This window comes from Edaphosphingomonas laterariae (genome assembly GCF_900188165.1).
In the GTDB taxonomy this organism is placed as follows: domain Bacteria; phylum Pseudomonadota; class Alphaproteobacteria; order Sphingomonadales; family Sphingomonadaceae; genus Sphingomonas_E; species Sphingomonas_E laterariae.
In genome coordinates, this window is sequence record NZ_FZOS01000028.1 from 1 (window position 1) to 44,767 (window position 44,767).

General features: G+C 58.2%; 38 protein-coding genes, 2 tRNA genes and 1 pseudogene. 19 read left to right on the forward strand and 22 right to left on the reverse strand.

Annotation, left to right across the window (positions count from 1 at the left end; translation table 11 throughout):
* Positions 1-1,337, forward strand: a 1,337-nt coding sequence (locus CHB74_RS17425) for a relaxase/mobilization nuclease domain-containing protein (protein ID WP_342746613.1), incomplete at its 5' end; no start/stop codon positions are given.
* Between the two features lie 2 nt (positions 1,338-1,339).
* Here the strand turns inward: CHB74_RS17425 and CHB74_RS17430 are convergent.
* The 4 genes from CHB74_RS17430 to CHB74_RS17445 form a co-directional block, all read right to left on the reverse strand.
* Entirely contained in the window at positions 1,340-1,930 is a 591-nt protein-coding gene (locus CHB74_RS17430; protein ID WP_089220818.1) for a mobile mystery protein B, read from the reverse strand.
* On the reverse strand, positions 1,927-2,388 hold the full coding sequence (locus CHB74_RS17435; protein WP_089220819.1) for a mobile mystery protein A: 462 nt from the start codon (positions 2,386-2,388) through the stop codon (positions 1,927-1,929). Before CHB74_RS17435 ends, CHB74_RS17430 begins: the two co-directional genes overlap by 4 nt.
* A 134-nt stretch (positions 2,389-2,522) precedes the next feature.
* Positions 2,523-2,726 carry a hypothetical protein gene (locus tag CHB74_RS17440; protein WP_089220820.1) on the reverse strand — a complete coding sequence of 68 codons (204 nt, stop codon included), beginning with the start codon at positions 2,724-2,726 and terminating at the stop codon, positions 2,523-2,525.
* A 275-nt stretch (positions 2,727-3,001) separates the two neighbouring features.
* Entirely contained in the window at positions 3,002-3,325 is a 324-nt protein-coding gene (locus CHB74_RS17445; RefSeq protein ID WP_144033837.1) for a hypothetical protein, read from the reverse strand.
* 170 nt (positions 3,326-3,495) lie between these two features.
* On the opposite strand from CHB74_RS17445, the gene CHB74_RS17450 reads away from it, so the two are divergent.
* Positions 3,496-3,954 (forward strand): GNAT family N-acetyltransferase, encoded by a 459-nt coding sequence (locus CHB74_RS17450; RefSeq protein WP_218821455.1) that lies wholly within the window; start codon positions 3,496-3,498, stop codon positions 3,952-3,954.
* Positions 3,955-4,013: 59 nt separating this feature from the next.
* Here CHB74_RS17450 and CHB74_RS17455 read toward each other — a convergent pair whose 3' ends face one another.
* Genes CHB74_RS17455 through CHB74_RS17465 form a run of 3 tightly spaced genes read right to left on the reverse strand, consistent with a single transcriptional unit; the run spans position 4,014 to position 5,216 of the window.
* Positions 4,014-4,358 carry a hypothetical protein gene (locus tag CHB74_RS17455; RefSeq protein ID WP_089220823.1) on the reverse strand — a complete coding sequence of 115 codons (345 nt, stop codon included), beginning with the start codon at positions 4,356-4,358 and terminating at the stop codon, positions 4,014-4,016.
* Positions 4,355-4,675, reverse strand: a complete 321-nt coding sequence (locus tag CHB74_RS17460; RefSeq protein ID WP_089220824.1) for a hypothetical protein — start codon at positions 4,673-4,675, stop codon at positions 4,355-4,357. Before CHB74_RS17460 ends, CHB74_RS17455 begins: the two co-directional genes overlap by 4 nt.
* A gap of 1 nt (position 4,676) precedes the next feature.
* Positions 4,677-5,216: an antirestriction protein ArdA gene (locus CHB74_RS17465; RefSeq protein ID WP_089220849.1), complete on the reverse strand. Its 540-nt coding sequence runs from the start codon at positions 5,214-5,216 to the stop codon at positions 4,677-4,679.
* A gap of 545 nt (positions 5,217-5,761) precedes the next feature.
* On the opposite strand from CHB74_RS17465, the gene CHB74_RS22090 reads away from it, so the two are divergent.
* Positions 5,762-5,953, forward strand: a complete 192-nt coding sequence (locus tag CHB74_RS22090) for a hypothetical protein (protein ID WP_089220825.1) — start codon at positions 5,762-5,764, stop codon at positions 5,951-5,953.
* 18 nt (positions 5,954-5,971) lie between these two features.
* On the opposite strand, the gene CHB74_RS17475 is transcribed toward CHB74_RS22090, so the two are convergent.
* From CHB74_RS17475 to CHB74_RS17485, 3 genes are all read right to left on the reverse strand, one after another.
* A complete protein-coding gene (locus CHB74_RS17475; RefSeq protein ID WP_089220826.1) occupies positions 5,972-6,643 on the reverse strand; it encodes a DNA methyltransferase in 672 nt (223 codons plus the stop codon).
* Positions 6,644-6,968: 325 nt separating this feature from the next.
* The gene (locus CHB74_RS17480) at positions 6,969-7,445 is read right to left on the reverse strand and encodes a hypothetical protein (RefSeq protein WP_218821456.1); all 477 of its coding nucleotides are present in this window, start codon (positions 7,443-7,445) and stop codon (positions 6,969-6,971) included.
* Positions 7,446-7,477: 32 nt separating this feature from the next.
* Entirely contained in the window at positions 7,478-8,131 is a 654-nt protein-coding gene (locus CHB74_RS17485) for a recombinase family protein (RefSeq protein ID WP_245842997.1), read from the reverse strand.
* 220 nt (positions 8,132-8,351) lie between these two features.
* Between CHB74_RS17485 and CHB74_RS21720 the strand changes: the two genes are divergently transcribed.
* Complete coding sequence (locus CHB74_RS21720; protein WP_144033839.1) at positions 8,352-8,891, forward strand: hypothetical protein; 540 nt, start codon at positions 8,352-8,354, stop codon at positions 8,889-8,891.
* Position 8,892: 1 nt separating this feature from the next.
* On the opposite strand, the gene CHB74_RS17490 is transcribed toward CHB74_RS21720, so the two are convergent.
* Positions 8,893-9,789: a hypothetical protein gene (locus CHB74_RS17490; RefSeq protein WP_144033840.1), complete on the reverse strand. Its 897-nt coding sequence runs from the start codon at positions 9,787-9,789 to the stop codon at positions 8,893-8,895.
* Between the two features lie 88 nt (positions 9,790-9,877).
* Positions 9,878-10,339: a hypothetical protein gene (locus tag CHB74_RS21725; protein ID WP_144033841.1), complete on the reverse strand. Its 462-nt coding sequence runs from the start codon at positions 10,337-10,339 to the stop codon at positions 9,878-9,880.
* A gap of 251 nt (positions 10,340-10,590) precedes the next feature.
* Between CHB74_RS21725 and CHB74_RS17495 the strand changes: the two genes are divergently transcribed.
* Both CHB74_RS17495 and CHB74_RS17500 read left to right on the forward strand, forming a co-directional pair.
* Positions 10,591-11,346, forward strand: coding sequence for a hypothetical protein (locus CHB74_RS17495; RefSeq protein ID WP_144033842.1), 756 nt, complete (start codon positions 10,591-10,593; stop codon positions 11,344-11,346).
* Entirely contained in the window at positions 11,343-15,683 is a 4,341-nt protein-coding gene (locus tag CHB74_RS17500) for a type I secretion C-terminal target domain-containing protein (protein ID WP_089220831.1), read from the forward strand. Before CHB74_RS17495 ends, CHB74_RS17500 begins: the two co-directional genes overlap by 4 nt.
* Before the next feature lies 1 nt (position 15,684).
* Here the strand turns inward: CHB74_RS17500 and CHB74_RS17505 are convergent, their stop codons facing one another.
* From CHB74_RS17505 to CHB74_RS21730, 3 genes are all read right to left on the reverse strand, one after another.
* Positions 15,685-17,208: a hypothetical protein gene (locus CHB74_RS17505; protein ID WP_089220832.1), complete on the reverse strand. Its 1,524-nt coding sequence runs from the start codon at positions 17,206-17,208 to the stop codon at positions 15,685-15,687.
* A gap of 2 nt (positions 17,209-17,210) precedes the next feature.
* Entirely contained in the window at positions 17,211-19,565 is a 2,355-nt protein-coding gene (locus CHB74_RS17510) for a phospholipase D-like domain-containing protein (RefSeq protein ID WP_144033843.1), read from the reverse strand.
* A gap of 181 nt (positions 19,566-19,746) precedes the next feature.
* Positions 19,747-20,505, reverse strand: a complete 759-nt coding sequence (locus tag CHB74_RS21730; RefSeq protein ID WP_218821457.1) for a DUF7662 domain-containing protein — start codon at positions 20,503-20,505, stop codon at positions 19,747-19,749.
* 275 nt (positions 20,506-20,780) lie between these two features.
* Between CHB74_RS21730 and CHB74_RS17520 the strand changes: the two genes are divergently transcribed.
* From CHB74_RS17520 to CHB74_RS17540, 5 genes are all read left to right on the forward strand, one after another.
* On the forward strand, positions 20,781-22,094 hold the full coding sequence (locus CHB74_RS17520; RefSeq protein ID WP_089220835.1) for a DNA cytosine methyltransferase: 1,314 nt from the start codon (positions 20,781-20,783) through the stop codon (positions 22,092-22,094).
* Positions 22,091-23,668, forward strand: a complete 1,578-nt coding sequence (locus CHB74_RS17525; RefSeq protein ID WP_089220836.1) for an ATP-binding protein — start codon at positions 22,091-22,093, stop codon at positions 23,666-23,668. Before CHB74_RS17520 ends, CHB74_RS17525 begins: the two co-directional genes overlap by 4 nt.
* Complete coding sequence (locus CHB74_RS17530) at positions 23,661-25,853, forward strand: Z1 domain-containing protein (protein ID WP_089220837.1); 2,193 nt, start codon at positions 23,661-23,663, stop codon at positions 25,851-25,853. Before CHB74_RS17525 ends, CHB74_RS17530 begins: the two co-directional genes overlap by 8 nt.
* 3 nt (positions 25,854-25,856) lie before the next feature.
* Positions 25,857-26,801: a PD-(D/E)XK motif protein gene (locus CHB74_RS17535; RefSeq protein ID WP_089220838.1), complete on the forward strand. Its 945-nt coding sequence runs from the start codon at positions 25,857-25,859 to the stop codon at positions 26,799-26,801.
* A 661-nt stretch (positions 26,802-27,462) separates the two neighbouring features.
* Positions 27,463-28,602: a hypothetical protein gene (locus CHB74_RS17540; RefSeq protein WP_089220839.1), complete on the forward strand. Its 1,140-nt coding sequence runs from the start codon at positions 27,463-27,465 to the stop codon at positions 28,600-28,602.
* Between the two features lie 54 nt (positions 28,603-28,656).
* Here the strand turns inward: CHB74_RS17540 and CHB74_RS17545 are convergent, their stop codons facing one another.
* Positions 28,657-29,034 (reverse strand): phosphoglycerate kinase, encoded by a 378-nt coding sequence (locus tag CHB74_RS17545; RefSeq protein ID WP_089220850.1) that lies wholly within the window; start codon positions 29,032-29,034, stop codon positions 28,657-28,659.
* Between the two features lie 320 nt (positions 29,035-29,354).
* Here CHB74_RS17545 and CHB74_RS21735 point away from each other — a divergent pair, with 320 nt between their 5' ends.
* From CHB74_RS21735 to CHB74_RS22830, 6 genes and pseudogenes are all read left to right on the forward strand, one after another.
* Positions 29,355-30,080: a hypothetical protein gene (locus tag CHB74_RS21735; RefSeq protein ID WP_144033845.1), complete on the forward strand. Its 726-nt coding sequence runs from the start codon at positions 29,355-29,357 to the stop codon at positions 30,078-30,080.
* Between the two features lie 325 nt (positions 30,081-30,405).
* Positions 30,406-30,840, forward strand: coding sequence for a hypothetical protein (locus CHB74_RS17550; protein WP_144033846.1), 435 nt, complete (start codon positions 30,406-30,408; stop codon positions 30,838-30,840).
* Between the two features lie 86 nt (positions 30,841-30,926).
* The gene (locus tag CHB74_RS22095; RefSeq protein WP_179220895.1) at positions 30,927-31,700 is read left to right on the forward strand and encodes a hypothetical protein; all 774 of its coding nucleotides are present in this window, start codon (positions 30,927-30,929) and stop codon (positions 31,698-31,700) included.
* Positions 31,701-31,704: 4 nt separating this feature from the next.
* Positions 31,705-33,228 (forward strand): type IV secretory system conjugative DNA transfer family protein, encoded by a 1,524-nt coding sequence (locus CHB74_RS17555; protein WP_179220896.1) that lies wholly within the window; start codon positions 31,705-31,707, stop codon positions 33,226-33,228.
* Between the two features lie 247 nt (positions 33,229-33,475).
* On the forward strand, positions 33,476-33,787 hold the full coding sequence (locus CHB74_RS22275; protein ID WP_218821458.1) for a hypothetical protein: 312 nt from the start codon (positions 33,476-33,478) through the stop codon (positions 33,785-33,787).
* A 15-nt stretch (positions 33,788-33,802) separates the two neighbouring features.
* Positions 33,803-34,759 (forward strand): annotated as a pseudogene (locus CHB74_RS22830) (recombinase family protein); the annotation flags it as partial.
* A 553-nt stretch (positions 34,760-35,312) separates the two neighbouring features.
* Here the strand turns inward: CHB74_RS22830 and CHB74_RS17575 are convergent.
* The 6 genes from CHB74_RS17575 to CHB74_RS17600 all read right to left on the reverse strand — a co-directional run bounded on the left by CHB74_RS17575 (position 35,313) and on the right by CHB74_RS17600 (position 44,157).
* Positions 35,313-35,389 (reverse strand) — tRNA-Arg (locus CHB74_RS17575).
* Positions 35,390-35,458: 69 nt separating this feature from the next.
* Positions 35,459-39,997 (reverse strand): glutamate synthase large subunit, encoded by a 4,539-nt coding sequence (gene gltB / locus CHB74_RS17580; protein ID WP_179220897.1) that lies wholly within the window; start codon positions 39,995-39,997, stop codon positions 35,459-35,461.
* A gap of 2 nt (positions 39,998-39,999) precedes the next feature.
* Entirely contained in the window at positions 40,000-40,719 is a 720-nt protein-coding gene (locus CHB74_RS17585) for a DUF2059 domain-containing protein (RefSeq protein ID WP_089220844.1), read from the reverse strand.
* A complete protein-coding gene (locus tag CHB74_RS17590; protein WP_089220845.1) occupies positions 40,716-42,173 on the reverse strand; it encodes an NAD(P)-dependent oxidoreductase in 1,458 nt (485 codons plus the stop codon). Before CHB74_RS17590 ends, CHB74_RS17585 begins: the two co-directional genes overlap by 4 nt.
* A gap of 160 nt (positions 42,174-42,333) precedes the next feature.
* On the reverse strand, positions 42,334-43,134 hold the full coding sequence (locus CHB74_RS17595) for an undecaprenyl-diphosphate phosphatase (RefSeq protein ID WP_089220846.1): 801 nt from the start codon (positions 43,132-43,134) through the stop codon (positions 42,334-42,336).
* A gap of 93 nt (positions 43,135-43,227) precedes the next feature.
* Positions 43,228-44,157, reverse strand: a complete 930-nt coding sequence (locus tag CHB74_RS17600) for a complex I NDUFA9 subunit family protein (RefSeq protein ID WP_089220847.1) — start codon at positions 44,155-44,157, stop codon at positions 43,228-43,230.
* Positions 44,158-44,265: 108 nt separating this feature from the next.
* Here CHB74_RS17600 and CHB74_RS17605 point away from each other — a divergent pair.
* Positions 44,266-44,352, forward strand: a tRNA-Leu gene (locus CHB74_RS17605).
* Between the two features lie 177 nt (positions 44,353-44,529).
* Entirely contained in the window at positions 44,530-44,676 is a 147-nt protein-coding gene (locus CHB74_RS17610) for an Arm DNA-binding domain-containing protein (RefSeq protein WP_218821459.1), read from the forward strand.
* The last annotated feature ends 91 nt before the right edge of the window (positions 44,677-44,767 follow it).

Consider the following 44,767-nt stretch of genomic DNA (forward strand, 5'->3'; position numbering starts at 1 on the left):
CTTGGCAGAAAGGCTTCAAGGTGGACGACTTTTACGCCGCCCGCAGCAGGGCTATCCCGCCGCTACCGTGGTCGAATATTGCTCCGCCGTTCTCAGAGGTGCATGAGGTTCGCGGTTTCATGTCGGAATCCGTCATGGGGGCGATGAAGGAAGCGCAAGCAATGGCGAAGGGAACGCGCTGTAAGCAATATCTCTTCTCCGTCTCGCTCAACCCTCCCGAAACCGAAAACGTCCCCGTCGATGTTTTCGAGGGCGCATTATCCGCGATTGAGGAAAAGCTTGGCCTCGCAGGCCAGCCCCGCATGGTGATCTTCCATGAAAAGGAAGGTCGTCGTCATGCCCACGCGGTATGGTCGCGCATTGATGCCGAGACCATGACCGCAAAACAGCTTTCCTTCTTCAAATCCAAACTCCGCGACGTGTCAAAGGCGCTCTATCTCGAAAACGGCTGGAAGATGCCGACGGGCCTGATGGATTCAAAGGCCCGCGATCCGCGCAATTTCACACTTGCCGAGTGGCAGCAGGCAAAGCGCACAGAACTTGATGCGAAAGCCGTCAAGGGCATCGCGCAAGAATGTTGGGCGGTTTCCGACAATGCACAAACCTTCGCCCACGCGCTCGAAGAGCGCGGCCTTTATCTGGCGAAGGGTGATCGCCGCTCCCACGTCGCCGTTACCTATGAAGGCGAGGTGTTCGCACTGTCGCGCCTGATCGGCATGAAGACGAAGGACGTAACCGCCAAGCTCGGGCGACCGGATAATCTTCGCTCGGTTGCGGAAACGAAAGCCCATATCGCGGAATCCATCGCCCCGCGCCTCGACACCTATCTCAAGCAGGCAAAGACTCAGGCGAAAGCCGCCATGAAGCCGCTGCATGATAAAAGGCTGGCGATGCGGGACGTCCATCAGGCGGAGCGCCGTCGGATGGAGCAAGGCCAGCGGGAACGCTGGCAACGCGAGACGATGGAGCGGGCCGCACGACTTCGCACGGGTGTCAGGGGCATGTGGGATCGCCTGACAGGCGACCGCGCCAAGGTCATAAAGCAGAATGAGATCGAGGCCTATTGGGGCTTACGCCGCGACCGAGACCAGCGCCGATCCATGCTTGATGCGCAACATAAAGAGCGGCGGGAATTGCAGGTGCGTATCAGGCAGACGCGGGAACGCCATGCACGGCAAATTCTGGAATTGCACAAGCAGGCCGCGAATTACCGCCTCATGCGGGACGGCAACACGCAATCCCGCTCGATCCGTAGCGAGTTTTCACGCAAAGCGGGCGAAGCCCGCGAGCCACGCGGACGCAACAATTCATCGCGCGGGCTGGAATTGGGACGGTAGGCTTACGATCTGGCGAAGGCGAGAAGCGGCTCGATATCGTGACCGTCTGCCGCTTGCAGCGCTGCGATATAGGCTTTGCGGGTCGCGCTCGGATCAACGAGGCTCATTCGCCCCCATGTGAAGGGCTTTTGCCCGAGCTGAACGGCAAGCAGGTCGGCAACCATGCGCGAATGACGCCCGTTCCCGTTGGGGAACGGGTGGATCGAGACCAGCCGATGCGAAAACCGCACGGCGATCTCATCGGGTGGATAGGTCTCATGCCCGACCTGATACCGTACATCGTCAACGAGTTGCCGCACCTCCATCGGAATACGGTAGGCATCGATCCCGATATTTCGCGGGGTCGTGCGATATTCACCCGCCCATTGCCAGACCTTGCCGAACATGCGTTTGTGCAGTTCGCGCAAGAAAGCATCGTCCAGCACCTCGCGCTTGCGCGACGAGAGCCACTTGGTGGCCTCGCTGATGTTGGCGAGTTCGGCTTCGTTCAGTTCGCGGCGCTGTGTGATGTAGGTCGGGATGAGTTGTGCGCGTTCCTCCTCTGTCAGAGGGGTGTTGGCTTCATCATCCTCGTCAAACAGCGGATCGCTCATTGCTCATCCCACAGGCGGCGCATTGAGCCTGCCAGCAACTCGTCGATCAGGCGCTGGCGTTCATCCGCAAGATCGCGGTCGTCCAGCGACTGGTTTTCCAGACTCATCGTGTGGTGGATGCGACGCAATTCCTGTTCGGCGCGTGTTGCAGCCTGCTCGCGGACGAGATCATCGAGCGAGGTCTCTGGCACAATGGCATAGACAAATTTGCAACCCAGAGCCTCGGCGGCTTCCCTGATTGTTTGCAGCGAGGCCACACCGCTCACCTCGGCCTTTTCGAGCGCCGCGATGCGCGGTTGTTTCACTCCAAGGCGAGCCGCAAATTGCGTGGCATTGATGCCCAGCGCATCGCGAATGGCGCGAATCCACCCCTTGGGCGGGCGCGTCATTTCAACGCTTTGCATGGCGGCAAAGCGTCTATCGAGGCTCTTTCGGGCGAGTGCGGCGTGATCCATCATAATCTCTGGGTTTCAATATCTATCTCACATTATAATTTATGAGTTCTAAATACAAGGATAAAAACAAACTCACAGATTATATATACATGCGCGGCCTATAACCTGTGGATTTTGCAAGCCTCGTGAGGGCCGCCTCAAGCGGCGGCCTCGTTTTCCTTGTCTGCCGTCTCGCGCATGACGATGCGACCGTTGAGCGGCAGGGCGTTGAGGGTGAGCGTAAAGCCCTTTCCGTCGCGGGTTGCCCATGCCACGCCGATATCGGTCCAGCGGGCGGATTTGCCTTCGCCAGTCACGGAATAGAGACGGAAGGCGGGGCGGTTTTTGGTGGTGTCAGACATATGATTGCTCCTTTGTGATTTGCCGTCAGATGATCCCGTCGGCTTCATGGGAGCGAAGAAAGACACGGGGGCTTGAGGCGCGGGGTCAAATGCCGGAACGCCCCGTTTCGAGGGGGGCGGAGCTGCACGAAGGAATGAAATGACGCGGAAGCGAGCAGCATTGATCCCCGTGCCGCACGGGTCTTGGAATCCCCATGAAGGAAGCCGATGGGTTCATCTGGCCTCCGCGCAAATGGCCTGACAGGAGCAAATCCACTCGAACACCGCCAAAGCCGTCAAAACGGAATATCGTCATCTTCTGACGGATCGAAAAATTTGCCCTCGGCTTCGTCAAAGGCGAAGACATCCTGCAACTGACGGAAATACGCGGCGTTCACGCGGTCCTGTAGCCGCAGCATAATGATGGCGAGGCGTGGAATCGAGGAGATAGGCAGACACGGCTCGCCGCTTTTGATTGCGGCAATCTCCCGTGCGCTTGCCATCCCGATGTTCGCTGCGAAATCGGCAAGATCGACCTGCAACGTCCCTGCCAGCCCCGCGCAAAGGTCGTAGAGATCGACCCTGCACTCATTGAGCATTTGCGCAGACATGCGTGCCATATCGGTGATCCTTTCCCTGATGCTGAAACAGGGAAAGGGGCTATGCTCGCGGTGCATGAGCCTTGGGGGAAAGCTTGCGCCATAGTCGCGGGCATGGTGAAATCATGATCGGGGGCGATGGAATGGCATCAAGCACAGATATCAGGACAATAACGGCATCGCCGTCGGATATGTCCGATGTGGCCAAGGACGCATTCAAGGCGTTCGTGATCGCGGCTGGCGAGGTCAATGCCCAGACATTGCCCGCCTTGGTCGAAGCGGCGGCTGCCCTCGTCATGCTCTATGACGGGGACAAGCTGATCGGCACAGCGGCGGTCAAACGCCCGCATGACAGCCATCGGCGCGGCGATTTTCGCAAGGCGAAAGTCGGCGCATCCGCCGATTCCTACCCTCTCGAATTGGGCTGGATCGTCGTTCATGCCGATTATCGCGGTCGGGGTCATGCTCGGACGCTGATCGGCGCGGCCCTTGCGGCTGCGGGCAGTTCCGAAGGCATTTATGCCACCACGAAAACCGCGAGAATGAGGGCATTGCTCCCTGAATTCGGGTTCGAGATTCAGGGAGAACTTTATCCCTCAACCCTCGACAACACCGTCAATTTGACCTTGTTCGCAAGGTCGCTTCCATGAAACGTCCGCGCCCATGCCGATGATAGGCATGGGCGCGCCGATTTTCCGGCGCACTCATCTTACAATAGGCTCATCTGTTCGTCGGACGGGTCAGGAATCCCGTAATACTCCCGTGCAAACGCTACCGTCCGTGCGCCCTCAAGGACTGGCGGGGCCAGCGAACATACATCCCATGCGGCCCAAATTTTCAGGCCCGCGCCCTGATAGGCAACGCACAGAACGCCGCGCCCGCCTGTTCCGCCCGCAATCCCGAGTTCATAGCGCAGGGCTTCCGCTAGTGCTTCATCGGTAAGGCCCGATTCCACGCGGGCCGCCCATCGTTTCGCCGATTCCACGACGCTATTGGTAGCGCGGCGGAACGCCTCTTCCACGTCTTCGCGTGTCAGTGTTTCGGTTGCGGTCATAGCAGCCCCCCGAACAGGTCGCCCTGCTTGCTGGCTTCCACATAGGCCAGCCATTCGCGGGAACGTGCTTGCGCATCCAACTGTGCAACGATCTGCGCAATGATCTCGCTGCCGTCTTCCGCAATCGTCTCGGGTTGCTCATCAGGCACAAGGTAGCAGCAGAGATAACCCGTATCCGTGATCGGCAGAGGCGCACGGGCGGGATTGACGCTTCTGATTTCCAGACAATCGACAACACTCCACTTGCGGGGCGTATAGGTCGCCTCGATCTCGATGCCCTGCCATGTGAAAGAATAGATGTGATGGGGCTTGTCCATATCAGCACCCCACGAAGACATGGACACAATTCCATGCCGTTTGCACGGTGAACACGTCGCCGCTCAATTCGGCATCGCGGGCCATTGCCTCATAGTCGATATAGTAGGCCAGACTTTGGGGAATGGTGGTCGTGTCCTCCGTCACCTCCTGCACATAGTCGGCAAGTTCCTCGTATGTGCCAAGGTAACGGTCTTCCAGCGTCTCGCGGGCTTCCTCAATGTCGCCGCTGGTGTAATCCAACACCGCCAGCCCTAATTTGCCATGCTCTTCGATAAAGGCAGCAAGGCCGCTTACATGGTCAAAGCTCGCATATTCCGAGATACGGATAGTACCGAACCCCTCGTAATCGTGGATAGCCCATTCCTCGGCGTCTTCGATGGGTGAAGTCGCCAGCATGGCCTTCACCTCATCATAAATGCCCCATGCGTCTTGGGCAGCATCAATCCAGCGCCCGTGCAGATAACCGCAATTATAGGCGGCAAGGCACGCGACATAGATGCGGGGTGTTTCGTTTGTTGTGATCGCTTTTACTTCTCCCATTTTGTCCTCCATTTGGTTCGGGTTTCAGGTGCGTCGTCTGAAACCCTGCCCATGCGGCGAGCATCGGGGGGCAAGCGGAGCGGGCACGTTCGCGGGGAACCTGCTGCACGAAACGAAGGAACGAAGTGGAGGAAGCTGGGCGGAACGTGATCCGAAGCGCGCTGGGGGCAGCGCCCCAGCCTTTACCCGTTAGTGATCGTCACCGAACGGCGGAGACCTCGGCTCCGTGAGCGTCAAGCGAATAGAGCGCGGGCCGCTAGGCAACGGCAAACCCCAAGGGCAAATATATCCCCTCGCGGGATCGATTTTCATGGAAGATTTCCAGCGGGGACAGCTTCGTTTATCTCCCCCTCCATATTTCCGAAGCGCCCGTCAGGGCGCGCTGTTCTCCATCAACCTACCGCATATGCCAGACGGACATGATGCAAGGCGTAAAGCCTGCATACGGATTCCCTTTGCTTCCTCGAAATTCGCGGAATGCATCACCTCTGACACCACGGATTCGGCTTCTCGTCACACGCGGCCCATGCCGGGCTGCCGAAAACATGAAGGAGGAGACGATGAAACTTACCCGTGAAAACCTGACCAAGAAAACCGACGCCCAACTCCGTGATCTGTTCGCCCGTGCCTTGCGTCACCAAGCCGCCACGCCCTGCCGCACGGCGTTCAACGATGGGTCATACGCCATCCGCATGATCGGTAACGAGTTGGCGCGGCGCAATATCGCGCCGCGCTGACCGCTGGGGCGGCGGCACTCAGGCCGCCGCTTTCCGATCACGATAACGGCTGACCCCTGCAAGGCGGGTGCGGGCATAGGTGCAATAGCGATCCTCCAATTCAATCCCGATGGAATTCCTGCCAGTCAGAGCGGCGGCAACGCTGGTGCTGCCCGATCCTGAAAACGGGTCGAGAACGGTATCGCCCTGCTTCGAGTAAGCACGGATCAGGGGTGTCAGGATGTCCACGGCCTTTTCGGTCGGGTGGAAACGGTTGCCGCTATAGACCCATTCGCGCACGTCGCTGACGGGTGCTTCGGGCTTGGCGGGACGGCCCTTTGCCAGCAGCCATGCGGATTCATGGCGGCATTCGGTATGCCATGTGCGCGAGGCATAGGATTTCTGCCAGAATATCTGGCCTACGGTGCGAAGACCTGCATCGGTCCACGCCTTCGAGAATTGGTCGATAGCAACCCAGCCGCAGAAGAGGACCATATAGCTTCCATCGCGCAATATGCGGCCCATATGCTCGATTGCAGGCAAAACGGCATCGGGATTGCGGTCGTTGGCAATACTGCGCCCGTCCCGATCACGATACCCGACCAGATAGGGCGGATCGGTGATGATGAGGTCGATGCTGTTATCCGGCAATTTAGCCAGTTCGGCGGTGGCATCGCCGTGAATGATGCGGTTAGTGGTAAAGTTCTTCATGTCCAAATCTCCTTTCGCTGATCCTTGAGGACGCGAAGGAAAGGGACGGCAGGCCCCAAGATAGGCGGTCAGCGCGACAAGCGTGGAACAGGCCACACGGGGAAACGACAAGTGACATGGAGCGGGCAGACTGTTGACCGCCTGTCGCCGCCGTCCAGTCTCGCGTTTCGAATATCAGGGAACAGCGACAAGTAGAGGGCAGTCAGAGGACTTCACCAATCGGGAAATTAATCGGGTGCGAAATCGCGGTTGTCATAAAATGCGGCAACAACATCCAAACTTCATATCGTGAATTGCCGATTACCAGCGACGCTGGTGACGACATTTACGCTTCGACCTCCTTCGAGAAGGCGGCGAGCAAGAAGATGACGGCGTATGAGGCGATGAGCAACATCCGAGCCTGTAAACCGGGGCTTTGTACCTCCTTCTCAATCATACGGTTTCCGGCTTCGACATAGGCGCTTTCGGCACCGCCACTTATACTCTGAGCCAGCGCGAGAAATGCCACCAACAGAATTGGGAACCACGGAAGGTTCGAATTGAGGCCTACCGTTTTGAAACGCTGCGAACTTGCCCAGCAGAAGGATATATACCCCGAAGCGGAACTGAGAAGCCAAATCCACCACGATTGACGCACTGCGAACCGCCACAATTCGATGAACAATCCCGTTGGCTGGACAATTTCCCCTCCTGCCGAGGCAGGGGCCGGAAGGTGTTGGAGACGGAGCGCGTCGAAGAAGAATGGAATTGCGATGAGAGCCAGCGCCACGAAAACGCTTTTCACATACTCGGATCGATTCACTTTTCTTCCTCCTCCCTTAAAATGCGCGGCCCTCACAGATTTGCGGCACTTTCCCTGAAATGCTTGGCGGCTGGTGATGCAGCACGTGAAGCAAGCATTGCGCGATACATGGTGCGTTCCGACACGCCCGAACGCGCTGCGATCTGTGCCATTGTCTCGCCCCGAGAATGGCGCTGCCGTGCGTCCGCAATCTGGCGACGGCTCAATGCGCGGGGACGACCTAACCGCGTCCCCCGTCTGCGGGCTTCCTGCAAACCAGCCTTGGTGCGCTCGGAAATGAGATTGCGCTCCAGCTCGGCAAAGGCATTCCTGATCTGGTAAAAGCATCTCCCCATCGGGGTCGTCGTGTCGATGCCTTCGGTCAGGACATGGAATTCGATGCCCTCCGCCTCGAAGTGATCGAACACCTCGAGCGCATGGCGCAGCGACCGAAACGCCCTGTCCATTTTCCAGATGACGAAGGTATCGCCGGATCGGAGCGCTTTTAGCGCCTGATCGAAACCGCGCCGCCGTTTCGCCAAGGCGGAGACGCCGTGATCGGAGAAAACGCGGTCGCATCCCGCATTTGTCAGCGCGAATAATTGCAAATCGAGGTTCTGTTCTTCCGTGCTGACACGGGCATAGCCGATACGCGCCATGAAAAGCGGTGTTCTTTCAAAGGGTAAATTCACGCCTTCGACTGCCAAAAACGTCCGTTTTTGCTTCGGTCAATCGCGGCGAGTTTAGGTTGCAATATGTGGGCGCACTTCATGCGCCTCAACCAATAAGCAACTTATTCTTTTTTCGCGATAAATTCAAGAAAAACCGAATGCATCGGAGGTCGCCCCCATCCTGCCTCCCGCGAGGCTTGACAGAATCGGACCTTATTGTCGGCGCGAATTGACAGCAAAGGAGGGCGTGGGGGACATGTCCGCACTTACAAACAGAATTTTCAAAAATGTTGTTGCTGCACCAGCTTTGGCGCTGGCGACTGCTTCGGCAGCATCTTCTCCGGCAGCGGTTATCGCGCAAGAGCGCCCCGTTGCGGTTCAGCCCTTGGCAGCGAATGGCAATTTTCAGGCAACGCCCATAGCGTTCCAAACAGTTGATGCCCGCACTAACTCGGTACGTGGAGTACAAGCCGCAGGTGCAGAGGCATCTCGCGACAAAATTGCGATTATCGTCTGGGGCGGCAATCGCGATCTACAAAGGCAAGCCTATGCTGCTGCCCTTGATCTTCGCGACCAAGGTGTTCCGCTGGCCTTCATCGTCGGCCCCGATCTCAACGGCTATACCGAGGACGCGAATTTTCAGGTCTATGCGCGTGGTCTTCCTCAATTTGAAGGTGACGGCGCCAATATCGGCGGCGCCAATGTGGCTATGGTTCGCCCCGAGGTCGTTCGTATGGGCCGAGCAGCATATGCACGAGGCTTCCCCCGTGAACTGGCTGCGCTTGACGTTCGCTAACCTACCCCATCCCGAATTCGACGTTTGATTGCCGCACAGGTTCCGCAGGGGCTGGTGCCTGTGCCAGTTGCTGTGCGCCTGAAGCATTGAAATTGAAGGTCGGTGTGACCATAGGCCCTTGGCGCGGATCATCGCCCAAGAATGCCAAGTTGCCCACGTCGTCATTGCTACGAACTTGGGCAGCCAAATCGATATCGTCGGCGTTTAATCCCTGAGCTTCACGCGATTCCTGCCAGACAATATCGTCTTCAACTTTTGCGATAGTGGCGTCGGATGCCTCAGTTAAGCTTGGCGCTGATGTGCGAGCCCGACCAATTCTGTCGGCCTCAGACACAATATGCTTGGTCATGCCTTCATTGATCGCGCCCATCTGCTCCAGCGCCTCGGCCTTTTGCGGCGAGCCATCGGGCGCATCTTGATAAATCAGCATCCAATAGTGGTAGTCGGCCTTGTCCTTGCCTTCGAGGCCGAACTTCGCGGCATCAGCATCAAAATTGTTCAATGACTGGCTGACGGCCTCATCCATGTCTTCTTCGGCAACCGTCATGCCGTACATCGTGATGCGACCGTTTTCGATAATGGCGCGCTCCCGCGCTTCACGTTGCTCCCTTTGCAGGTCCGTGACATCATCCCAGCTTATGCCGTTGTCGTCCTTCTTGTCATCGCGGTCGCGACTGGAGACGGTCTTTTCAATCGTATCGATTGAGCCCGTGACGCCAGAGACGGAGAGGCTTTCCGTCTGCCCCTTCAGGGAGTCAAAGGTGTTCTGGAATGAAAAGTCTTCCGCCGACACACTTGGAGCGGGTGTGAAACGCGCATAGGGAGGGTTGGAAAAATCTGCACCGCCAAGGGCGTTGATACGCTCAGGATCAATAATGTATTGTGCTTCGTTCGACAAACCCCACCCCCATATGTTTTGTTCTCGCGGGTGTGTTCATCTTAGAGATTGGGGTTTTACGAATTATGAAAAATAGATAAAATTTTATCTAATTCTTTGTGCATGTGCGTATAACAAACTCAATATAGTCTCTTGCCGCCGTTTTGATACGCCGATCCTTCCATGTTCGGATAATGGCGGCGTTCAGCCCTTCTGGTACATTTTCAGTTTCAAGAATCTTGTCTGGCAGCAATCCTTGCTCCCAGAATGCATCTATCTGGCAGAGGATATCGTTGTTCAGTTGCACCCGCTCGGCAGGTTTTCTCGCCTTGCGGCTTGTCGCGTCGGGCAGGGCTTTCCAACGATCCAGCACGTAAGCGATATGGCTCGGGCGGGCACTGGTGATCGCGCCAGTAAGCCATCTGGAGATTGCGTGCCCTTTAAGTGTTGCGGGACGTTTCGGATCATGGGTCGTGCCACGCATAAGCTCAGTCGGCCCGATGCCTGTTCGCACGCGCTCGGCATTCAACTCTTCTCGAAGTTCTTCCGTGATTGGTACGAATGCAGCCATCAGTCTCCCGCATCTGGCGGCGCGCCACATCGGGCGACAACCGAGTTCTTCTCGCAAAATGCTCTGACGTTCATTGTGGGATATTCTATCGAAGAATACAAAGAAGTGAAAAGACGCGCGCCATTTATTCACAGATTGTGGGGTGAATGCATACGATTATACGACTAATATCTTTTAATTGACTCATGAAATCCCATCGGTTTTTATCTAACCTAATTGTAGATTATCTAATAACCACGCGGGGGCGCTTGATGCTTAAAGGCATTTTGATTTCAATTGGAGTATGTATTGTCGTTGCGGGTGCATTTGTTGGCTATGCTCTCATATTTGAATCGGCTTCCGGCGCATGGAATTACAAGGTTACTGTGACCATCGAAACCCCCGAAGGGGATGTTTCGGGTTATGCCGTCCGTGAAATATCGAACTCCGTTTCCAATATAGGCCCGAAGTTGCCCGGAAGCGGCAATCCTGCCGAATATAAGGGCGAGGCCGTTGTGGTCGATCTGGGCGAGCGCGGCCTGGTCTTCGTTCTGCGCGATGACAGGGAGGGAAGCCGCTTCCTACGCCTCTTCCCCGAAGGCAGCCTCTTCAACGTGGAGGGCATGAAGACCTACAAGAAAACGCTCATTCCCGGCAGAAAAGCGACGCTCAATCCCGAGCAGTTTCCCGGCTATCAGCCAATCGTCACATTCAAGAATCTCAATGACCCAACCAGCGTGGTGGTTCTGATGAAATGGAAACGGCTCGACCGCATGAAAGACGGACGCCAGATCGAACTCACGGAAGATCGCTTCCAAGAGATTTTTGGTGAAGGTGTCCACCTAAAATCCATCGAATATGAAATTACGGATAGGGCTTTAGGCTACAAGGTTCGTCAGTATCTCCCGTGGATTGAATCATATTTTGGTCGTCAATTTGATGGGAAAAAATATCAGACAGCCGGATCAGAGAACCCGGAAGCTAACAGGTTTAGCTCGTACTCATTTACCCCGAAAGAAACACAATGACTTCTGACATTCTAATGAATGCCATCCTATCTTTGGATGCCTACAACCGTGGATATGATGCTGGCGTACAAATTACCGAGCCGGATGATATAACACCATATAAAGTTGGAAACGCCACATTTTTAAAGCAGTCTTCGGTAGCGGAAAGTTCCGAAGGGGTAACTGCGGGCTTCTACGCTATCGCCTACTCCTACAACGGCGAAACCGTGATCTCCTATCGGGGTACGGATGACTACGACGGCATTACATCAATTCCGTCATCGCTCGACGCCGCCAATGGCTGGCCTATGGGCGGCGGCTCTATAACGACCGCACAAGGCAGGATGGCATTGGAGTTTTACAAAGATGTCGCCGACCTGCCCTATGGCTCGGACCTGAGGAATGTCGCCATCACGCTGACGGGGCATTCCCTCGGCGGTGGGTTGGCTGGATACGTGGCGAGCCTATATGGTCAGAACGCTGATATATTCGACAGCATGGCTTTTAAGCTGGCTGCCACTGCTACCATAAATGTGGCTTATCATCCGGAATACTATACCGATCCCGAATACTATCCCGAGCCGATATTTTCCGACGCGCAGGAACTGGTCTATAACGGCTACAGCACGCCGTGGGAAAACTCACACCCCGAGTACGTCAACGGCTATGAACTATCGGGTCAGGTAATATCTGAAGAAAATTGGTACCCGACGCCGGGCGTGGACTCAGTCGGATATAATACATACGATGATGGTGATTTAGATTCTAACGACAAGCACAGCATGTCGAGTTTCGTCATACGCTATTATGCGGAGGTGGGAGGTGCCAATGATTCCGCCCTCTCAACGGACTGGCAGAATGCCGCGCCTTATTTCTGGGCGGTTTTATACGATGACCAGCTTGCGCAGGCTATCGGCGCTGATGCGAAGGACGGCACACTGAAAGACGAAGGAAAATACGCGGAAATTGTCCGAACCGCCATTGCGTATTCCTCTCTCGAAAAAAATGTCGATGGCACGGGTCTGATATTCGGAGATACCGGAATACGGGCGCTCTATGACGACGCGAACGACCTCGGTGCACGTATCGCGGACCCTCTCTCGGGCGATCTCTTCGACACCTATGGCACGGTCATTTCCAGAGCATTTGTCGAGTTTGCGGGTTCGCTCGCCCTCCATGAAATCGAAAAGACCGAATTTGCGGGCGCTATCAACGGCGTCCTCTCACACGATGCGACGAACCACACCCTGACTGTCAATTATGCCGATGCGCTGTGGATTGCGGCGGGCAAAGGCGCGAACGACATTATCGTCTCCCGCGAAAACATCGTCGAACAGGCATTTGGCGTTGACGAGACGCAGCTTCGCACTGCCATGTGGGATTTGTGGCAGAATGACGGGAACGCGGTTTTTGACAAGGTGATCTTCTCGACCGTCGCGCACAGTCTGACGGTTATCCCTTCGAGCGCGGACACGGAATACGGCCTTGTGATCGCCAACGGCAATAACCAAGACTACCAGAGCCGCGTCGAGATCGACGACGACGCCAATTACCTCGTGATCGGGAGCGATGCGAAGGACATTATCGTCACGGGAGCTGGCGACACCATTGTTTCGGGTGGCGCTGGCGACGACGACATTACAGGCGGCGTTGGTCAGGACATCATCTTTGGCGGCGTTGGTCAAGATCATGTGGAGAGTGGCGCTGGCGCGGACGTCGTTTACGGCGGTGATGACAATGACACCTTCATCGCGCAAATCGGGCCGATGGGGCTTGGCGGCGACACCTATTATGGAGGCGATGCGACCTCCAGAGGATCAGTGGATGGGTGGGATGTAGTCGATTATCGCCAACTCGACACTGAACTCTATGGCCTCGCATTTGAGCAGGTCGATGCGGGCCATCGCCGCCTCTTCATGTATGTCAAAAATCCGGGAGAAGCTCAGCCACTGGTTTTTGAAAATTATGACGATCTCTATTCAATAGAGAGCATTTTGCACAATGATTACTTGTTTGACGTGCAGTTTGGGGACGAGGTTGCCAATAACATAAGAGCAGGAGATTCCGGCGGCTCGGGTGGCGGCATCGTATATGGACGTGGTGGAAACGATGTACTCCGTGGTGCTTCCTATGATACAAACTATCTTTTCGGAGAAGATGGGAACGACACGCTTTACAGCGGAGACGCCGTTAACGGATCGAAGAACTTTCTTTGGGGTGGCTCCGGCGATGATACGTTGGTTGGAGATAGGGGCGAAAATCATCTCTACGGGGAAACCGGAAACGATACCCTGACCATCGCTAATGGCGGTTCTGGCGTCTATGATGGCGGTGCAGATTTCGACCTAGTGAGCGGCAATCTGACGAACAAAATGTATTTGTTCGCGGACACTCTCTCCGAAGGCGGAACCTACACATTCGTTGATGCGGATGGTAATAACAGCCTTACTGTTAAAAATATGGAACGGGTCGGATTGACCCTGTCGCAAACCCATATTGCTGTAACTGATACGCAATCATTCAGCAATTATTACTATGCAAACGATGGAGAATTTAATTATCTATCGTTGTATAAGGCCATATTCGACTTTTCGGGTTCCGAGACTGCTTTAACACATGACACCGCAGGATACGGCTACGTCAATGGCGTCTACACATTAATGGATTATGAGGTTAACGGCGGTTCCTACACGCATTACGTGCAAAATGTTGCAGGCGTTGTCGGAAGCAATATGGGCGACACCTATAATCTAAACAGCCAGCAAACAACGCTCTACATGGGTACGGGCGACGACACGGTTAATATGGGTTCGCGAACAGCGAACGACGTTATATATTCAGGCGGAAATGACGTCTTCTATTCAGAATACTATCTTCCCGGAATCACAGTAGATGCCAAGTTCCTGAATACCGATGCCACTGTCACAATCAATTCATCGCTCTATGATAACGGGCTTTCCAAGCTTGATATCCTGTTCACGTTTGATGCGGATAATTCCATTCATATCATATGGGAAGGGTCATCATATTCCGCCTCATCGTCGCTAAAATTCTATAATGCCACGCGGATAGATTTTAACGGCCCGCAGTTGATGAACCCGGGTTCCCCTGACGCATATGTGAAGGCCGCTGAATACTCTCTTGTTGGCAGCACTCCTGTTGCATCGACACTTGAAGGCACGTTGGGGCACGACACGATTGTGAGTCGCTCGGGATACGGACAAGCCCTTATCGGCCTATGGGGTGATGACAAACTCTATGGGTATGACGGGGCCGATACCCTTCAAGGGGGCGCAGGCGACGACACGCTCTATGGCGGCACGGGTGACGACGTTCTGACGGGAGGCGCGGATAATGACGAGTTCATTTTTGAAAGCGGCTTCGGACATGACACAATTACGGATTTTGTGAGAGGCAGCGACAAGATTACATTCGACAGCCTTTCGGGCATCGACGATATGTCAGACCTGACATTCTCGGCAGAAACTCCGACCAGCACGCGCATCGCGGTTGACAGCAATAACTGGGTGATCGTCGCCAATCAGGAGTTTGATAGTTGGCTGGTATCTGATTTTGGTTTCTCTACCCTCCTCCCCGTCAATGGCACGTCGGCAAATGACATTCTGGATGGCACGTCGGCCGCTGAAGAGTTCCATGCGGGCGCGGGTAATGATTACGTGTATGCCGGTGCTGGCAATGACGTTCTCTATGGAGAGGACGGGGACGATATCCTTGCGGGTCAGTTCGGCAATGACACCCTGTATGGCGGCAATGGCGGGGATTACCTCTGGGGCAATGAAGGCAACGACACGCTATATGGCGGGGCTGGCGTGGACGCGCTTCGCGGCCTTGAGGGTGACGACATCCTGCATGGCGGCGACGGCAACGACAATCTTCGCGGCGACGATGTGGATTCCGACCCGAGTTTTGCAGGAGCAGGCAACGACATCCTTTATGGTGACGCAGGCAACGACAGCCTCGCAGGTGGTGCTGGCAACGACATTTTGCGCGGCGGAACGGGGCAAGACAGCCTCTGGGGCAATGCGGGATCGGATACCTTCCTCTTTATGGCGGAAGATTTGGACGGCAACCGCGACTATATCTACGACTTCACGGTTGGGAGTGGTGGCGACATGATCGACATTTCCGACGTGCTTTCGGGATACGACAGCGCCAACGACAATCTCGCCGATTTCGTGTCCATCCTGACGGGCGGCTCCTACACGCGGATTAGCGTTGATATCGACGGCACGGGCACGAATTACGGCTCGCAGAGCATCATCCAGATACAGGGTGTGACAGGTCTGACGCTGAATGACCTGACCACCAACGGTAATCTGATTGTCGAGGCGGCTTAGGCTACTGCTCGCTATCGATGGATGCTATCCGCCCACATTCCTGAAGCAGACTGATCGCCGTTTGCAGCCGATCAGGCGTGGGAACAGGCGCGCCCCGCGCCTGCGCTCCCGGCGTCAAGGTCCATCCACCTTCGTCCATCACAATCCGCAGGCGCAAAAGTGTCTTTCCGCGACCACGGGCATCAGCAAGGCCACGCCCGACGCACCAATAAGCGTGCTGCGCGATAATCCAGACTTCGATGAATTTGCCGATGAAGTCCCGCAGCGATAGTTTTTGCCATTCGTCGGCTTCTTTCAAGGCGCGGGCTACGGGCAGACGATCAAACGCCTCAGATTTATCCCATTTCTCATTTCGACCAGCAGTCAGGCAGAAATGAAGACCGCTGGCGATCTGGGCGGGTATGTCGCCCTGCCAGTCCTGAGAATTCAAGGCTTCGTCGAGTTGGTCGAGTTGCTCGACGGCATTGCCCTCGGCTTCCTCGTCCAACCATTTTTGCGCCGTTTCATCGGCCTCCAGTTCGGCCTGATTGGCGAAGCGCCGCGCAAGTTCGTCTGTACCCACCGGACGATCCACCAGTTCGCGAATAATCCAATAGAACATGGCTTCGAGCGACAGGCGGAAAAGCTGGCGTATCTGGAGTCTTCGCCATGCATCAGCTCGGGGGTGAAGGTCGGCGATGTCCAGCCACTCTTCGGGTGGCGATGCCATCAAGGCGCGAAGGGCACTCGCTTCCGGCTCATCATCGTCCAGAGACTCGATGGCAGCCTCCAGCATGGTCATGCCCTCACAGCGCATGGGGTCAGCCTGCGGCCCTGCCAGACGTTCAAAACCCGCCAACTGTTCGGCTTCGGTGAGATCGGACAATTCCCACAGCTCGCCCCATCGGCGCACATCATCGCGTTCGACCTCAACGCTTCCCAGCTTGTTGAAGGCGGGGTGGTCCAGTTCGTCGGAGAAATTGTCTTCAAAGGCATCCAGCATGGAATTCAGAATGGAATTGGGCTGAAACACGCCTGCCGGACCTGCTGGGATCAGCCAGCCCATGCTGCGCAGGCCGGGACCATAGTTCAGCGGCGAGATGAGGCCCGTCGATGTCCGTCGCAGATTCCTGCGCTGCTCCCATTTCTTGCCGCCGAAGCGATAGGTTTCCTTTTCGCCATAGATGAGATCGGCAAGAGCCTGACCGCCCGGGATTCCGGCATCCGTGTCGAGAAGAAATTGGGACCATGAATAGATCGCCTCGATCCGGTCCACGAAATCACGCATCTGCTCATCGGTTGCCCCGCCGAGCTTGTCCCGCTCAATGATGGTCCTGACCCGACGCCACGCCCATGTCATGAGGACAAACGGGCGCAGGCGGCTCGCCACATTGTTCAGACCCGGTAGCACCTTGTCCATCAGGTCGAAGTTGATCTGACGCAGCCCTAGCGGATCAACGCCGCCTACCTGCACCCCGCTCTCATCGACAATTGACGGGGCAGATGCATTGGCTGCGACAGCAAGGAGTTCTTCGAGCGATACCATCCCTATAGCTCCCTGCACAATATGATGCCGCAATGGTGCGTCACGCCCGTCAATCTCAAGTCTTGATAGCGACCTGTCGGCAGGACCAAATTACATTTGGGACACGATTTCTGGGCTTTATCCAAGATGCGAAAGCGGGATCGCGCCTCGCTGTTTGCGAACGCCGCAGCCAACTGCTGCCAATACGGACTATTCTGGAGCGTGGGGAGCGACGGCAGAGGTTCGCCGTTCTCCGCCGCGTCAAGATATGCCCGCACTTCCTCGCCCGGTGTACGGGCAGCGCGGATTTTCCCCATGAATTGCTCGGCATCCCACGATGACGACAGAATCTCCACGAACCCCGGAATGGCCTGATCGTCTGGCGTAAATTTCATCGGATCAATCTTGACGCGCAGCAGGAATGTCCGCGCCCGTTCAGCGGCGCGATCCAGCCCGTCGCTTGCGCGAAGGAGAACGCCCGCTGTTGCAACAGGCGCATCCATTGGCAGGTCACTATGTGCAAACGCGCCAAGGATGCGAGCCAGCCAGCCATAGACGACCGAAGGCGCGGGGCGGATGCGATCTGCGAGATAGTGCGCGAGGGCGAACGCCGAAGCAGCGTGGATACCTCCATGTCTTTCGGCAAGCATTTCTTCCAGAAGATCGTCAAGCGCATTCATGGCGCGGTGCTTGGCATTGTCTTCCCGCTGAAGGCGCTTCAGCCGTTCATCTTCACCCTCGGCATCTTCCTCATCCTCGGCCTGATCGTCCTCGCCTGTTCCTGATTTCCACGGCCCGCGAGGTTTGGTGAACGCGGATCGCACCAGCCATAATGCCCGCTGCCATGCAGGCTCGGTTGCACCCGACGAAGCGGGACCAGATGCATGAAATTCGCCGGCGGCGCGCAATTCCTCTATCGAGACCCAAATCGGTTCGCGCTCGGCTTTTCCGCCCCCCTGTCCGCCACGGGGAATGGCGGATACGATGCGAGCGGGATCTTCCTTGAACCATGTCAGGATAGCGGCGACATCTTCAGGGGTTTCCGTGCCTGACAGCATAGCAAGAAGGCGGGGTGCCATCGCGCCCGCCTTCTGGATAATCTTGGCTGCCGCAGCGATGGACACAAAACCCTCGGCAACATGATCCTTCTGCTCGATGCGCAGCACCATCCTGCCGCCACCCCAGCTTTGCATTTCCAAGTCGGGAGCTGCCGCCTCGAACCGTCCGACGCTGTCGATGTCGATTTTGCCAAGGTCGATATATCCGGCGGTTGTGGCAACTCTTAAGTTTGCTGCGCCATGCAAGCGCGGGACGATAACCTCGCCGACAACGCGATCACCCTCAAGTATGGCGCGAAGAATGCCTTTCCTGCTCTCCGCATCGTCTGCGTCTTCTGTCTCTGCCAAGGGATAAGCGGCAGGTTTGGTCGCGGCCTTTGCTTTCCAGCCCACCGTGACGTTGCGCTGGATGCGGACGAGCGAGGCTTCGACATTCCCGATAAAAAGTGCCGCATTGGTGGCATTTGCGCTCCCTGATACGAGCAGCCGCCCGCGCTTGCACAGAATCTCGATGCATTTGGCATGGAGCGCCCGAGTGCCGTCATCGAACGGCGTATCGACGCACACGGCACGGGCGGAAAGCGCCTCAGGCCAGTTCGTGCCCATTGTCCCCCTGACCGCGCCCTTGGGTTCGGGATGGACGTGCAATCGTACATCCTCGCAATCCAGCAATTTGGACAGGCGAGAAACGGCGCTGCCTGTCTTGTCGAAATAGGGAGAAACGATGGTGATGCGGGTCGCACCGCCAAGATCATCGGCAAATTGCGCCAATCGCTCGGCAATTGAGCCGCCTACGCTGTGAAGCAGGCGATAGCTGCCATCTCGCGGTGCGCCTCGGGCCGATAAGCGAAGCTGGGCCGCGATAGGCTCAAACTGATCGGTAACCCCGGTGCGGATCGTGTCCGCGATCGCGAGAGAGTCGAACAGGTCGGCGGCATCATCGAACGCATTGGCGGCGAAGCTGGAATGGAGATGATCGACCGTCTCAAGGTTCATGCCCCAGCCGCCAAAGGTCAGATTGCCCGAGCCGATAAGCATATGGGTGTCACCCTCGCCAAAAAGCAGGGTCAGCTTGGGATGGAATACGCCTGTCGTGCTGGCAACAGGCTCAAGCTCATAATCGCGACCCGCACGACGTGCGCCTTGTTCGCTTAAGGCCGCCCGTATTCCTTCAGGATCAGCTAGAATGAGGGCGTTCCGCCCACCGCCACGGACCAGCCGATCAAGGACCACGGCTTCGAAGAAGGAGAGACTGAGGGCATAGGTGGTGAAAACGGCGCGCTGCCACGGCGCGGCACTTATGAGATCAAGCGGCTGCATTCCCCGTATTGCGCTCCCCCTTGCGCCGCGCCCTTAGGCGCAAAAATCATGGCCCTGCCAATACTTCGTGGAACCGAAGAATTGATTTGCGACCAGAACATTACCGCACATTCATGCGGCGGTCGCAATCCGTCCGCACGAAGCAACCAGCTCCACCCCAAGAAAAGCGCGGGCTTTTCGGCTATTTATTGGCTAGCTCAACATCCGTTCCGCCCGTCGCGACTATCGCCGCATGTTCGATCATCCGCCGTGTGGCCTTGTCGGCAAGGTTTGGGGAGATGCCCGCGCCATTGATGGCCAGAGCCACGCCATCGGTGACGATATCCACCGCGATCTGCGCACCTTCCGCCAAGGCATCTTTGAGAAGGTGGTGGATTCGATAGCTTGTTTTCTGGCCCGGTGGTCCTGCTCGGTAATTCCCGAAACGGCGGCGCAAGCTCTGGGATTCCCCGACATAGAAGCGCGACCGCCCATCAAGCACGATGCGGATGCGATATAGCCCAGCACCCAAGGTTACAGCGGGAAACAGGAGACCTCCCTCCATATCCAGCGTAATCTCGCCCAGCACCTTCCACTCGAAGGAAAGCATGACGTTGTTGCTGGCGGCGACAGGCGCGGTCTTAAGAGGCGGACTGGATGGTGGGGGCGCTGTCAGAGCGCGAGGCTTTGGGTTCGCGTTGATCGTGCGAGGTGAAGGCGAGCGCGCAAATCGAACGGTTCCTGCCTTTCGATTCAGACCAACTGTTTCCCAGCCGCGGCTCAGCCAGACACCATTATGTCGCCCTGCCACGGGAGAATTGCTCCACCACGCATCGTAAACGCTCGCGCTTTCAGGCAGGCGAACCCGTAAAATCTCTTCGATCTGCTGAAAACTCAGACCGATCTCATTATCGGTCTGGGCATCCAGATAGTCCCCCAATGCCGCATATTTTTTGCTCATGATTGCCATTGATGCACGAATCCAAGGATGTCGCAACGTGGATCGGCAGGCTTGGCAGCGGGGACAGAGAGCCATTGTGCGGGATATCCCATCCAAGGGCTTGGATTTGCAGTGGGAGACGATACAAGGCATCTTGCGGCGGTTTGTCGAAGGGCTTTTCGAAGCGGAGGGGGCTACATGACGAAAGCATTCAAAAAGGGCATCACGTTTCTGGGAAGTAATCTGCGATAAGGCTTTCAAAAAATTAATCTTTGTGGTTTTCTTATCGCAGTATTATGCAAGACTTGCGCTTTATTGATCTGTTCGCCGGTCTCGGCGGTTTTCATCAGGCTCTCGCATCGCGGGGGGCTGAATGTGTTTTTGCGTCCGAACTGAATGTAAATCTCGCAGACCTCTACGAGAAGAATTTCGGCGTTCGGCCCGAGGGCGACATCAAGAAGGTCGATCTGAACTCCATCGCCGACCATGACGTTTTATGCGCCGGATTCCCCTGTCAGCCGTTTTCTAAAGCAGGCGACCAGAAAGGGCTGGAATGTCCGCAATGGGGAAACCTATTCGATTACGTTGTCGAGATTCTGCGGCTAAAGCGCCCACGGTTCTTTATCATCGAGAATGTGCCGAATCTGATCCGCCACAAGGGCGGTACGACGTGGTCGCTCATTTGCGACCGTTTGAAAGAACTCGGCTACGATATCTCGTTTGAGCGCCTATCGCCGCACATGTTCGGCATTCCCCAGAAGCGGGAGCGCGCCTTCATCGTTGGCGACCTTGATGGCTTGGGGGGGTTCAAATGGCCCAAACCAGACCAACTTCCCGACGTTTGCATCACGAGCGTTCTGGACAGCCAGCCAAATGACGCCTTGGCGCTTAGCGAAAATCACCTGCTTTATCTGCGGACATGGCAGGAATTTATCGATGCCTTCCCGAAGGATGTGGAACTGCCGTCGTTCCCGATCTGGGCGATGGAGTTTGGCGCAACATACCCGCTCTATGGCGACACGCCGCACAAACGCGGCTATTCGGGCCTGAACCGCTATAAGGGCGCATTCGGGCAGGAGTTGAAAGGGCTGACGCCGGAGCAGGTGAAGGCTGCATTGCCCCCGTACGCACACACGTCACTGGGCGAATTCCCTGACTGGAAGATCGATTTCATCCAGAAAAATCGTCAATTCTACAAAGAGCATAAAGATTTGATCGACCCGTGGATGGGTAAGATCAAAGGCTTCGCGCCAAGTTTCCAAAAACTTGAGTGGAACTGCAAGGGCAGCGAGCGGGATATCTGGAAACATATCGTCCAGTTTCGCGCCAGTGGCATCCGCGTCAAAAAGCGCGACACTGCTCCCTCACTGATCGCGATGACGACCAGCCAGGTGCCGATAATCGCTTGGGAAAAGCGCTACATGACCCCGAGAGAGTGCAGCAGACTGCAAAGCATGGGGAAACTTCCCAATCTGCCCGACACCAAGGGCGGCGCGTATAAGGCTTTCGGGAACGCCGTGAATGTCGATGTCGTTACGGCGATTTTCGACGCGCTGGTGGGTCGCGATGATGAGATGGAAACCGAGCCACTTCTAGACGCGGCGGAATGATGGTGCAGGTCAGTTCAGTCAATATTCGCCCCGGCGTGAACGTCCTCTCGGTGCTGCCGCACCTGAACTACAAGGCATGGTTCGCGCTAGCCGAGTTTGTGGACAACGCCATTCAGAGCAGTATCGACCACAAAAAGGAATTGCGCGCTGTTGCGGGCAAGGATTTTCGCCTGAAAGTCGATATCGACTTTGATCCAGCCGAAAGCAAAATCACCATTCGGGATAATGCTGCCGGAATCGCATCGTCTGATTATCAGCGGGCTTTTCGGCCTGCCGAAATTCCCCCCGATGCCTCCGGCCTTTCAGAGTTCGGCATGGGCATGAAAAGCGCCGCCTGCTGGTTTGCGCCGAATTGGAGTGTGCGCTCAAGTGCTCTTGGAGAGCGAACGGAACGCACAGTCTTTTTCAATATCGATAAGATCGTGATGGACAGCATTGAGGAACTCAATGTGGTTTCCATCGATGTCGCCGAAGACCGCCACTATACCGAAATTCGGTTGGAGAATATCCGCAAATTTCCTCACGGGAAAACGATTGCCAAGATCAAGGAGCATCTAGCCAGCATCTATCGGGGCTATATCCGAGACGGTTCGTTGGAACTGTGTGTGGATGGTATCCAACTCACATACGAAGAACCAGCCATTCTCGTTGCTGCGAATTACCGCGATCCCGATGGCCCTCCCGTCGAATGGAAAAAGGAAATCGATATCGACTTGGGTGATGGAAAGTCAGCCACAGGTTTCGTCGCTATTCGTGAGGTCGCCAACACACGACTCGCAGGCCTCGCACTTTTTCGGCGCAAACGGCTCATCATGGGCAGCGCCGATGAAACATATCGCCCCGAAGACATTTTCGGGCGTTCCAATACATATCCCTACCAGCGCATTTTCGGGGAAATTCACCTGAAGGGGTTTCATGTCAGCCACACGAAGGATGGCGTGAAATGGGAAGAGAGCGAAGACGAATTCCTTCGTAAGCTTCGCAAGGTTCTTTCGGACGAGGCGCTTCCGCTGATCCAGCAAGCCCGTGAGTATCGCACTCGGTCGGGAGCAAAGGCGGCGCGAAAGGATGCAGCTCAAGCATTGCAGAATACGGCGGACGGTTTCCGTCAAACGACGCCCCCTGCAAATGACATTGGGTTGGAATTGGGCGTCATTGCGGACACCGCGCCTACGGCGGTGGCTGCCAATGATGCTGAACCACAGGATATCAGCGAGGCGGATCGTGAAGAGGCAGAACTGCGTCTTCAGTTTCGCAGCGAACCTTGGATCGTAAAAATCGAACTCTCCTATGTGGGCGACCCTGCCGACTGGCTGACCATCCGAAATCGCCCGTCGATCACTGATCCTGAACCACGCGAAATTCTTGTCCGTGTCGCGATGTTGCACCCCTTCATGGCGCAGTTTCAAACTCTCGATTCCGAGGGTTTTTCAGCTATCTTGAAAGTGGCAGCGGCGATGGCTCTGGCGGAAGTGGCAGCTTCTGAATTGGGCGATCATCACCCCTCAGCCGTGCGCCGCTTCACCAACGAAATCCTCAAGACGCATTTTTCGAAGCGGGTGATCGATGACTAGCGGCACAATCAAGATCGCGTCTCCAAATCAGTCAGAGGGCTGGAACCCCGTGCAGGGGGAAGCCTTCACCAGTCTGCTCAACTCGAACGATGCACTCTCGCAGGACGAGAAGGAATTGCTTCGGCAGGAAACGACCAAGATTCTTTCTGACTGTATCGACCCTGCTGAGCAGGAAAATACCAATACCGGCCTTGTCATTGGTTACGTGCAGAGCGGCAAGACTCTCTCTTTCACAGGGCTGACCGCGCTCGCACGGGACAATAAATTCCGGCTGGTGATTTTACTGGCGGGAACCACGAATAATCTGGTCGAACAGTCATATGATCGCATTCGAAGCGATCTGGAGATCGATACCAACCGCCAGTGGAAGCTTTTTTCGACCCAGCAAAAAGGATTTCAGACCGGCGAATTGGAGCGCGTTCAAAGCGAGTTGACCAAATGGCAGCGCGGCAACCCACGCGCCCGCACCGTGCTGATCGTGTGCATGAAGCAGCACCATCATCTCGATAATTTGGCAAAGCTCATGTCCAAGCTCGACCTCAAGGGCGTTCCGACACTGATCGTTGATGACGAAGGCGATCAGGCGGGCATCAACACGAAGGCTAAAAAGAACGAGCAAAGCACGACATATGCGCGAATTCTCGCACTGCGCGACCGCTTTCCCGAACACAGTTATATCCTTTACACGGCAACGCCGCAGGCTCCGCTGCTCATCAGCCGCATCGATACGCTTTCGCCGGATTTCGGCATGGTGCTCACCCCCGGCGAACAATATGTCGGCGGGCAGGATTTCTTCAGTCCTGCGGGACAGGAAACATACATTGAGACGATCCTCGCGTCCGAAGTTCCTGATCCGCTTAATCCGCCCGTAAAACCTCCGAAAAGCTTGCTCTCGGCAATGCGGGAGTTTTTTGTCGGGGTCGCGATTGGTTTGCTCGAAGGGCAGGATCGGAAGGGCAAAAACCGCTCCATGATGATCCATCCGGCTGTCCCGAAAAGTGACCACCTCATGTTCATGCGGTGGGTCAAGCAGACCAAGGAGGATTGGCGCACGATTCTCGATGATGAGGACCATCCACGCCGCGATGAGGTGCTGCAAGAATTTCGGGTAAGCGCACTCGGTCTATTGAAGACCTATTCCTGCGAATTTACGTTCGATGAGATCGCAGAATGTCTCTTGGAAGCAATCGAATCCACGGCGATTCAGGAACTGAATACGCGAGAAAAATCGCGTATCCCGAGCATTGATTGGAAAGGCGAATATAGCTGGATTCTCATAGGCGGCATTGGCCTTGATCGTGGTTTCACGGTCGAAGGTCTGACAGTGAGTTATATGCCGCGTTCAACGGGTGTGGGGAACGCGGATAATATCCAGCAGCGCGCACGCTTTTTTGGATATAAGCGCGGTTATCTGGGACTATGCCGCATCTATCTGACGACCGAGAATATCGATGCCTTCACCGATTATGTCAGGCATGAGGAGTCGATCCGCTCGTCGATCAGGCGGCATCTCGAAGAAGGCAAGACGCTCAAGGATTGGCGGCGAACCTATTTCCTCGACCAGAAGCTCCAACCAACCCGCTCGTCTGTCGTCCTGCTGGAGATGTATCAATCCAAGGGCAAAGGTGGCTGGATCGCGCCAGCTCACCCGCACGATGACAGCGAAATTTTAGCGGAAAATCGGGAAACGGCGAACGCGATCCTTCGCGACCTTGATCTCTACGAATATGCCGAGCCGGGCTGGAACGAAAAGCAGGCGGTTCCTGCCTTTAGCGATTCCATCCGTTTGGCTGATTTCCTGCCGCACTTCGGGCGGCTGCGATACAAATGGCCTGACGACAATATGGAGCATTCTTCGTTGATGCTCATGCTGGATCGGCTTGTTGCTGAAGAACCCGATGCAACCTGTAGTTTTTATGCGTTCTCGGGGCCTTGGTCTGGGGTCGATGCTATTCGCTCACTTAATGATGAGCAGCCAGCAAAAATCAAAAATCTCTTTCAGGGCTCGAACGCCCGCACAAATTATCCCGGTGCGCGGGCGCTGATTTCACAGAGCGACGTGACGTTCCAGCTTCACCGCTACAATTTGCAAACAAGTAATGGAAAGCGGACGCTCCGCGATGTGCCGGTGTTTGCTGTCCATTTCCCGGATAAGCTGATCGAGCGGGTCTGGATCGAGCGGTAGTCGATGCTGTTCGAGGCCTACACCGAACTCATCCGAAAATTTCCATCAGGCTGCGCCAGCCTCTACGGCGAAGAGTTGCAGGGGAAGTCAGGCGTCTGGCTCGCGGTCGATGAGCGATCATTCCCATCCTTGTTATTTTCTTGCCTGCCGTCCGATACGCGAAACGATATCGAATTACGGTTCGTAGGCGTGCAATTTGCGCGTGAATGCGAGATTGGCGTTGACGGTGGTGGTCATGCGAACGGGACGTTTAGCATTGTCCGATTGGAAGAAAACGATCCCGACCTCGTTCGGGTCTTTCTTCGGCTACTGGAGGAAACCTTCTGCGGCGACGCACTGACCCCGCTCACGAATCGCGAAATCAGTGAGCGCATTCTCGAACTGGCGAACCTGTTCAGCCAACTCGAACACTCAGCAAAAGACCTTCTCGGGTTATGGGGCGAATTGCTGATTATTTCACGAGTTGCCGCTCCTGCGGTGGCAGCCCAGCGCTGGTGTCTGGATCGAAACGCGAAATATGATTTCGTGTGTGATGGCTTCGCGCTGGAAGTCAAAACGACGCTTAAGTCGTCGCGGGTGCACAGGTTCGCTCTGGCTCAACTGCGCCCCAATGAGGAACTGGCAATTTATGTTGCGTCCATTCAGGCGATACAGGCGCATGGGGGCACGACGGTTTCCGAGTTGATGGACCGTATTCTGGAGATGATTACGGATGCCGAACTCAGGCGATCTTTCCTCGCCCTTTGTTTGCTGAAAGGCGGAGAGGATATCTACAAGAGCGGATTGAGACTGCAACTGCTCTCGGCTGAGGGCGGGGTCGCGTACTTCGCGGCAAGCAATATTCCGGTTCCCTTCGTGGATGCGATATCGCCTATTTCCAACGTCAAGTTCGATGTGTGCCTTGACGATTTACAGCGCGAGGATGGCGAAATACCCATCGATAGGTAGTTGACGCATCTTTGCTATCCACGTGGCAACGTGGCGGCATCCAATCGGCGGACGGTTGGTCGCGGGTATCCAGAGGGGCGGCGACATGCCCCTTGGTCGGCTCCACGGGCGAAACCGTGGCGCACATCCAATCCGCGTAGGGTTGGCCCCTCGGGAGAGGCTGGGTTCAAAGGGGGCAGGCACGCCCCTTGTCGATGGGGGAAGGCATACGCTCGTATGCATGTCGGGGAGCGCCGAAGGCTCCCCGATGGCGCGTGAATGGCACTGATCCTGTCTGACCCGTTGTCAGGCTGGATGAGTTACGTGCAAGCGCCATATAGCCGGAGGGGATGCAACGGGGGACGCGCAGCGGGTTCCCCTTGCCAAGATGAGCGTTTGGCAAAACCGGAGCCGCAGGCGGAGGATTTTGTAATACAAACGCACATCTTGCGGAACGTGCTAACGCATAAAACTGCCCCAAAACCAGCCCTGGGAGGCCCAGCCCTCGCCACACGCCTATATACCGAAACGCGCCATATCGAAACGTATCGACACGGAATTGCCATATCGGTCCCCCCATACGCTGTAACCGCATTTTGACGCGATGCGGCAAATATCCGCCGCTCTTCCCCCCAACTCCCCTGCAAATAACCCGCAAAGCCCTCCCCAGAAGGAGGGCGCTATGCCGAAGACCAATGAACTGACAGCCGCGATGGTCGGGAAAATCCTGATCCTCAACATCCTGTTCCATGTGCTCTCGGGCATCTTCACGGGGGTCTGGATTTCAGACCTCGTTGCTCCGACGGGCGAGATGACCTTGCTGACATGGCTGGAGACCATCATGTCGGCGGTCGCGATTGCGGCGGGCCTTTCATACGGCTCCTACATCGCCCTCACCCATATCCCTACGCTGCCGCGAGCAAAGCGTAATCAGGTGATGGCGATTTTCGTCGCGGCCTATCTCGCGGTCGCGGTCATGCTCGGGATCGCTTCATCTTCCGTTCTCGCCTCGGCCTCGGGCGAAGTCGCGCACATGGAAGCGACCCTGACGGCCCAAGCGCAAGCAACGCAGGCGCGCCAGCGTGCCGCTGCGTCGCTTATCAACCGTTCGTCGGTGATGAATGATTGCGAAAGTTCGGCTGGCAATATGAGCGTCCAAGAGATCGGCACGGGCGTCTATAGCGGTGAAGGCGGCAACGTGGGCCAAGTGGCGACGGCGCTCACCAATATTAGCGAAGGCTGCGCCAATGCGCGGGCTGCGATATTTGCCAGCCGTGCAAAGCTGGAACGGCTCTTCTTCAGGATCGACCGTCTGCTGATCGATACGCGGCGCGTGATCGACAGCGATATGGAGCGCCACGAGAAGATGGTCGCTGTGCGCAAGAACGGCGAGAACTTCACGCGGCTGATGCGGGAAGTGAACGACGCGCTCCCCGTCGAAGCCATGCAGGCGGTTGCGGACGCGATGCGCAAGGACTGGCTCGCGGCGGGACTGCCGCCGTCCGCTGCCGCTGCGATCACGCATAACTTCGACGGCATGGCGGAGGAATTGACCGAAGGTCTGGATGATATTGCGGCCCTGAAGGAAGAGCCGATCCCGACCATGCCTGTCGTGTCGAACATGGCCTATCTCGCGCTCTATCCCGAAGCGACCATCGCGGCGATTGCGATTGGTGCGTGTATCGAGCTGATCCCGCTTGGCGGAATCCTGCTCGGGTTCGTGATGGTCACGCACAGAGGTTCGGGCGGCGGAGGCAGTCAGCCGATGCCGCCTGCCGCTCCAAGCCCGCCACGGCGGGTTGGGCGACCACGAAAAACCTGAACGGAGTGGATCAACGGTGATGCGGGGCGCTGGGGACAGCGCCCCGCACTTTTGTCACCAGCAGCTCGTATAGAAAACGTCCAGTTCGTCGGCGATGGCTTTGCGTGCCTTTTCGATGAAGGCGAGGTCATCTTCGGCCTCGCTGCCGTCGGATTTTCCGAAGAAAAAGCCTTGGGTGATCGGCAGTGCGTTGCGTCTGATCGCAAGTTCCAGTTCATCAAGATCGCTGGACGTGAGGGCCACGGGGACGCGGTTGAAGTTTTCGCTGCTGCCGCCCTTGGCGTAGTAGAGTTCTTCCATCCAGCCATGCAGGTCCGGGTGCTTGCGCCAATAATGGAGCCGGGCTTCGGCGGGAAAGATGTCGATGTCGAAATCAACATCGCGCTCAAAGAGGTTCGCTGGTGCGGTGTAGGCATACATATCAAGTCCCATAATGGTCTCCTTTTCATTGCACCGCCCGACCATTCGGGCGGCTGATGGAGACCTGCGGCCCACGCCGTTCTTCGTGCGGGCAACGCCCCAACACGGGGCACGCCAGTGCTGTGGTGCGGACCGGGGCTTGCCCGCCTGAGCGAAGCGGACGGGGGCAAAGGGTGACGTGAATTCAGCCGCCAGTGTCGGGGGCAGTGAAGAAGGACGATCCATTCGGAGCATGGGAGTCTCGGCATGCCGCCAAGGCGAAAAGAACCACAGATTGCGGCAGGCTCGAAAACAAACTATGAAAGCGAAATGTGTTTTTAGGGTGAGCGAGCATGGCGGCGAAATCCAAGGATTCCCGACAGGATACAAAAACGAAACGCTCCAGTTCTGATGAAGCGTCAGCCGATGTTGGCGCTGGTCGTCGGATGACGAAAGAAGAGATGAAGAGGTTCACGGCGGATTGGAAGGAACCCGCTCAGAGGCGCTGGCTCAAGGAACGGATGGAAGAAGTCCGCAGTGCAATCGACAAACGCAAAGAAGAGCAGAGCAAGCGAGACCCAGAATTTTCAAGAATATATAGAAATCTCGCGGTAAAAGTATTAAACTATGAAGCCGTGAATAATTATGAAAGACGATTTATTGAACTTATGAAATCGGTTGCGCAAGAGGCAAGTGAAACCTCTAGCCTTAGCGACGATTTACCTCAAGTTATTGAAAGTCTTTTGAAGTCTCATTTCAATAGGCATCATCAGTTAAATCCTCCTCCTGTGCCAGAGCGGAAATACATCCCCAGACAGGATGAAATTATTCCGTTTCTCTATGATGCATGGGGCGATTGGATCGCAAGCGGACACCTCACCAAGCAGGCGCTTAGGCAGCATGACAAGCGAGCTTATACGGCCTTGCAAAACTGGTTGCGGCATAATGAATTGCCGTCAGAGATTGCTGTTCGCAACAACTGGGAAGTGAACGACGAGTTCGCCCAGCGCGAATGGTTTCACCGCGATGAAATTGTTCGTGCCACGGGAGCCTTGTATCGCCGCGCCCCCGAAGAATAAACGCACTTCGTCAATGAAGCGTGTTGACGGTACGTTTCGAATCACGCATAACCTCTTTCTGAGAGGTGGCCATCCCTCGCTCAGACGCTTCAACGGGTGAAGCGTCTCGCAATCCCGCTTTTCGCGGGTGATACGGGAGTGAAGCGATGGCTATGCGTGATGGACGCGCCCTTCGGCGCGGAGTGTTGACCGCTGATCGGCGGGTTTATCCGGCACAGAACGACAATGACCTTCCGGCTTGCCGGAACATCCCCTCCTGCGCCCATTGGGTGTGGAAGTATTGGTCACGTTGCGTGGCCTGCCCTTGGCAAAGGGAGGGACGAACGTGACCGACTGGCTGTCTCCAGAAACGCTCCACGCGCTCGCCGCGAACGATAACGACCTTGAGGGGATCGTCCGCCTTCCTCCACCCCAAAGGCTGCTGACCAAGGCAGCCATATATCGACTGGCAATAACTTATCGTGCGCTGCTGCCATGCAGCCGTCGTGGCTTTGCCGATCTGCTCTCCGATATTGTCTGGGAATTCGAGGGCATTGTCCTCGATGCTAGTGGTCGCAGGATCGACCAGCTTGAAATCTGCGTCGATACGATCTTGCGGACCGACGAAGACCCGAGCAACTCATGGCTTGGCGGGTTTCTGAGATTTGCGGTGTATCAGCCCAAGCAAGCCCCGCAAAAGCGCACGCTGCCGCGTCTGGAACTGCTCTATCTGGCGCTGGCGATCCGTCACCCCACGGTCGCTGCGCGGGTCATCGCATGAATGATGGGTGGCGTGGGGTTTCCCCCACGCTGCCAGCCTAAATCCGGCTCCTGTCTGGTGAGAACCACCAGACAGGAGCTTTTGCCATGAGCAATCCCCAATATTCCATCGATTATGGGGGCGAAGCGCCCCAGCAAGGCGGGGTGGCGACGCTCCCGCCGCAAGCGGCAGGCCAGCCGTTCCAGATTGTCATGCCGCCACAGAAGAAGCGGATTTCCGCTGGTGCTGGCATGTTCTTCGGCATCATCCTGTGCGGCGCTGCGCTTTATGGTGCGGAGATGTTCGCACCGCCCGATTATCGCCCCTCGACCATCACTGGCTCATATGGCGGGCGCTACGCGGCGGAAATCAAGGCGCATGATCTGGAAACGCAGGCTGCGTTTCTCGATTGGGCCGAAGAGGTCAAGGTGAGCGTTGCGCAGCAGCAAGAGCAATATCGTGCAGCGGCCCAAGGCATCCTCACCAATTATCAGGCCGCCTATGATCGCACCCGAATTTATGCGCAGACCACTGCGCAGCTCCAGCAGGACTATGTGCATCAGCGCACCGAAATCGCCCGCCAGCAGCAGGGCACTGATGCGCTGGTCATCAATCTGGCGCGCCTGTGGGGGCGGGTCGCCAATGTGATCGAACCCGGCGGCGGTGATGACGCGCTCGCCTATGCCGACCAAGTGGGCGGTCAGCTTCAACAGGAACTGACCTCAGCGGTCCAGAATGGCGTCACCGTCTCGGTCGAGGGCTGGGATACGGGATTGCCGCCGCCAAGCGCGGTTCAGGCCGATATCGACAGGATGGCACCGATCAGCTTTCCCGACCTTCCCGAGATCAGCCGCGATGCGCAAAGCGAGGGAGGCGAATAATCCCATGCGGATCGAACAGATGGCAGCGTTCCTCCCGCGTCTCTTTTCCATGACGCGGGAGATGGATCGGGCGCAGCGCGAAGAGGAAGCCCGCGAGCGGGCCGCGTGGCAGCAATATCTGATGACTATTGCCGCGCCCAGCGGGCAGCTCGGCGATGGGCGTCTTGCCAGCCTCGATGATCTGAAAGCCGCCGGTCTCCTTGAGACCAGCGGCTTGTTTCTGGGTGCGCAGCAAGGGCGAATGCTGTTTTTCAGTGGCGACGGTCATCTCCTGACCTATGCCCGCACAGGGTCGGGCAAAGGGCGAGATCTGGTTCTACCCAATCTCGCCCATGTCCGTGATCGCAGCCTGATCGTCGTGGACGTGAAGGATGGCGAAAACTGCTTTGCATCCCGCGAGCATCGCGGGGACGGGCTTGGCTCCCCTTGCATCTACCTCAATCCGTTCAACCTTCTGGGCCTCCCCAATACCCGCATCAATCCGCTTCAAGTGCTGATCGATATTGTCCGTGACGGGGGCGAGATCGACACGCAGGCCGACGAGATTGCCCAGACCATCCGCCCCATGAACCCGCGTGAAGGGGATGGCTGGGTCGGTAAAGGCTCAATACGGCTTATCTCGATCCGCGCCGAATATGCGGCACATTTCGATCCCGTGAACTGCACGCTCGGCGGTTTGTGGAAATTCGTGAATGCGGGCAATGACGAACTGGAACGCGAGTTTCAGATGATGGCGAGTTGCGGCATTGAGGGGATTGCCCGCAAGGCCGCCGCGATGGCGGCAACCTATGCCGATGCGCCCAAGCAATTCGAGGCCTACAGGTCGGACGCCATCGAAGCCCTTGCGGCCTTCGAAGTCGGGAAGACACTGGACCGTGCCACTTCCGCGCATAATTTTGACTTCGGGCGGCTGAAACATGAGCCATGCACCGTCTATCTCATCACCCCGTCTGACAAGCTCGGGGTTGCGGCATCTTGGGTCAGCCTGATCGTCAATTATGCCATCGAGGCGATAGCCCGCGAGCGGGGCGGCGTGCGAACCTGCTTCTTGCTCGATGAATTCCCCCAGCTTCCGCCTGCGCCCGCGATACTGAAGGCGCTGCGCCTCTATCGCGGCAAGGGCATTCAGCTCTGGTTCTTCGCGCAAGGCCGCTTCTCGATGGAAGGGCGCTGGTCACAGGATGCGGTGAAAGAGATCGAGGATCAGGCCTCGATCCTGAATATGACGGGGATCGAAGACCCGTCGATGATGCGCGATGTCGAACGCTGGTCGGGCAACCGAACAATTGTCACTCGTGGTCAGAACATCGGCGGCGGTGCGGTTGAAAGCGCTGGAATCAATCGCGGCGAAAGCCGCCGTCCTGTTTTGCAGGCCGAAGACATTCGCGGCATCGGCGCGGGACGGCAAATCATCAAGGTTGCGGGCCTGCCGCAACTGGTGGTGTGCGACCGCCTGCCATTCTACGACGTATCCCCATGGAAAGCGCAGATTGGTGATGTGCGCCAGCTTCACCAAGGCGTGTTCTGACCGCCAAACATCAGGAATTCTCAACTTCGATATGGGCGGGCAAGCGGGCTATCCCGCTCATTCACATGAGAATCCACTAATGTTCAATGTTATCAAAAGTTTGCATTTCCTGAACTTACTGCGGTAAACTGAAACCATAGTAGTGAGGATTGCTGCGGTCGGCGCGGGAGAAACATGGCGTTTCCCCCAGAGACAGCCAGCAATCGGCATATCTCAATCCCCGCGTCTTGGTTGAATCAACTGCTGCGTGAAGCGGCAGGAAGGGGACATGCGGGTGTCACTGCTCACACCGGAACAGATGGAACGATACCGCAAGTGCGTTGCGGATATTGATATTCCCGATCACGAGAAAGACGAACTCATCGGGATCGTCGCGCAAATCATGGCGCATTTCGTCGATGCGGCTTTTGGCGAAACGTCCGAGCAATTTATTCTTGATGCTCGGGAAAACAGCCATTTTCAAAACAATCGGGATGATGCTATTCTTGGTTTGTTCCAAAGCGACGAGAGCATTGACCCCGATGACGGGGGCGCGAGCAACAGCCCCAACAGCCCGTGAGGGCAAGGTTAAGACATGACAACGATAAGAGAAAAAGAGGCGGTCATTTATGCCCGCGTATCCACCAAGAAGCAGGAGATTGAGGGCAACGGCCTCAGTTCCCAAGAAACCATCTGCCGTGAATATGCCGACCGCATGGGCTATCATGTGGTCGAGGTCTTTTGTGACGATTATTCAGGCAAATCAGCCAATCGTGCGGGCATCAAGGATTTGCTCGCCTTTCTGAAAAGCCGCAGGAAGCAAACCATCGTCATTGTTGACGATCTCAACCGCCTCGCTCGGTCGCTGCGCACGCACTACGCTATCCGCGATGCCGTGGCGAAGGCAGGCGGCAAACTGGTGTCCCCCAAGCGGGTTTACGCCGATGATCCCGACGACGATATCCTTGAGATCATCGAAGCGGCATTTGCTGGCGAGCATCGTCGTAAAAATGCCGAACAGACCAAGGACCGTATGCGTGCCCGCGTCATGGGTGGCTATTGGGTGTTCCAAGCGCCTTGGGGCTATCGTTATGAACGCCAGTCGGGCGGCGGCAAGGTTCTTGTCCGCAACGAACCGCTGGCCTCCATCGTTCGGGAAGCCCTCGAAGGTTTCGCCTCGGGGCGCTTTGCGTCGCAAGGTGAGGTCAAGCGTTTCCTTGAGGCCAGTCCCCCCTTCCCGACAAACAAACACGGGCTGGTGACGTATGAATGCATCGGTCAGCTCCTGACCCAGCCCCTCTATGCTGGCTATATCGAAGTTCAGCGCTGGGACGTGCCGCTTCGCAAAGCCCAGCACGAAGGCCTGATTTCCCTCGAAGACTTTGGCATCATCCAAGATCGGCTGGCGGGCAAGGTCCGTGCGCCGACCCGCAAGGATATCAACGAGGATTTCCCGCTGCGCGGTGTCATCTGCTGCGCCGATTGCGGTCATCCCATGACCGCCGCATGGTCGAAAGGGCGCAGTGCGACCTATCCCTATTATCTGTGCCGCCAGCGGGGCTGCGAGGGCAACGGCAAATCTATTGCGCGGGACAAGGTTGAGGATGCCCTGCACAACCTTGTGCAATCGCTTAAGCCCGCCCCTTCGCTGTTCCAACTGGCGAACGAGGCCTTTCGGGACTTCTGGCAAAAGCGAGTGGATTCAGGCCGCGAAAAGGTCACGCAAATGCGTCTGGAGATCGGTCGTATCGAGCGGAAGCTGTCACAAGTCGTGGACCGTCTTGTAGAGGCCGACAGCAGCACAATCGTCAAAGCCTATGAAAAGAGGGTCGAAGAACTGGAACGGCAAAAGCTGATTCTGACCGAAAAGATTGCCAAATGCGGCACTCCGGCACGCGACTACCAAACAAGTTTTCAAACCGCTCTCAAATTTTTGGCAAACCCTTGGAATCTTTGGGAAAGTGGGCGACTGGAGGACCGCCGTGCCATGCTCAAACTGGTCTTTGGAGGGAGGATCGTATTCGACCGTTTTGAGGGCTTTCAAACCCCTGAAATATCCTTGCCATTCAAGGCATTAGGCGCAATTTCTGGCCCAAAAAAGGATATGGTGCGCCCGGCAGGATTCGAACCTGCGACCATCCGCTTAGAAGGCGGATGCTCTATCCGACTGAGCTACGGGCGCGTCCCGTCCGCCGCCTTAACCGGTTTCGCGGACCAGCGAAACCTTTGGCGGCGAACGGGGCGCGGAACTTTATTCCGCGGCGACGGCGGCCGTTTCGGCGTCGCTCAGCGGCTGTTCCAGGCGGCTGACCATTTCCTTCGGGCAGACCTGCCAGAAGTGGTTCCGCCAGCGATCCCAATCGTCGAGGATGATGTTCGACCACTTGCTGTCCGTCGCCACCGCATGTTCGGCGATCAGCGACTTCAGGCGGGTTTCCCAATAGCTCGATTCCAGGCGCTGCCACTGGATGCTTTCAGGGTTGGCGCGGTCGGCGAAGTCGCCATGCTCGTCGAGCACGAAGGCCATGCCGCCCGTCATCCCGGCGCCGAAATTCTGGCCGACGCGGCCGAGGATCACAGCGGTGCCCCCGGTCATATATTCGCAGCCATTGGCGCCGCAGCCTTCGACGACGACGGTCGCGCCCGAATTGCGGACGGCGAAGCGTTCACCCGCCTGCCCCGCGGCATAAAGCCGGCCCGATGTCGCCCCGTAGAGCACGGTGTTGCCGAGGATCGTGTTCGACTTGCTTTCCAGCGGCGACGACACGGTGGGGCGGACCGTGATGACCGCGCCCGACAGGCCCTTGCCGACATAATCATTGGCATCGCCGAACACTTCCAGCGTCAGCCCCTTGCAGGCGAAGGCGCCGAGCGACTGGCCCGCCGATCCGCGCAGGCGGACATGGACGTGGCCATCGGCCAGCTTCTCCATGCCGAAACGGCGGACGATTTCCGACGAGAAGCGCGTGCCGACGGCGCGGTGCGTGTTGCGCACCGTATAGGTCAGCTGCATCTTTTCGCCCCGTTCGAACACGGCCTTGGCGTCCGCGATCATCTGGGCGTCGAGGCTGTCCGGCACTTCGTTGCGGAAGGTCGGGATGTTGAAGCGACGCTTGTCGTCATCCGCGTCCACCTTGGCGAGCACGGGGTTGAGATCGAGATCGTCGAGATGCTCGGCGCCACGGCTGACCTGGCGGAGCAGTTCGGTGCGGCCGATCACCTCGTCCAGCGAACGGACGCCGAGCTTGGCGAGGATCTCGCGCACTTCCTCGGCGATGAAGGTCATCAGGTTGATCACCTTTTCCGGCGATCCGACGAACTTCTTCCGAAGCGCCTCGTCCTGCGTGCAGACGCCGACCGGGCAGGTGTTCGAATGGCACTGGCGCACCATGATGCAGCCCATCGCGACCAGCGAAAGCGTGCCGATGCCGAATTCCTCAGCCCCCAGGATCGCCGCGATCACGATATCGCGCCCGGTCTTGAGGCCGCCATCGGTGCGCAGCTTCACGCGGTGGCGCAGGCCATTCAGCGTCAGCACCTGATTGGCTTCGGTCAGGCCCATTTCCCACGGCGTGCCGGCGAACTTCACCGAGGTCTGCGGGGATGCGCCGGTGCCGCCGACATGGCCGGAAACGAGGATGACGTCCGCATGGGCCTTGGCGACACCCGCCGCGACCGTGCCGATGCCCGCCTGGCTGACCAGCTTCACGCAGACCCGCGCGCGCGGGTTGATCTGCTTGAGGTCGTATATCAGCTGGGCGAGATCCTCGATCGAATAGATGTCGTGGTGCGGCGGGGGGGAGATCAGCATTACGCCCGGCGTCGAATGGCGCAGCTTGGCGATCTGCGCGGTCACCTTGAAGCCGGGCAGCTGGCCGCCCTCGCCGGGCTTGGCGCCCTGGGCCACCTTGATCTCGATCTCTTCGGCCGCGTTCAGATATTCGGCGGTCACGCCGAACCGTCCGCTCGCGATCTGCTTGATCACCGAATTGGCGTTGTCGCCATTCTCGTAAGGCTGATAGCGCGACTTGTCCTCGCCGCCCTCGCCCGACACCGCCTTGGCGCCGATGCGGTTCATCGCGATCGCCAGCGTCTCATGCGCTTCCGGGGAAAGCGCGCCAAGCGACATGCCGGGCGTCACGAACCGCTTGCGGATCTCGGTGATCGCCTCGACCGAGTCGATCGGGATCGCCTCGCGCGCCCAGTTGAATTCGAGCAGATCGCGCAGATAGACCGGCGGCATATCCTTCACGCCACGGGCGAACTGCAGATAGGTGGAATAGCTGTCGGTCGACACCGCTGTCTGCAACAGGTGCATCAGCTGCGCCGAATAAGCGTGCGTCTCGCCACCGTTGCGCTGGCGATAGAAGCCGCCGATCGGCAGCGTCACCACGCCTTCGTCGAACGCGGCATCGTGCCGCATCTTCGCCGAATATTGCAGCGAGGCATAACCTTCGCCCGAGATCTTGGCCGGCATGCCGGGGAACAGATCGTTGACGAGCGCGCGGCTGAGCCCGACGGCTTCGAAATTATAACCGCCGCGATAGCTGGAGATCACCGCGATCCCCATCTTCGACATGATCTTCAGCAGGCCATCGTCGATCGCCTTGCGGTGGCGCTTCAGGCATTCCGCGATCGAAAGATCGCCGAACAGGCCACGGGCATGGCGATCGGCGATCGCGGCTTCGGACAGATAGGCGTTCACCGTGGTCGCGCCGACGCCGATCAGCACCGCATAATAATGCGTGTCGAGGCATTCGGCCGAGCGCACGTTGATCGACGCATAGGAACGCAGGCCCTTGCGCACGAGATGCGTGTGCACCGCCGCCGCCGCCAGCACCATCGCGATGCCCACGCGATCCGGGCCGATATTCTCATCGGTCAGGAACAGTTCGGTCTTGCCCTCGCGCACCGCCTTTTCGGCCTCGGCGCGCACCGCCACGATCGCATGGCGCAGCGCATCGGGGCCGCCATCGGCGGCATAGGTGCAGTCGATCTCGGCGGCGTGGCGGCCGAAATGGCGCTGCAGCCGCGCCCAGTCCGCGCAATCGAGCACCGGGGAATCGAGCACCAGCACGTTGGACTGCTGCGCCTCGACATCCAGGATGTTGGCGAGGTTGCCGAACCGCGTCTTGAGCGACATGACCTGCGTTTCGCGCAAGCTGTCGATCGGCGGGTTGGTCACCTGGCTGAAATTCTGGCGGAAGAAGTGGCTGATCAGCCGCGGCTTATCGGAAATCACGGCCAGCGGGGCATCGTCGCCCATCGAGCCGATGGCTTCCTTGGCATCCTCCACCTGCGGCGCGAGGATGAGTTCCATGTCCTCCAGCGTCTGGCCGGCTGCCACCTGGCGGCGGGTCAGTTCCGCACGGTCATAACGCGGGGTCGCATCGGCCACTTCCGGCAGGTCGTCGACCCCCAGAAAGTCCTTCACCCACTCGCCATAAGGCTGCTCGGCCGAGATGCGATCCTTGATCGCCATGTCGTCGTAGAGCTTGCCCTCTTCCAGATCGATCGCGATCATCTGGCCGGGGCCCATGCGGCCCTTGCGGACGATCGAGCTTTCCGGAACGACGACCATGCCGGTTTCCGAACCGACGATCAGCAGATTGTCCGCCGTCTGCGTGGTGCGCAGCGGGCGCAGGGCATTGCGGTCGACGCCGGCCACCACCCAGCGGCCGTCCGTCATCGCCAGCGCGGCCGGGCCGTCCCACGGCTCCATCACCGACGCGAGGTAGGAATACATGTCGGCATGCGGCTGCGGCAGTTCGGTATGCTGCCACGCTTCGGGCACCAGCATCAGCTTGGCGGTCGGCGCGTCGCGGCCCGAACGGCAGATCGCCTCGAACACGGCATCAAGCGCGGCGGTATCGGAAGCGCCCGCCGGGATCAGCGGCTTGATCTCCTCCGAATGCTCGCCAAAGGCCAGCGAGGCCATCTTGATCTCGTGGCTCTTCATCCAGTTCTTGTTGCCGCGGATCGTGTTGATTTCGCCGTTATGCGCAAGGTTGCGGAACGGCTGCGCCAGCCACCATTGCGGGAAGGTGTTGGTCGAATAACGCTGGTGGAAGATCGCGACGCGCGAAACGAAGCGTTCGTCCTTGAGGTCAGGGTAGAAGACCGACAGCTCTTCCGCCAGGAACAGGCCCTTATAGACGATCGACCGGCACGACAGCGAACAGACGTAGAAGCCCTGGATCTGGGCCTCGATCACCTTGCGCTCGATGCGGCGGCGGATCAGGTAGAGATTCTTCTCGAACTCGGCCTGGTCCGTCTCGTCCGGCAGCGGGCCGGCGATCATGATCTGCTCGATCTCGGGGCGCGTCGCCTGCGCCTTCTCGCCGATCACCGACACATCGACCGGCACCTGCCGCCACCCATAGATGGTGTAGCCGAAATCGATGATCTCGGCCTCGACGATCGTGCGGCAGGTTTCCTGCGCCGAAAGATCGGTGCGCGGCAGGAAGATCATGCCCACGGCAAGCCGGTTCGGCAGCGGCCGGTGGCCACCCGCCTCGATCGCATCGTCGAAGAAGCGGGCCGGCAGATCGACATGGATGCCGGCGCCGTCGCCGGTCTTGCCGTCCGCGTCGACCGCGCCACGGTGCCACACCGCCTTCAGCGCATCGATCGCCGCCGTCACTACGCGGCGCGATGCCTTGCCGTCGGTCGCCGCGACAAGGCCGACGCCGCAGGCATCGCCCTCCATCTCGGGATGATACATGCCCTGTTCGGCAAGGCGGGCGCGCTCGGCTTCAAGCGCGGGATTGGGCTGGTCGTACATCGTCATCGTCACGTCCCCTCGGGGGTATCTTCGGCGGCCGTATCGGCCCGGTTCGGCATCGGCGGTGGCGGCAGATGGGCTGTCGCGGCGTGCGCCTTCTTCACGATGGCCGGCAGCGCCCTGGTGAGTTCCGGCATGAAGCCCTGCATCGCTTCCATCATTTCCGGATCGCTCATCAGCAGCATCGATTCCGATGCGTAGAGGCTGCCGGTGGGCGTCGCGAAAAAGCGCTGGATATCGGCCAGCTGATCGAGCGTGAACCGCCGGGCATAGGCCGCCGCCATCGCGTCCTGAATCTGCGGCTCAAGCCGCGTCATCATGTCGGTCATCTCGCCCATCATCACCTTCATGGTGATGCTCATCCGCTCGTCGAAATGGGGATCCTTGGCGCGGGCCACATCCTGAAGGCTGGCGTCCCCCAATTTCCCGGCCTCGCCGGGCGCGACACCTCCGGCCTCGGCCATATCGCTGGCCTTCGCGCTGAACATGCCGGCAACAATACCGTCCAGCATGGTATCCAGCGTGCGGTCCATCATCTTCTTATAGGTGCCGAGCGGCCATAGCTTGCTGATCACCGGGCGCGCCGCAGCCATGCGCGCCGGATCGGGCTTGTCCTTTGCTACCTTGCCGGCCGCGCTGTCCTTGCGCGTCTCGGCAACCGCATTCTGCGCAAGCGCAGGAACGGGCAGCGAGACAATCGCAAGGGCAAGAGCGAGGCTGCGCATCATGCGGCAACCTTCTCGCGGGCGGCGTCCGCCTTCGCCTTCAGGAAGGCGTGCATCCGTTCGGCCACGTCGCGGCCGTCGCGGATCGCCCACACCACCAGGCTCGCCCCGCGCACGATGTCGCCGGCGGCGAACACGCCGTCGAGGCTGGTCTGCATCGTCTTATGGTCGACGCGCAGCGTGCCCCAGCGGGTCACCGAAAGCTCGTCGGCGTCGAACGCCTTGGGCAGATCCTCGGGATCGAAGCCCAGCGCCTTGACGACGAGATCGGCATCCAGCCGGAATTCGCTGCCCGGATCGGGTTCCGGCGCGCGGCGGCCCGAAGCGTCCGGCTGGCCGAGACGCATCCTGGTCGCGCGGACCGCCGACACGCGGCCGCCCTCCCCGTCCGCCTCGAAGCCTTCCGGCGCGGAAAGCCAGACGAACTCGACGCCTTCTTCCTCGGCATTGGCCACTTCGCGCTGCGATCCCGGCATGTTCGCCCGGTCGCGACGGTAAAGGCACTTCACCGATTTCGCGCCCTGGCGGATCGCGGTGCGCACGCAGTCCATCGCGGTGTCGCCGCCGCCGATGACGACGACATTCTTGCCCTCGGCATTCAGGCTGCCATCCTCGAACGCCGGCACCGCATCGCCAAAGCTCTTGCGGTTGGACGCGATCAGATAATCCAGCGCGTCGACGACGCCGTTCGAACCCACGCCCGGCGCCTTGATGGCGCGCGGCTTGTAGACGCCTGTCGCGATCAGCACCGCATCATGGCGTTCGCGCAGTTCGGCCATCGTCGCGTCGCGGCCAATCTCGAAGCCGAGGTGGAACTGCACGCCCCCTTCGGCCAGCCGTTCGACGCGGCGCATGACGACCGGCTTTTCCAGCTTGAAGCCGGGGATGCCGTAAGTCAGCAGGCCGCCGGCGCGATCGTGCCGGTCATAGACATGCACTTCATAGCCACGGACCCGCAGCAGCTCGGCGGCGGTAAGGCCCGCCGGGCCAGCGCCGATGACCGCGACCGACTGGCCACGATCGGGAAGCGGCCGAAGCGGTTCCACCCAGCCTTCAGCCCAGGCGGTATCGGTGATGAACTTTTCAACCGATCCGATGGTGACGGCGCCATGGCCCGAAAATTCGATGACGCAATTGCCTTCGCACAGCCGGTCCTGCGGGCAGATGCGGCCGCAGATTTCCGGCATGGTCGACGTCGCGTTGGACAGTTCATAGGCTTCGCGCAGCCGCCCTTCCGCCGTCAGCCGCAGCCAATCGGGGATATGGTTGTGGAGCGGGCAATGGTTGGAGCAGTAAGGCACGCCGCATTGCGAACAACGCGACGCCTGCTCCTCAGCCTTCACGGCTTCATATTTGCGCGCGATCTCGCCGAAATCTGCGCTGCGCTCTTCCGCCGGGCGCTTGGCCGGATAGTCCTGCCCCACCCGGACAAACTTGAGCATGGGGTCTTTCGCCATGAACCGGTCTCCTGTGTCGACCGGGCCAATGACTCATCGAAAGCACGGAGTCACGTCGAATCTGCGATATAGGTTAGCTATTATGACCTATATTTTCGACATTCCGCGACGATTGATGGGTCGAAATTGAATTACGCAATAATCTATGGCCGATCCGGACTTATCGTGCCAGCAACCAGACCAGCGCGATGCTGCCCGCGACGATCCGATACCAGGCGAACGGCGCGAACCCGTAGCGGCTGACGATGGCGACAAACGCCTTCACCACCAGCAGCGCGACGATGAACGCGGCGCCGAACCCGATGCCGATCGCCTGCAGGTCGTCCAGACTCAGCAACGCGCGGTCTTTCCACAGCGCGTAGACCGTCGCCGCCGTCATCGTCGGCACCGCAAGGAAGAAACTGAACTCGGCGGCGGTCCGGCGCTCCACCCCCATCAGCAGCGCGCCCATGATCGTCGCCCCCGAACGGCTGACACCCGGCACCATCGCCAGGCACTGGACGACGCCGATCGACACCGCCGTCCGCAGCGGCATGGTTTCCACGCTGGTCACCCGCACCGCCTTCACCAGCCGTTCGATCAGCAGGATGGCGATGCCGCCGACGATCAGCGCCACCGCCACGATCTCCGGCGTCTGCAGCGCCGCGCGAACCGCGTCATAAGCGAGCACGCCAATCACCATCGCCGGCAGGAAGCCGATCAGGATATTGCGCGTGAACGCGATTGCGGACCGATCGGCGACGGCCAACCCCTTCGCCACGCCCCAGAAACGCCCCCAATAGGCCACCAGCACCGCCAGGATCGCGCCCAGCTGGATCGCGATCTTGAAGGTTGCCGATCCCTCGCCCTGAAAGCCGAGCAATTCGCCGGCGAGAACGAGATGGCCGGTCGAAGATACCGGCAGGAACTCGGTAAGCCCCTCGAGGATACCGAGGAGGACGTAGGTGAGCGTGGTGGCCATGCACCCTTTTCCGACAAATGCGCCGCAGGGGCGACCGGGACGATGATGTTGAGATAAGGCTGGGCGGGCGACGCGGGGCCCGCCCCTGCCCGATCAGGCGACCTGCTTGGCGAAGCGGCCGTGGCGACGATATTGGATCAGCCAGGCCGGTGCCATCGCCTCCAGCGGGGCCGGCTCGATACCGAAGGCGGCAAAGCCTTCCGCACCCTCGCCCACCACATTATCCTTCTGCAGCATCAGCCACTGATCCCAGGTGATCGGCGCGCCGGGCAGCCAGCCGCCCAGCCGCGTCATCAGGCGCGCGGCCTCGTCGGGGATCTGCAGGATCGCGGGGTCGCGGCCGGCCGCCTTGGCGATCCAGGCATTAAGCTCGGCCATCGACAGCGTTTCCGGCCCGCCCAGCTCGAACGTCCGCCCGCCAAAGGCAGCGCCGTCGAGTGCGGCCGCCGCAATCGCGCGGGCGACATCGGCCACGAACACCGGCTGGAACTTCGCGGCACCACGAATCACCGGCAGCACCGGCATGCGCGCCATGCCGGCAAAGCGATTCACGAAATCATCCTCCGGCCCGAAGATGATCGACGGGCGAATGATCGTCGCCTGCGGGAAAGCGGCGCGCACCGCTTCCTCCCCCTGCCCCTTGCTGCGGGCATAATGCGATTCGGCGGCCGAATCGGCGCCGATCGCCGAAACATGCACCAGCGCGCCGACGCCGGCGTCGCGCGCTGCTTCCGCCACGTTGCGGGCACCCGCGACATGAATCGAATCGAAATCGCCCTTCAGGATGCCGACCAGATTGATCACGGCATCCGAACCGCGCACCACCCGCGCCACGCTGTCGGCCTTGGTGATGTCCGCCGCGGCCAGCTGCGTCTGGCCCAGGCCGCCCAGCGGCTTCACGAACCAGGCCCGGTTGGGATCGCGTTCGGCCAGGCGCACGCGGGCGCCGGCCTTCAGCAATTCCTGCGCCACGTAACGCCCCAGAAAACCCCCGCCGCCGAACAGGGTAACAAGTGCCGTCATGTCATTTTCCCGAATGTCGTGAATTTTTTTGCTCCAACCCGCAATGCCGCCACCGACGCGTGTTGACAAGCACCGAGAGCGTCCCCTAAAGGCGCGGCCCTACCCCGTGCCCAGATGGCGGAATTGGTAGACGCACCAGCTTCAGGTGCTGGCGATCGCAAGGTCGTGGAGGTTCGAGTCCTCTTCTGGGCACCATTTGTTCCCTCTGGATTCGTCCAGAGGCGTCCAGCAAGCGGCTGGTTTCAAAGCATAATTTCGTCGACGATCGCTGGCAACCTTCCGGGTTGATCCAGCCAAATCCAGTGAAAGAGTCACAAAAAGAGGCTCATTCTGTGACTGCTGGATCGACCCGGGCAAACCGGGAATATGTCGATGCTGACTCAACTCCAGATCACCTCCGCCAAGCCAAAAGCCAAACCCTACAACCTGTCCGATGGACAAGGGCTGGTCTTGATCGTCCAGAAGACCGGTTCAAAGCTGTGGCGGTTCCGCTATCTGTTGATTTCCACTGAGAACTGACCCGGGATTTTCACCGAGAAGTGACCCGCCTGCGGTTATGGTTTGGGTGTCATTGGTGGGTCAAGATGTGGGCTTCTCCTTTCTGGGTTTG

What these genes read in the sequence shown, in the direction of transcription:
- CHB74_RS17520 (WP_089220835.1), top strand. Translation starts at nt 20,781, where the DNA reads ATGCAAGACTTGCGCTTTATTGATCTGTTCGCCGGTCTCGGCGGTTTT.
- CHB74_RS17595 (WP_089220846.1), bottom strand. Translation starts at nt 43,134, where the DNA reads ATGGCCACCACGCTCACCTACGTCCTCCTCGGTATCCTCGAGGGGCTT.
- CHB74_RS17510 (WP_144033843.1), bottom strand. Translation starts at nt 19,565, where the DNA reads ATGCAGCCGCTTGATCTCATAAGTGCCGCGCCGTGGCAGCGCGCCGTT.
- CHB74_RS17440 (WP_089220820.1), bottom strand. Translation starts at nt 2,726, where the DNA reads ATGTCTGACACCACCAAAAACCGCCCCGCCTTCCGTCTCTATTCCGTG.
- CHB74_RS17460 (WP_089220824.1), bottom strand. Translation starts at nt 4,675, where the DNA reads ATGGACAAGCCCCATCACATCTATTCTTTCACATGGCAGGGCATCGAG.
- CHB74_RS17465 (WP_089220849.1), bottom strand. Translation starts at nt 5,216, where the DNA reads ATGGGAGAAGTAAAAGCGATCACAACAAACGAAACACCCCGCATCTAT.
- CHB74_RS17530 (WP_089220837.1), top strand. Translation starts at nt 23,661, where the DNA reads ATGACTAGCGGCACAATCAAGATCGCGTCTCCAAATCAGTCAGAGGGC.
- CHB74_RS21730 (WP_218821457.1), bottom strand. Translation starts at nt 20,505, where the DNA reads ATGAGCAAAAAATATGCGGCATTGGGGGACTATCTGGATGCCCAGACC.
- CHB74_RS22095 (WP_179220895.1), top strand. Translation starts at nt 30,927, where the DNA reads ATGAGCAATCCCCAATATTCCATCGATTATGGGGGCGAAGCGCCCCAG.
- CHB74_RS17585 (WP_089220844.1), bottom strand. Translation starts at nt 40,719, where the DNA reads ATGATGCGCAGCCTCGCTCTTGCCCTTGCGATTGTCTCGCTGCCCGTT.
- CHB74_RS17505 (WP_089220832.1), bottom strand. Translation starts at nt 17,208, where the DNA reads ATGGTATCGCTCGAAGAACTCCTTGCTGTCGCAGCCAATGCATCTGCC.
- CHB74_RS17545 (WP_089220850.1), bottom strand. Translation starts at nt 29,034, where the DNA reads ATGGGACTTGATATGTATGCCTACACCGCACCAGCGAACCTCTTTGAG.
- CHB74_RS17610 (WP_218821459.1), top strand. Translation starts at nt 44,530, where the DNA reads ATGCTGACTCAACTCCAGATCACCTCCGCCAAGCCAAAAGCCAAACCC.
- gltB (WP_179220897.1), bottom strand. Translation starts at nt 39,997, where the DNA reads ATGACGATGTACGACCAGCCCAATCCCGCGCTTGAAGCCGAGCGCGCC.
- CHB74_RS17525 (WP_089220836.1), top strand. Translation starts at nt 22,091, where the DNA reads ATGATGGTGCAGGTCAGTTCAGTCAATATTCGCCCCGGCGTGAACGTC.
- CHB74_RS21720 (WP_144033839.1), top strand. Translation starts at nt 8,352, where the DNA reads ATGTCCGCACTTACAAACAGAATTTTCAAAAATGTTGTTGCTGCACCA.
- CHB74_RS17475 (WP_089220826.1), bottom strand. Translation starts at nt 6,643, where the DNA reads ATGAAGAACTTTACCACTAACCGCATCATTCACGGCGATGCCACCGCC.
- CHB74_RS17590 (WP_089220845.1), bottom strand. Translation starts at nt 42,173, where the DNA reads ATGGCGAAAGACCCCATGCTCAAGTTTGTCCGGGTGGGGCAGGACTAT.
- CHB74_RS17435 (WP_089220819.1), bottom strand. Translation starts at nt 2,388, where the DNA reads ATGATGGATCACGCCGCACTCGCCCGAAAGAGCCTCGATAGACGCTTT.
- CHB74_RS21725 (WP_144033841.1), bottom strand. Translation starts at nt 10,339, where the DNA reads ATGGCTGCATTCGTACCAATCACGGAAGAACTTCGAGAAGAGTTGAAT.
- CHB74_RS17540 (WP_089220839.1), top strand. Translation starts at nt 27,463, where the DNA reads ATGCCGAAGACCAATGAACTGACAGCCGCGATGGTCGGGAAAATCCTG.
- CHB74_RS17445 (WP_144033837.1), bottom strand. Translation starts at nt 3,325, where the DNA reads ATGGCACGCATGTCTGCGCAAATGCTCAATGAGTGCAGGGTCGATCTC.
- CHB74_RS17430 (WP_089220818.1), bottom strand. Translation starts at nt 1,930, where the DNA reads ATGAGCGATCCGCTGTTTGACGAGGATGATGAAGCCAACACCCCTCTG.
- CHB74_RS17450 (WP_218821455.1), top strand. Translation starts at nt 3,496, where the DNA reads ATGTCCGATGTGGCCAAGGACGCATTCAAGGCGTTCGTGATCGCGGCT.
- CHB74_RS17535 (WP_089220838.1), top strand. Translation starts at nt 25,857, where the DNA reads ATGCTGTTCGAGGCCTACACCGAACTCATCCGAAAATTTCCATCAGGC.
- CHB74_RS17500 (WP_089220831.1), top strand. Translation starts at nt 11,343, where the DNA reads ATGACTTCTGACATTCTAATGAATGCCATCCTATCTTTGGATGCCTAC.
- CHB74_RS17555 (WP_179220896.1), top strand. Translation starts at nt 31,705, where the DNA reads ATGCGGATCGAACAGATGGCAGCGTTCCTCCCGCGTCTCTTTTCCATG.
- CHB74_RS17495 (WP_144033842.1), top strand. Translation starts at nt 10,591, where the DNA reads ATGCTTAAAGGCATTTTGATTTCAATTGGAGTATGTATTGTCGTTGCG.
- CHB74_RS21735 (WP_144033845.1), top strand. Translation starts at nt 29,355, where the DNA reads ATGGCGGCGAAATCCAAGGATTCCCGACAGGATACAAAAACGAAACGC.
- CHB74_RS17600 (WP_089220847.1), bottom strand. Translation starts at nt 44,157, where the DNA reads ATGACGGCACTTGTTACCCTGTTCGGCGGCGGGGGTTTTCTGGGGCGT.
- CHB74_RS22090 (WP_089220825.1), top strand. Translation starts at nt 5,762, where the DNA reads ATGAAGGAGGAGACGATGAAACTTACCCGTGAAAACCTGACCAAGAAA.
- CHB74_RS17455 (WP_089220823.1), bottom strand. Translation starts at nt 4,358, where the DNA reads ATGACCGCAACCGAAACACTGACACGCGAAGACGTGGAAGAGGCGTTC.